Origin of the sequence: Achromobacter ruhlandii (assembly GCF_902859695.1) — a bacterium.
Taxonomy (GTDB): Bacteria; Pseudomonadota; Gammaproteobacteria; order Burkholderiales; family Burkholderiaceae_B; genus Achromobacter; species Achromobacter ruhlandii.
Map to the genome: position 1 here is coordinate 167418 of NZ_CADIJL010000004.1, position 55553 is coordinate 222970.

Here is a 55553-nt window from a genome sequence, read left to right on the forward strand (position 1 = left end):
GATGCCGTCACGGTTCGCCTTGCGGGCGATGGCCTGAGACACAGGATGGTCCGAGCGTGCCGCGAGGCTTGCGGCCCAGGCGGCAACTTCCTGCGCCTCGCCGATCAGCGGCACGAAGTCGGTCTGCTCGGGCTTGCCATGTGTGAGTGTGCCGGTCTTGTCCAGGGCCAACGCCTTGAGCTTGCGCCCGCCCTCCAGGTAGACGCCACCCTTGATCAGGATGCCGCGTCGGGCGGCAGCGGCCAAGCCGCTGACGATGGTGACCGGCGTGGAGATGACCAGAGCGCAGGGGCAGGCGATCACCAGCAGTACCAGGGCCTTGTAGACCCAGTCAAACCATGCGCCGCCGAAGGCGAGCGGCGGCACGACGGCAACCAGCACGGACACCGCGAACACCGCCGGCGTGTAGACGCGGGCGAACTGGTCGACGAAGCGCTGCGTGGGCGCACGGCTGCCCTGCGCGGACTCCACGGCATGGATGATGCGCGCGAGCGTCGAGTCGCTGGCGCCTGCGGTCACCTTGTATTCGAAAGAGCCGGTCTCATTGATGGTTCCGGCGAAGACCTGGTCACCTTCGGCCTTCTCGACGGGCAGGCTCTCGCCGGTGATGGGCGCCTGGTTGATGGCCGATCGACCCGAGGTGATCAGGCCGTCCAGTGCGATGCGCTCGCCAGGACGCACGCGGACCACCGCGCCCTTTGCGACCTCCTTGGCCGGCAGCTCTGTCCATGAGCCATCGGCCTGCCGCACGGTCGCGGTCTCGGGCGCCAAGTCCATCAGCCCCCGAATGGCGTTGCGGGCGCGGTCCAGCGACTTCGCCTCGATCACTTCCGCCAACGCGAACAGGAACATGACCATGGCGGCCTCCGGCCAGTGGCCGATCGCCATGCCGCCGGTGACCGCGATGGCCATCAGGGCGTTCATGTTCAGGTTGAGGTTCTTCAGCGCGATCCAGCCCTTCTTGTAGGTGCTGAGGCCGCCGGTGAAGATCGAAACCAGTGCCAGCACGATCACGGCCCAATGATTGCCGTCGTTGACCCAGTACACGCCTTCGGCGGCCACCGCCGCAACGCCCGAAACCGCCATCGGCCACCAATTGGTCTTGTGCGCGGCCACCGGGGCATCGCGCGGCTCATCAGTCCTCTGGACCTCGGCTTCCATGCCCAGCGATTCGATGGCTTCGACTGCCGGCTTGATCGCGTCGGGTGTGTGCCGAACCGTGAGCGTGCGCTGCATCAGGTTGAAATCCATTCCCTGCACGCCCGGCATGCCTTGCAGCTTGCCGCGGATCAGACTTTCCTCGGTCGGACAGTCCATCTTCGCGATGCGAAGTACCGTGGTGGCTGTCTGCATGTCCTGCCGCGCAGCCTGCATTCCAATGGAAGCAAGCGCCTTCTCGATCGGCGCTGAGGTCGCCAGCGTGTGCTGGACTCCCAGCACACGCTGCATCAGATTGAAGTCGAGCGCGGTCACACCCGGCAGCTTGCCCAGCCGGTCGCGGATCAGCGCTTCTTCCGTCGGGCAATCCATGTTCTCGATCCGGTACGTCACCCGCTCGCCGATCGGCGGCGCGGAAACGGCAGCGGTTGGTTGCTGCTGCAGGGCCGAGGATGGGATCACAGCCGCGGCTTCGATCGGCCCCGTGTGGCCGAAGGTCTGCTCCTTGGCGCGCATGCCGATCGAGGCCAGGACCTGCTCCATCTGCGCGCGTGCCTGAGCGAGGTGTTTCACCGACAGGGTGCGCTCAGCGAGGTCGAAGTCGAGGTCCTGAATTCCCTCGACTGCCCCGAGGTGCGAGCGGATGAGTTTCTCCTCGCTCGGGCAGTCCATGTTCTCGATGCGGTAGGTGGTCGACACGGCGGCGTCTCGGACAGCCTGAGCCTTCATGCCCACCGAATTCAGCGCTTGCTCCAAGGCATCGGCCGAGACTTCGCGGTGCGAAATGGTCAACAAACGCTGCGGAAGATCGAACAGGAGCCGCTCGACACCGGGCATGCCCTCCAGCGTTCGCCGCACCAGTGCTTCCTCATTGCGGCAATCCATGTTGCTCACGTGGAAAACGGTGGTTTCAGTGCTGGCCTGCTCACTGGCGCACGCCGTCTGTTGGCCATTGCCGCCGGAGCAGGCGCATGGGCTGGAAGGTTCTTTGTTCATAGATCGCTCTTCATTGACAAGGTTTTCCCCGGATGCCATCATTAGAAAACCTCTAGTAGATATAGAGTCAAGTTTTTTATAGGAAGCAACCATGATGCGGATCGGTGAACTGGGCAAGAAGGCAGATTGCTTGGTGCAGACCGTGCGCTTTTACGAGTCAGAAGGCTTGCTGCCCGAGCCTGCACGTAGCGAGGGCAACTTCAGGCTCTATGACGAAGTCCATTTGCAGCGCTTGCTGTTCATCCGCCGCTGCCGGGCGAAGGACATGACGCTGGATGAGATCCGTCAACTGCTGAACTTACGGGATCGGCCAGAGTTGGGCTGCGGCGAGGTGAACGCGCTGGTCGACGCTCATATCGCGCAAGTGCGGACCAAGATGAAGGAATTGCGCGCCTTGGAGCGCGAGTTAATGGATCTGCGACGCTCCTGCGATAGCGCCCGAACCTCGCGCGAGTGCGGCATTCTCAACAGCTTGGCCGAGCCCGCCTGAAGCTCGAGCGTGTCATCGGTGCTGGAAGTGATCGGGTCCAGTTCTGAGAGCCACGTGCCGCGCTCCATCATGCGAAAGCGCGCGGTTCTGACGTTTTGAGACGGCGTGCGACCGAGGGCGTGGCCCACAGGAGCCAGCGCGAGCCGGACGACCTGCGCGCCGCAATCTCCGCCACCTTACGGGTTCTCCAGGCCAGACCGAGCATCGCGGCGTGGCTGCGCAGGTGCAGGTGCAGGCCAAGGTAGCAGTGCGCCACGACGCGGCCCGACTCATGGGCACGCCACGCAACTCGCGATCGCTTCGCAAGAAGCCGCAAGGCCCGACTCGCGCAAGAATGCGACGTGGGCAAGATCGTATAGCCAGCAGCGCAAGCGTTTGCCGCTGCTGGCCGGCTCCGGAAGGGATAGACAAGCTGCGGGCCGTAGTCCATTGGAAAGTCCATCTTTCTTGAGTGTCACTCTTTGGCGCCCAGCGTGTGCTTTTGCGACCGGAAAGCGCTGAACAAGTGGCCCCCGGGCATCCAGAAATCGCCGTAGTTGACTTGGGCGTCTTCGTGCTCACGCTTGTGATGCCAGCGATGGGCTTCAGCCACCCCGATCAACAATCCCAACGGCCCGACCCGGTATCCCAGATTGGAGTGCTGGAAGGCCAGATGCACGACCAAGAAGCCGAGCCATGCGCCGACGGCCAACCACAGCTTGGAACGCCGCTACTGGCTCAACGGGGAGTGGAAAGGCCGCCCGCCCTCTAGCAAGGCGGCACAAGCGAGCGCGACGATCACTGTGAGTAGCTCCGTCGGAAAAGACGGCCGGCCGGTCGCGAGCTCGCCGAAGAGCACAACCGCAGTGGCGCCACGGATCAGTGGATAGCAGCCATACCGGATGACAGTCGCAATGAAGGGGGCGCATTGGTGCTCATCTGTTCTGTCCTAAAGCTCTGACTGGATTGGAAAACCTTCTAGCTACGGTAGAGTCAAGGGCGTCCGGGAAGACCCTGTGGCAAGTTCGTTGCATCTGCGCCTTGACTCTCCAGCCGCTACAGGCTTCAGCATCCATCGATTTGGAAGGAACAATGCATGGCTGAAAACCACAGAAATCACGAAAACGACGAGTTGGGCCGCCTAGATGCGAGCGATGCGAAGGACCGAAAGATTCTTCTGACTGTGTTGCTGATCAACCTGACGCAGTCCGCCGCCGGCATTGCCCTTGGCATCTGGGCTGGCTCTACGGCGCTGATGGGCGCCGGGTTGGACAACCTCGCCGATGCGTCGGTCTATGCGGTTAGCCTGTATGCCGTCGGTCGTGCGGCAACGGTCAAGGTGGGCGCGGCCCGCTTGTCGGGTTTCTTGCTAATCGGCCTGGCCGCGCTGCTGCTGTTGGAAGTCCTACGCCGCTTCGCTGGAGGGGAAGAGCCTGTCGGCCCAGCCATGATGGCCATGGCCGCGCTGAACGCGGCTTTGAACCTAGTGTGCCTCAGACTACTGCGCCGCCATCGCGGGGAAGATGTGAACTTCAAGGCGTCAGCGATCTTTACCAGCAACGACTCCATCGTCAATGGTGCGATTGTGCTGTCCGGGGTGCTGGTGATGGGGTTCGGGTCGAACATCCCGGATCTGGTGCTGGGCGTCATCGTGGCCGCAATCGCAGCGAATGGGGGGCGGGAAATCCTGCGCGAAGCATCGGAAACAGCTCGCCGTAAGGCGGGCACATAAGGCATGTTTTCGCCCAGTTCATCCCGAGGTTTACCTCTGCAAAAGAGGTAGTCCAGCCTTTGGGCTACGGCCTCGGCTGCAGCCGAGCGTACCATTGGCGATGGCCGCGCGATAGGCGGGCATGCCGTTCTCGACCTCCGTCTGCCGTACAGCAGCGGTGCGCAAGGTTGAGGGTGCATGTCGTCTCTCCTGTTCGTGTGGCCCAGGCCAATGGCCGGGCCGGGACGTTGATGGGCAGGAGAATGGCGCCGAAGGCCCAACGGCCTTCGGCTCGGGAGAAAAGAGGAACCACCCGTGGGCTGATTGGCAGGCCCGGTCGTCGCTAGAACCGTCTGCTCATCAAGCAATCACACCCGGCCCATGTCGTGGCTGGGGCCGGCATCGTCTGGCGCACATCCGCGCACAAAGGGAGCCCGTTTTTGCACCGGCGGGCACCGGCACCGATTACCGCTGACCACGAAGGGTCTCCCGGTGGCTCGTGCAGCCTGGCAAGCCACCGGGAGACCCTTCGCAGAGGGCGGAAGAAACGCAGATCAACAGAACGCGCGTGGTGCGGCTCGCAGAGAAGCTACCTTCAGGTCCCGCGGCCGGGGACGGCTGGGCGGGACGCGCACACGGATCAAGAAGGCGTTGCGCGCTCGGCGTCCCGCAGGGCATGCGGCGGAGTGCGGGACAGGGGCCACGCCGCCGAAGGCGGGCACGGCTCACGGGGAACGGGGGCGGTCAGGAGCCTTTGCGGCCGCTACGGCGCGGGCGCGAGGCGCCGCGCTTGGAGCTGCCGGATTCGACTGGCAGCGTGCCTTTGCAGTCCGGGTAGCGGCTGCACGACCAGAACGGGCCGCTCTTGCCGCTGCGCTGGCGCGTGGGTGCGCCGCACTGCGGGCATGCCGGCCCTTGGGGAACCTTGATGGACAGGGAGGCGCTGCCGTACTGCGCAATCAACTGCGAAATCCACGCGGCCTGCTTGCCGATGAACACGTCCAGGGTGAGCTGTCCGGCCTCGATCATGTCGAGCGCCTGTTCCCAGACGGCGGTGGTGCCAGGGTCGGCAATCGCCGCAGGCACGGCATCGATCAAAGTGAAAGCCGCATCCGAGGCGCGGATGGCGCGCCCCTTCTTCACGAGGTAGCCGCGAGCGATCAGGCCGCCGATGATGTTGGCCCGCGTCGCTTCGGTGCCGATGCCAACCGTATCCTTGAGCTTCTGCTTCAGGCGGGGATCGGACACCAGCTTGGCGACGCCTTTCATGGACTTGACCAACTCGCCTTGCGTGTACGGTTTGGGCGGCAGCGTCTTGAGTGCCTTGAGATCGACGTCGGCCACCTGGCATGCCAGGCCCTCATACAGTTTCGGCAGCGCGGGCAGCACCTGGGCGCGGACCGCAGTATCGCCCTCGCCATCACCGTCTTCGGCCTGCGGCTCGGCGAGCACCTGGCGCCAACCCGGGATGACAACCTGCTTGCCCGTGGCCGCCAGGTTCTGCCCCCCGCACGAAAACTTGGCCACAGTGCGGTCGAACTCGTGGTGAGGGAGGAACTGCGCCAGGTAATGCGACCGGATGAGCCTGTACACGGCCAGTTCCTTCTCGCTCATGGCGGAGAGCTTCGCCGGTTCGAGCGTCGGGATGATGCCGTGGTGCGCCGTGACCTTGCCATCGTTCCAGGCGCGCGAGCGCTGCGAGCGGTCGAGCTGGCCCATGATCGAGCGCAGCGAGGGATCGGTCTTGAGCAGGCTGTCGAGAACGGTGGGCACTTCGGCAAACATGCTCTCGGGCAGGTAGCCGGAGTCCGAGCGGGGGTACGTCGTGGCCTTGTGCGTCTCGTACAGGGCTTGGGCAATCTCCAAGGTTTCCTGCACGTCCAGCCCAAGCTGCTTGGAACACACTTCCTGCAAGGTGCCCAGGTCGAACGGCAGCGGCGGGCCTTCGCGGACACGCTCAGTCTCCACCGACACGACGTGGGCACTGCCCGCAGCGCGGATCTGCTGCATGGTCTGCTGTGCGACCGGCTGCCGCAGGCAGCGGCCTGCGTCGTCGGTGCACGCATCGGGTGGAACCCATTGCGCGGCGAAAGTCGAACCGCCTGCGAACAGGGACACGGCGATGGCCCAGTATGGTACGGACACGAAGCGCGCGATCTCGCGGTCGCGGTCCACAACGAGCTTGAGCGTCGGGGTCTGTACGCGGCCGACCGACAGCACGCCGTCGTAACCCGCCTGTCGCCCCAGCACCGTGAACAGCCGGCTCAGGTTCATGCCCACGAGCCAATCCGCACGGGAGCGCGCCAGCGCCGAGTGGTACATCGAAAGCGTCTCGGCCGAAGGCCGCAGCTTGCCCAGTGCCGCCCGAATGGACGCATCGTTGAGCGCCGACAGCCACAGGCGTTCGATGGGGCCGCGGTAGCCGCAAAGCTCCACGATCTCGCGGGCGATCAATTCGCCCTCGCGGTCGGCATCGGTGGCGATAACCAGGTGAGTCGCCTTCGCCAAGAGCGCCTTGACGACCTTGAATTGCGTGGCGGTCTTCGGTTTGACCTCGACCCGCCAGTGCTGGGGAATGATGGGCAACTGCTCAACGGACCATCGTTTGAGCTGCTCGTCGTAGGCCTCGGGCGGCGCCGCCTCCACGAGATGGCCGATGCACCAGGTGACCGTGACGCCGGAACCGTTGAGGCAGCCTTCACCGCGCTGCGTGGCGCCGAGAATCCGGCCAATGTCTTTGCCCTGGGAGGGCTTCTCGCACAAGAACAGCCGCATATCCGTCCATCCCGATTCCTGTTGTTCATGGAGTTGCTGGGATCGAGGATGCCGAGCGCAGCCCCTGGCAGCAGCAAACAAGCCGCATGCGGCAGCGACCGCTTTCACGCCGATGAAATGGCGAGTGCGGGGAAGGTGCGTGGCCGGAAGTGTGCGGGCCGAGAGCCGCGATTTCCGGGAGCGCGCGTGGAACTCGGTGGACGTTGGTGGAGCTATCCCCTGGGGATAATTCGCAGCGCATGGAGGGCGGCGAAGCACTGCGGCAGCCGCCCTCCATGCCCGATCACTTCCTGCGCTTGGTCTCTTTCGGCGCCGTCGATTCCTGGGTGGCCTGGGGCTTCGGCTCTGCCTCCTGTGGCTTCGGGCTGAGGGCCACAGACTCGATGCGGTACGGCAGGATGCCGACACTGCGCGCGTTGACCTGCCAAGTCTCACGCGGCTGATCTTCGTTGTCCGTCCAGGGGTCGCGCTCCATGCGGCCGACGACCAGCACCCGCATGCCCTTCTGGTAGAGCTGCTGCCAGCGGTCGGCGTCGTGGTGCCAGAGTTCCACCGGCGCCCAGAAGCCGCCGCGGTCCTCGAACTCGCCGCCCTTGGTGGGGACGGGGTTGTCGAAGTACACGTTCAGCCGGAGCAACCGGCGAGGATCGTCGTTGCCATTGGGGAATTCGCGGTACTCGGGAGGCGATCCGATGTTGCCCTCGCCGATGAATTGTGTGCTCATGTTGGAATCTCCGTGGTGGTTGAAATACCCGTGCCTCGTTGGGCTCGGGCGCGTGCTCGGATGGCAGGCGCAATCACCGATCGCGCACTGCGGCAGGAACGGACGCGAGCCGGCGCAGGTAGGTGTTGTCCGCCTGCGCGGCCTTGCTGGCGCATTCCTGTGCTTGCCTGCCCAGGGTGTGCAGCAGGCTGATCTGCATGTTCAGCATGACGCGCTGCAGTTCGATCTCGTGCAGGTCGTGCAGCAGGTTGACCGGCGTGCTGGGGCTCGCCATCAGCTCCTGCCACAACGCCACGCCCATGGCCGATCGATCGTGCTTGCGCCAGCGAAGAAAGGTCGTGCCTGCGCCAGTGGTCTGCTGGGCCAGCTCGACGGGAAGCAGGTGGAAGGGATGCCCGCACGCCTGTGGCAGCACCTGTCGCTGCGCCAGGGCAATCAACTCGTCGCGCATGGCGAAGCACTGGCTGGCCCAGGCCTCGAAGTCCCCTTTACCTTTAAAAGGCTTTAAAAGGCCTTTTAGAGAGGCCGCGTGTTCCAGCCGCATGAAGGCTGGCTGTTCCAGACGACGGAAGTAGCGCGGTTCGCGGTTCGGGTCGCTCATGCCGGTTCGTCCTCGCCGGCGGCTGTGGACTTGGCCTCGGCCGAATCGGCGGCAGCGCCTTCGTCGGTGGGAGATGCGGCTGCGGCAGCGCTATCACCACGCTGTTGCAGACCACGGCGCACGACGGGCGGCGCAAACTTCGAGCGGCGCATGCCTTCGAGCACGTCCTGCGGCAGTTCGCCGAACTTCTCCAATGCTGCCCGAGCTGCGGCGTTCTTGGCCGCGAAGTCGTCGCGGGTGCAGCCCGAGTAGCGGTATTGCTGGGCCAGGCTGAACAGGCTGCGCAGCGCGTGGGCACCTTCGTTGAGCCAGCGCTCCAACGTCGAGCGATCGATCAGCGCGGTGTGGTGGGCGAGGATCAGCTTGCGCGCGATGTCGTCGTAGTCGGCCAGGAGATAGACGGCGGCAAAGCCCAACTGCGCATTGACGAACAGCGGAAGCTTGACGGGCTGCACGTTGAGGTTCTCGCCCAGGGTCAACGCGGCGGGCACGCCGGCCAGGGCCTGGTCCACCTGGTCGCGCAGCGTCTGCAGCGTGGTCCTGGTCTGGTCGAGCTTGTCTTCGATGCGAAGCATCCACCAGTCGCTGTATGGGTCGTCCTGCTCCGAGCCGCGCTTCATCTTGTTCATGACGGCGATGTAGCCGTTCAGGCCGACGATGCCCGGTCGCCCCTCGGCGGCGGCGCGGCCATGCCAGATGCGCGAGGCGTGGTGGGTGTGCAGCGTCAGCGACATCGCGCTGCGCAGGGAGCCGAGGTTGAGTTGCAATGGTTCGTTGCTGGTTGCCATGGTGATCGCTCGCTGGTGGACAGGGAGCCGCCAGCATCCGCATGCAGCGGAAGGCAGTCAGTCAACAAACCGAAATGAGCCGACCCCCGGTTCTGTGCGCGCTGGCGGCGCAGCGCGCAACGGTCCCCTGGGGACCGCTCCGCAGATGGGCACTCACATCGGCGTTCCCGTCCTCGGTTGTTGACGGTATGCGTGCTGCACCGCACGTCGCGCTGCCGTTCGACACGATCCTTCGCCGCGCAGCCGTCCCCAGGGGACCGTTCCGTTGAGCGCCATGGAGGTCTGCTTCATGGTCTTGCATGCGCTCTACTCAGGTTTTGCGCAGCATGTCGCGCCGTCGCCCGGCGCTTCACCGCACAGCCGTCCCCAGGGGACCGTTTCTGCCGACCGCCATGGAGATCTACTTCACGGCTTTGACAAGCCCTGTGCTCAGGATTTGCGCAGCAGATCGCGCAGGCGCTCGATGTGCTGCCGGGCCACCTCGGGCGGCACGACGTTGCGCGGCGGCTCGGTTGGTGGCGCTCGCGCCGCCGATGGTGTTGGCGGTGCCGGGCCGGTCTGCTTGGCCCAGGCATTGAACTCGCCGCGCATGGCGCGCTGGATGATGCCGAACAGATAACCGGCGGGGTTGCGGATGCCATGCTTGCCGCACCGTGCGGCCCATTCGTCCAGCACGGCCTGCCGCAGGGCAGCGTCCACCTGCTGCAACGCCATCTTGGCTCCGGCCTGCTGTTCCGCCTTCAGTTCCGCGAAGCGCTTGGGCCATTGCAGGTCGCCCAGCGCACGCGCCTGCGCGGTAGTACGTACTTCATCAATACGACTACTACGTACTGTACGGTCCTGCTTCGGATTCCGAAGAGCGCCGTCTGGCGCGGGTTTCGGCCCTGCTTCGGATTCCGAAGATGGGCGATCGCCATTCCGAAGAAGGCTCGCGGGCCCTTCTTCGGAATCGTGGACCGCATCCTCCTGTGGATAACTTTCGGAGGCGGTGATGCCCTGGTCGGCCAGGCGCTCGGCGAGCACTTGCAGCCGCGACGGCAAGGTGCGTCCGGACAGCATCGGGTCGTCCGCGATCTCCTGGAGGGTGTTGAGTCCCACCACCTGGACGGCCTTGGCCGAATGCCCCAGCGACTGGCTGACCAGGGCCAGGTAGTCGGCGTCGAGTTGCATCGCCTCGAACGGCGTCAGCGGTTCGTCGTGCAGGACGTAGAGGTTGCCGAGGATGCGACCGGTCTTGGGGTCGCGCCGTCGTCGCACGAGGCTCAGCCAGCGCGTCAGGCGCAGCAGCGTCAGCGCCCGCGCCACGGTCTCATGGGAGGCCTGGCCTGCGCAGGGCATCGACGCCAGCCAGGGGCGCAACTGCTCATAGGTGGGAAATGCCGTGACGCCATCGTCGTTGAGCATCAATCGGAACACCTGCCAGGCGTTGCGCTCCAGCGGTGTCAGGCGGCGGTCGAGGAACAGCCGCCGCGGCACGCTCTCGTGCCGATTGCCACTGAACAGGAAGGCGTCGCCGGACGTAGGAGGCGTGGGCGTTGGAGCAGGCAGGGACGCGGGAGCGCCAGAGCTGGACTTGGGCGCGAGGTCCTTCAGCGCAGCGTCGAACAGGTCGGCGAGTGCGATGGGGCCAGGGCGCTGGGCTCGTGGGGCGGTGTCGTCCACGGCCATGGCCTAGCCCAATCCCTGATCGACCCAGTTCCTGATCGCGGCCCAGACCACCGAGAGCGGCAGCGACATGCCCTCGGCCAGGTCCATGGCCGCATCGAGAATCGAGGTCTCGTCCTCCAGATCGACGTTCCTGCTGCTGGTCACGGCTTTCCATTGCCGCCACAGTTCGGTGTCCTGGGTCTCGTCCAGGACGGGGTGGCGCCCCTTGCGCTTGGGCAGGCCGAGGATCTCCCGCCGCAGGGCGACTTCCTGATGGGTCAGGCCATAGAAGCGGCTGACCATCTCCGTGCTGGCCCCCAGCCGCAGCATGCGATCGACCGTGGCGATTTCCTTCTCCACGTCCTGTGCCTGGTTGAGCAGGCGCTGCAGCACTTCGCGGTTGACCGTGACCGAGCACCACGAGACGCTGGCGTTGGCCAGCACGCTGATCAGCGCGGGGTGCTTGAGCGCATCCAGCTCGGCCTCGCCGAAGCCCATGGCCTTGCAGCGGCGCAGTTGGCCGTTGCGAAGGTCATACAGCGCCTGGGCAATCACGGCCTGGTTGAGCGGATGCGATGTGGACATGCGGCCTCCCTCGCTCACGTCCCGGGCGCCGTGGTGCCGGCTTCCAGGTCCAGCAGACGCCGGGCGAGGCGCAGCAGCCGAAAGAGCTTGACCAACGCCGTGTCGCTCAAGCGCCTTGCGCCGCTGCCATGGCCTTGGCTCTGGCCGTGCAACAGGGTCGGCAGGTCGGCGGCGAGCTGCGCGCCGTCCAGGCCCGCTTCGGCGACGGGCTGACCCGTCAGGGAAGTGAGCAGCGTCAGCACCGCGCGGCCGAGCGGCGACGGGGCTTGGCCGCGGGCGCGGCACGCAAACCCGATGCCATCGGCGCGATCCTCGATGCACTCGTCCAGGTCTGCCTCCCCGGCGATCTCGCGCGCGAACTGCGCGATGTGGATGCGCAGCCGATCGGGCGTGTCCAGGCCGGCGTCGATGTACCAGACGTCGGAGATCGGATAGAGTCCGCCGGCTTGCACCGGGATGGACTGCAGCACGCTCGCCGAGAAGTCGGGCGGCAGCGCATCGCCCAACTGGTCGGCGACCATGCGCTGGATCGATTGGAGCCGTTCTGTCGTCGGTGCTGGCGAGACGATGTGCTCGCGAAGCAGATCGCCCGGTGCGGCCGGCTGGCTTCCCGTGGCCGCTTCGCCAACCGCCGTGTCGTCGTGGCGCAAGGTGGGCTCGGACGCCGGAGGGCTGGCGGGTGGAGGACCGGCCGCCGCTGCAGGCGTGGCGATGGACGATGCTGCGCCCGGCGGAGTCGGCGTGCCGGCGGTGGGCGAAGGCAACGCCGGCTGCGCCGCAGGTGGCGTCGGGTCACTGACCAGCGCCCGGTGGCGGCTTTCCGATTCGGTCAGGTCCAGCGCCAGCACGTCGTAGCCGATGCCCAGCAGCTCGGACATCTGGCCGATCAGCTCGTCTTGCACGCGCTGCGGCGCGAACTCGTCGCCCTGCGTGTCGAACTGCGCCAGCACCTCCTGAAAGAAACTGTCGAAGTCCAGCGGCAGCGAACGGTCCTTGGCGTAGTGCTCCCAGGTGCGTTTGCAGGCCGTGCGCATGACCGACAGCCGCTCGACCTGGTGGCGCCCCAGGCCGCCATAGAGCACAGTGGGAATGGCGGGCAGCAGGTAGCGCACCGCGTCGGCCATGCGGGTGATGTGCGACCGCTGGACGGGGAAGCCATCGGCCGCCAGGCGGCGGGCCAGTTCCGACTGGCTCAGGGCGGCGCCGCTCTCCTGCTCGTAGAACTCCCGTGCTTTCTCGACGCCGAGCGCGCGCTCGATGAACGTGAGGCCGCCGCGCAGTTCGTTCTCGGCAAGATGCCCGGTCAGCGCGACGATTTCACCGCGCTCCGGCCATGGTCGGAACAGGCACGATATGCGGAAGAAGCGTTCTTCCTTGGTCTCCGACCAGAGTTCGCGCAGGATCGCCAGTCGCGTGTTGCCGCCGTTGCGGATGATGTAGTGGTCCTCGCCGGGCCTGCGCGTGATGGCCGGCGCCGCGTCCAGGCCGCGCTCGCGGATGGATGCCTTGATTTCCTCGTAAGCCGGGTTGCGCTTCATGCGCGGGTCATGGTCGTAGGGCCGCAACTGGTCCAGCGTCACGACCATGGGCGTGTCCGCGATCGGGTCGCTCAAGGCCGTAGCCGCTGGGCCGCTGCGCTCGAAGCCGGCCGCGAGCAGCTTGCCTGCCATGTCCTGCGAGGTCATGTCAGCCATGGCCGCACCCCTCGCAGTCCCCACGACCGCCGGCCGGCGCCATGCGGGCCTCTCGCTCGGCGCGGCGGATCTGCGCACGGGCGTTCAATTCGGCCCGGTGGTCACTCGCTGTCGAACTCGTGTAGATCGCCGCGCAGCCGGCCTTGGTGAACTTGAGGTGCCCGCCCGGCGTGCGCTTGACGTGCCAGCCCTCACCGACCGCGAACTCGATCAGGGCGCGCAGCCGCTTGTGGCCGCGGGCCAGCTCATGTGCGTTCGCCATGGGGCCTCCCAGGATCAAGAGGTCGCTGCGGGCGGCCGGATACTTGAGCCAGTCGGTCCTGCCATTGCGGGAACAACTCGCTGGCGAGCGCGCGCATCGTGTCGAGCGCGGCAGGGGCGACTCTGCCGGGCGGCTGGCGGTGCTCGACCCGATGCACCGGCAGGCCGCGCGTTGCGGCACGTGGATACGCTTCTATGGCCGGCACGTCGGTGGCGAGCACGCGGATGCCGGCGCTGTCCTGGAACAGGTCGCGCAAGGCCTGCTGGATCAGCCGTGCGTTGGCGGACACCGGGTGGACGCGGTTGATGAGCAAGTGCAGCGGCGGCGGTTCGATGCCCAGGTGCCGGTACGGCGCAATGTCTTCGAGCAACTGCATGGTGCCGCGCCGCAGCTCGCGTGCCGCGAGGATCTCCGGCGTGACGGGCGACAGCGCGAGATCGGAGGCGAGCACCGCCATCTCCAGCAGCACGGAACGCGCGCCCTGGGTGTCGATCAGCACCAGGTCGTAGAGGGGAGCAAGTGCTGGCAGCAGATGCCGCAACCGCAGGCGGCCATCCGGCGCATGCAGCAACAACGTGTTCAGCTCGCCCCGGTGGTCGTCGGACAGCACCAGGTCCAGGCCCGCGATGATCGTGCGGGACACGAGCTGGCCAAGGTCGCGCTCGTTGAAGGCCAACAGCTCATAGATGCCGCCCGGCGCGCGCTGGGTCAGTTCGTAGTAGGAGGACAAGGTGGGCTGCACGTCGAGATCGAGCAGCAGCACGCGCAGGCCCGCGTCCGCGGCGAGCCCGCCCAGGTTGGCGGCCGTCGTGGTCTTGCCGACGCCGCCCTTCGTTGAAATGATGGACACGACCTGCATGGCGCTCTCCGGCTGGGAATGGGAAGTCCGCGGGAGAGCGGGTCAGGTCCGGTGGTTGAGGCGCTCGGCGATCCACTGGTCGATTTCGATCGAATCCCAGCCGACAGCGCGCACGCCCAGGCGCAGCGCCTGAGGGAACTGGCGCTTCTTCATCAGGTTGTAGATGTGGGCGCGTTTGAAGCCGGACTTCGCTTCGACTTCATCGAGCCGCAGGATGCGGCGCTCGTTCGGCGGGAGTACAGGGGTCTGCGACATGGCGGTCACTCCTGAACGCTCGGCGGCGTTTGTTGGCGTGACCTCTATTCAATAGACCTGGCTGCGGAAAGACATTGCAAATGCAATCTCCGCGATTGCACATACAAGCTGGATAACCTCATGCGCTTGCGCTACGAACGTACCTCTTAGCGTTGGCGAACTTTCCGTTTAAGGTGCGCTCAGTGATGCCCATGGTGCCGCCGTAGTGGGCGACCAATGCAGAGACAAGGGCCTCCTGCGTTTTGAAGCTGGAATAGGGCACGCCTGAAGGCGACTGGCTCAGCATCAGCGTCAACATCCCTCCAATGATGTTGAGATAGGTCGTTTCCGCCCGTTCGCTGATCTCGCATTGCTTGGATGCCAACAGCACCGAGGATTGCTTGAGTAGCGTGTCGTGCTGCTCCTGCAGTTCTCGCATCTCACGTCGGGCTTGTTCAAGCGCGGCCTGAAGGGCCAGCCGCTCCACGAGGATCGCCTGTCCTGTTTCCATGGTGATGAAAGGATGCGCCATGCGTTCGCCACGGCTGAACAGAAATCCTGGCCGGTGCTCGGGATAGTGGGTGCGCATCCAGCGTTTTAGATCGACATGGCGAACAGTCAGATCCAGAGAATTGAGCAGGTTCGGATCATTGAGCGTGATCCCGTTCTTGCCGTAGGGCAGCTCTCCGTTGAGGATGCCGTCATAGATACGTTCCGAGTGCAGCCGGCACTCATTCCATCGAGGGCAGTTCAGCGACCGAGGCAGGACACGCGGTGACGCGATCGTGGCCAGGATCATCGGGAGATACCGCAGCAACCCAGCCCATCGGATGGCCGCCTCGATGGGACGATAGAACACCTTTGATGTTGAAATGTCCTTGTGCATGTCTTCGTCTCCTTTCGGGTGCGCTACATCACCGGCTCCTTTCTTGCCCAAGGGCTGTTGTGTCGTTATGGCCTGCGACGGACGCTTGAGGCGATGCCCTAAGCGAAGGCGGAGGAGGCCATTGGCGTCCGCCGCAGGTGGCCTTGTCTTGCTTGATATGCAAGAATCGATCAGTTGCCGGCCCATCGAGCGATGAGGACGCAAGCTCGATATTGGCGCTCACGGTACCAGCGTCATAGGTGGCGCAAAGCCCATCAAGACCGATTTGGTATGGTCTGATATCCAGACGGTTCAAGACCAGCGAGTTGAAGCGTTCGACGCCCCTACGTCCAGTTGGGGACTGGAAATCAGCGGTTAGTGATGCATCGCTCCACATGCTGATATATCGACAAAGTATCTGCCGCAGTACCAGTGACCCTGCCAGGTTGCCCCAGCACATAGGAGACGGAGATGGCTGAACATTCCCATGAACATCAACATCACACATCCGGTCAGATGGGTAAGCACGGCCGACCATACGCCAAGTTCTGGGTGAACATGGTGTTGGGCCTCGTCGTCATGTACTTCGTAATGTTCAGCATGATCGACGGCGCCAGGGACTTCAGAAACAATCTCAACATGCTCTACATGGCGGTCACTATGTGGGCGCCAATGGGCATCTTCATGCTAGCGACAATGCCCGGCATGTTTCCAAACCGGCGGCTCAATCTCGTGCTGTACGGCTTGTTTGCCGTTCTCACACTCGGTTCTTTTGCCGCTACCCGTGCTCAAACCGGAATCGGCGATCGACAGTTCATCGCGTCTATGGTCCCGCACCATTCGGGAGCGATCCTCATGTGCCGCGAGGCGCAGCTCTCAGATCCGGAACTCGTCAACCTATGCCAAGCGATTTCCGATGGCCAGCGCGCGGAGATCGAGCAGATGAACCGGATTGCTGCACGCCTTCGTTGAGGCTGGCTGCCACTACACTGGCGCCGCGTTGCGCTCCGGCGAAGTTAGCCGCAGCGATGTAAAGATGAGTACTTGCGGTGTTCCGATGCCGGCGGTTGTGTCCTACAGCCGTCCAGGTGCCAGGTAGTCCACGCGACACCACCCCGCGCTGCCTGCGGAGCGAGCGCAAGTCATGATCGTCGCAAGTTGGAGTTCGATAGCGAACCCGCTCAGCAGCTGGACGCATCAGGCGTAACGACGGGTGGATGGATCATCCTTGGACGCTGGTGGAAGTGGTTGGATGAACTTTGTTGCCGAGGGCGAAAAACAAGGCTATAATTGAGTTCTTCGCTGATCACCACAGTGGAGAAAGTGATTGGGAAACAGAGACTTAGCGCTCTAGTGCATGACTCGTTTCCCGCTCCAAATACAAAAAGGAAGCACCGGCCTATACCGAGCTTCCTTTTTTCTTGCAGTACTGGCGCAATGGCAGAGTGGTTATGCAGCGGATTGCAAATCCGTGTACGTCGGTTCGATTCCGGCTTGCGCCTCCAGTATTTCTTCCCCCTGCATCTCGTTACCCATCCCTACGCCCGGTCAATCGATTGATTGTTAAGGTGACGCCGTTTTCATTTGACGACGATCCCATGCACAACCATCACGCACCGCGCCGCGTCCGCCCCACCCTGCTCGCCCTGTCCGCCGCCACGCTGATGACGCTGGCGCCGCTGGCCGCAGAGGCCGACTCCGACCGCCATCATCATCGCCATGGCCACGGCCATGGCCGCGGCGAGTACAAGGAAAAGTACTGGGATGGCGCCTGTGAAGTCGAGCGCAAATGGAAGCGCAACGGCGACTATCGCGAAAAGCGCAAATGCCGCGATGACTACCGCTACGGCTATGCCCCGCAGCCCGTGCTGGTGCCGGCGATGCCCGCTCCCGCCATCGTCATCAACCCGCCGCCCATCATCATCCGCCCCTGACCATGGATCCCTCGGTGAAAGACGCCATCGCCCGCTGGCCCGACGTGCCGGCGGTGTTTGGCTGGCTGTCGCTGGATCCGCGCGGCCGCTGGCGCCTGCATCCGCAAGGACAGGCCGCGCGAGGCGGCGCCGGCGAATCCATCACCAATCCCCAGATCCTGGGCTTCATCAACCGCAACTACGAACATGACGACACGGGTCGCTGGTTTTTCCAGAACGGCCCGCAACGCGTTTTCCTGCGGCTGGACGCGGCGCCCTATGTGCTGCGGCTGGACGACGACGGCCGCTCGCTGCGCACCCACACCGACATGCCGGTGGCCACCGTCACCGGCTGGTGGCTGGACGACGCCGGACAGTTGTACGCCATGACGGACCGGGGCCCGGGCATCGTGCTGGACCGCGATCTCGCGGCGCTGATGGAACGGCTTGTCACGGACGAAGGCGCCGCCCTGCTGGACGTCGTCGATCGCCTGGCGCCTGCGCAGTCGCTACGCATCGCGCTGCCGCACGTCTACGATGCGGCGCCGCTGCGCCTGATCGTTCGCGCCCAGGTGCCCGGCGCCTTGGGCTTCCAGGCCAACCCCACCGCCTGATTCCACTCCACCCCGGCGCGTCACGCCCCGGCGACAGGCCACGCAGGCCACCCCGGGTCAGAACATGCCGTTGCCGTTGGCCGATTGCTCGGGAATCGGTTGCACCGCGTCCCAATGCTCGACGATCTTGCCCCGCTCCAACCGGAAGATGTCGATGATGGCATTGCCGCGCGAGCCCGGCTCGCGCATGGCGTGCACATGCAGGATCACATAGTCGCCATCGGTGAAGACGCGCTTGATCTCACTTTTCGACTGCGGATATTTGTCGCGCAGGAACGCGACGAATTTGCGGAACCCCTCGGGTCCGTCAGCGGCGTTGGGATTGTGCTGGATGTAGCGGTCGCCCAGGTATTGCAAGGCCGCATCCGCGTCTTTCTGGTTCAGGCCCTTTTCATAGAAGGCGAGCACGGCCGCCTTGTTGGCGGCCTCCTGCTCGGGCGAGGCCTGCACGGCCGGCGACAGGGCGGCGGCGAACAGCGCGGCACCGAGAATACGCGTGATGAACGACATGGAAGCTCCAGAAAAGCCGAGGCGGCCGGCCCATTCTAGGTGCCGGCCGCCTCGAGGACGACGTCCAATCCAGTAGACAGTTTGATGCGCGGGACGGTCAGCCGCCGCGACCGCTCTTGAGCAGCGCGTACTTGCCATCGCCCAGCAACGCCAGCGCCGCGGCCGCCACCGCCAGGAAAATCGGGTATTCCCAGCCGCCGCCCGGATTGCTGAACCCCCAGCCATTGCCGAAGTGGACCGTGGATGCCACGAACAACTGCACGGCGGCGATCACGGCGATCCAGCGCGGCCATACGCCCAGGATCAGCAACACGCCGGCGCCGATCTCAAAGAAGGTCACCGGATACGCCAGCCAGCCGGCAAAGCCAATCTTGGCGAAGAACTGTGCGGTGCCGGGCAGCGTGAACACCAGCAGTTTGGTCAGGCCATGGGCCAGGAACATCACGCCAAGCGCGATGCGGAGCAGGAGCGCGGCATACGGCGCGGTACGGGTATCGATCATTGCATTCTCCGTGAGCGAATCGCCCAGGACGGGAAGATTCTTCATGGCCGCTATTCTTGCGATTCCAAAAACAAAGATAAACATGCAAAATCGCAACTTATTGTTCCCCTTTGGGAAATAATCATGGATACCCACACCGCCATGCAGACCTACGCCCGGGTCGTGGAATTGGGCTCGTTCGCCGCCGCCGCGGACAAGATGGGCCAGGCCCGCTCCGTGGTCACGCGGCAGATCGCCTTTCTGGAAGAAAAGTACGGCGTGCGGCTGCTCAACCGCACCACCCGCAAGCTCAGCATGACCGACGCCGGCCGCGCCTTCTACGAGCGGGTGCGGCCGATCCTGGCCGAAGTGGCCGACCTGGAACTGTCGCTGCAGGCCGAGGGCCAGGCGCCCAGCGGCCGCCTGCGCGTCAGCGCGCCGGTGTCGTTCGGCATCCTGCACCTGGGCCCGGCCATCGCCGAATACCTGCTGCGTTATCCGGACGTAACCATTGACCTGGACCTGAACGACCGCGTGGTCGACCTGGTGGAAGACGGCTATGACGTGGCGGTGCGTATCGGACCGCTGCAGGATTCCTCGCTGGTGGCCCGGCCGCTGGCGCCGCAGCAACTGCTCGTGTGCGCGGCGCCGGCCTATCTGGAACGCCACGGCGTGCCGCGCACGCCCGAAGACCTGAAGCAGCACCGCTGCCTGCACTACGCCTATGCCAGCACCGGCAATGAATGGCATTTCGAGAAGGACGGCATCATCCATCTGGTGCGGGTCAATGCCGCCCTGCGCGCCAACAACGGCGATGTGCTGCGCACCGCCGCGCTGGCCGGGCACGGCGTAATCCTGCAGCCGGAGTTCCTGGTGGGCGAGGACGTGCGCAGCGGCCGCCTGACGGCCCTGTTGCAGGACTATGCCCACACCCCGATTTCCATGTACGCCGCCTATCCGCACCGGCGCTTCCTGTCGCCCAAGGTGCGCTCGTTCGTCGAGCACCTGGAAGAGCGCTTCGGCAGCCCCGCCCCCATGGCGCCCGCCCGGCGCGCCAGCCCGGCGCGCCAGCCGGCGCCGCAGCCGTTAGAATCGTAGCCATGACCGCCAAATCGCCCCTCGAATACTTCCCCGCGCCGCGCCGCGCGAACTTCTGCAGCCAGTGTGGCTCGCCCGTGAACCGCCGGGTGCCGGAGGGCGACAACCGCGAACGCGACATCTGCGACCACTGCGGCGCGATCCACTACCAGAACCCGCGCCTGGTGGTGGGCACGGTGCCGGTGCTGGACAATCGCGTGCTGCTGTGCCGGCGCGCGATCGAACCGCGCTACAACACCTGGACGCTGCCGGCCGGCTTCATGGAACTGGGCGAGAGCACCGCGCAAGGCGCGGGCCGTGAAACGCTGGAGGAATCCGGCGCGCGCATCCGTCTGGGCGAGATCTACACCATCATTGACGTGCCGCAGATCGAGCAGGTGCACGTCTTCTATCTGGCCGAGGTGCTGGGCCCCGAGCTGGATCCCGGCCCGGAAAGCCTGGAAGCCCGCTTCTACGACGAGGCCGACATTCCCTGGGACGACCTGGCGTTCCGCACCGTGGCGACCACGTTGCAACGCTATTTCGAGGACCGCAAGCGCGGCACGTTCGGCCCTCACCACTACACCCTAGAATCGCACCGTTGAAGCTGCCCTGGCTTGCCGCCGATACGCCATTCCCGCCGGCGGAGTTCGCCCTGACGGATCCGGACGGCCTGCTGGCGGCCGGCGCCGACCTGTCCACGCCGCGCCTGATCCAGGCCTATTCCAACGGCATCTTCCCCTGGTATTCCGAGGGCGAGCCGATCCTGTGGTGGAGCCCGGACCCGCGCATGGTGCTGGCCTGCCAGGACTTCGCGCCGTCGCACTCGCTGCGCAAGCTGCTGCGGCAGATCGCCAGCCACGAACATGAGGCCGCGCCGCGCATCGAGGTGCGAGTCGACACAGCCTTCACGGCGGTGATGGCGCAATGCGCCGCGCCGCGCGACGGCCAGCCGGGCACCTGGATCACCGCCGCGATGCGGCAGGCCTATCAAGCGTGGCACGAGGCCGGCTACGTCCACAGCATCGAGACCTGGATCGACGGCGAACTGGCCGGCGGCCTGTATGGCATCAACCTGGGCCGCATGTTCTTCGGCGAATCGATGTTCACGCGCGTGCCCAATGCCTCCAAGATCGCGCTGGCCTACCTGGTGCGCTACGTCAGCGCGCAGGGCGTGCAGTGGATTGATTGCCAGCAGCAGACCCGTCACCTTGCCAGCCTGGGCGCGCGGCCGGTGCCGCGCTCGCGCTTCCTGGAGCACATACGCGCCGCCACCGTGCAACCGCCGCTCACCTGGGGTCCGGGACGGCTGGACAGCGGAGGGCGGCTGCTGCCCCTGGCGCCGGGCGCCCCGGCCTGACGGCCTTCCCGCCGGGTGGCGCCGCGCGCCGCCCTCCCCCACATCACCAGCCGGGTTAGGCGTTAATATGTAGTGGTCCCCGTCACGGACTTGGCGCCGGACGCCGGGATTCCACATGAGCCAGCTCAAAGAATTACCTTTCTCCACGCTGCAGTTCTACGCGACCGCTCCCTACCCTTGCAGCTATCTGCCGGGACGCCAGGCGCGGTCGCAGGTTGCCGCGCCCGGCCACCTGATCAACGCGGGCACCTATTCGCAACTGGTCGAGCAGGGCTTTCGCCGCAGCGGCCTGTTCACTTACCGCCCGCATTGTGACAACTGCCACGCCTGTGTGCCGGTGCGGGTCGACACCGCCAGCTTCGCGCCCAACCGCAGCCAGCGCCGCGCCTGGCGCGACCATCGCGACCTGCAATCGTTCGTGGCCGAATTGGCCTGGTCGCCGGAGCACTACCGGCTCTATACCCGCTACCAGCAGGGCCGCCATCCGGGCGGCGGCATGGATGAGGACAGCCGCACCCAGTACGCGCAGTTCCTGCTGACCAGCCGCGTCAACACCCGCCTGGTGGAGTTCCGCGACCCCGCCGGCGTACTGATGATGGTCTCGATCATCGACGTGCTCGACGACGGCCTGTCGTCCGTCTACACCTTCTACGACCCGGACGTCGCGGGCAGCCTGGGCACCTACAGCATCCTCTGGCAGATCGAGCAATGCCGCACGCTCAACCTGCCCTGGCTCTACCTGGGCTACTGGATCGCCGACAGCCAGAAAATGTCGTACAAGGCCAGCTTCCATCCCGCCCAGTACCTGGTCGACGGCGCCTGGGGCGACCGGCCCGCGCCCGCCGCGTCCGGCCCCAAGGCCTGATCCGCCGCCGCGCCTGGCCCGCAGGGCCGGCCAAAGACGCTTTACAATCCCGCTCCATGTCGATCCTCTTCCACGCCTATCCCCTGGCCCGCCCGGCGCTGTTCGCCATGGACGCGGAAACCGCCCACGAAGTCACCCTGTCGGGACTGCAGCGGGCCTACGAATGCGGCGCCACGCGCAAGCTGCTGCACGCGCAGCCCAAGGCGCCCTGCACCCTGATGGGCATGCAGTTGGCCAACCCCATCGGGCTGGCGGCGGGACTGGACAAGAACGGCGCCTATATCGATGCGCTCGGCAACCTGGGATTCGGTTTCGTCGAGGTCGGCACGGTGACGCCGCGGGCGCAGCCGGGCAATCCCAAGCCACGCATGTTCCGGCTGCCGCGCGCCAACGCGCTGATCAACCGCCTGGGTTTCAACAACCAGGGGCTGGACGCATTCCTGGCCAACGTGCAGCGCAGCCAGTGGCGCAAGCAGGGCGGCATCCTGGGCCTGAACATCGGCAAGAACGCCGACACCCCGATCGAACGGGCCGCCGACGATTACCTGATCGGCCTGGCCGGCGTGTACCCGCATGCCGACTACGTCACGGTGAACATCTCGTCGCCCAACACCAAGAACCTGCGCGCGCTGCAAGGCGGCGACGAACTGTCGGCCCTGCTGGCGCAACTGGCGGACAAGCGCCGCGCGCTGGAAGACCAGCACCAGCGCCGCGTGCCGATGGCGGTGAAGATCGCCCCCGACCTGACCACGGAACAGATCGACGCCATTGCCGACGCGCTGCCGCGCCATGGCATCGACGGCGTCATCGCCACCAACACGACCCTGTCGCGCGATGCCGTCGCCGGCATGGCGCACGCCGAGGAAGCGGGCGGCCTTTCCGGCGCGCCGGTGCATGAGCTGTCGCTGGCGGTAATCCGCCGGCTCAAGGAGCGCCTGGGCGACAGCCTGGCGATCATCGGGGTGGGCGGCGTGCTGTCGGGCCGGCAGGCCAAGGAAAAGATGCAGGCTGGCGCCGACGCGGTGCAGCTCTATACCGGCCTGATCTACCGTGGCCCGGCCTTGGTGGGCGAGTGCGTGCGGGCTGTCGCCCGCTGAACGCCGGGGACGCCCCTCTGCCCCATCGGAAGCCCGCCGAGGCGCCCGCCCCGCGACGCGCCGCAACGTGGTGGAGACACGCCCCGCCGCCCCGACACGGGAAAAGGGCAAAAAAAGAGGCCACCCGAAGGGTGGCCCTAATTCCAGCTCTGCTCTGTCACTCAACAGTACTACATAACTGCAATTTGCGCAGCAAGGCCGCGCCAAATACTCAGGCGGCGCTGCGGCGGCTGCGGCTGGCAACCTTGGTGGCGGCGTCGGCGGCATCCGTCGCGGCCTTGAAGGTCGCGTTGGCGGCGGCGTTCAGGTTCGACTCGGCGACTTCGGCGGCCTGCTTGGCGGCCTTGGTCAGCGAATCGTAGGCGCTGTTGGCGGTGGCCAGCGAGGACTTGATCAGGGCGACGGCGCTTTCCGAACCCGTGGGGGCGTTCTTGGAGAACTGTTCGACGGCCTCGGTCAGCTGCTGCTGGCCTTCGGCGATCTGTTCTTCGGTCAGCTTGACCAGGTTGCCCTGCACGCCGGCGACGATGTCATACACGTGCTTGGTGTAGGCCAGGGCCTTTTCGGCGCCCGGCTGCAGCAGGCCGGAGGCGAACGCCGCGGCTTCCTGCGGGTCCTTCACTTCGGCGGCTTGTTGCGACTTCTGGGCGACTTCGTCCAGCGTGGCGCGCACGACCTTCAGGTTCAGTTCGACCAGCTTTTCGAAGCCGGCGAACACGGCCGACTGGGCGGCCACGAAAGTGTTGATGCTGGCTTTTTGACGGTCCAGGACTTGTTGCGGGATAGCGCTCATAGAATTGCTCCTTTTAGGGGTAGCCGGAGGCTGTCCGGCGAGTAAGGATGGTGTCTGCGACGAAATAAGGAACGTGCGCGGAAACTGGTACTACAAGCTACCGCCGGCCCGTTTGATGCACTGCACAATTGACATTCTACGGGCCTAAAAAACCTTGTCAAGCAATATTGGTGCAACGCAACAACTATTTGCACATTAACAGTGCAGGCGCCGGTGCCGGGTTGATCCAACGCAAGCATTTCCCATGATTCGGGAAATACCCGACATGACGGCGTATCAATTCTTTTCTACACTGCTTGCACGCTGATGACAGATAAACACAAACGATAAGTCAGCGGTCAAAAACACATCGCAGCAAGCAAAACCCTGCAATTGGAGACTTCATGACCCTCATCCCCCGCACGCTTTCGGCCCTGCTCGCGGCCAGCGCCATGCTCGCGGCCGGCGCCGCCCACGCGGAATTCCCGGAACGCCCCATCAACATGGTGGTGCCTTTCGCCGCAGGCGGTCCGACGGACAACGTCGCGCGTTCGCTGGCTGAAGCCATGCGGCACTCGCTGGGCCAGACCGTCGTGGTCGAAAACAAGGGTGGCGCGGGCGGCACGATCGGCACCACGCAAGTGGCCCGCTCGCAGCCGGACGGCTATTCCGTACTGCTGATGCACGCCGGCTTCTCGACGGCGCCCTCGCTGTATAAGAATCCGGGGTATGACCCCTACAAGAGTTTCGAGCCCATCGGCCTGGTCGTCGATGTGCCCATGACCATCATCGCGCGCTCGGACTTCCCGCCCAACAACATCCAGGAACTGGCCGACTACGTCAAAAAGAACAAGGACAAGGTCTCGCTGGCCAACGCCGGCATCGGCGCCGCCAGCCACCTGTGCGGCACCATGCTGGTCGAGGCCCTGGGCGTGCAACTGCTGACCATCCCCTACAAGGGCACGGCGCCGGCCATGAACGACCTGCTGGGCAAGCAGGTCGACCTGCTGTGCGACCAGACCACCAACACCACGCAGCAGATCGACAGCGGCAAGGTCAAGGCCTACGCCGTCACCAGCCTGCAGCGCGTGCCCACCCTGCCCAAGCTGCCGACCATGGACGAGTCCGGCTTCAAGGGCTTCGAAGTGGGTATCTGGCATGGCATGTGGGTGCCGAAGGGCACGCCCAAGCCGGTGGTCGACAAGCTGGTCAAGAGCCTGCAGGCCGGCCTGGCGGATCCGAAGTTCCAGGAACGCATGAAGCAGCTGGGCGCCACGGTGTTGACCGCCGACGCCAACCCGCAGGCCCTGGACGCCAAGGTCAAGCAACAGGTCCCGCAGTGGGCCGAGCTGTTCAAGAAGGCAGGCGTCGAACAGCAGTAATTCAGGGCGGGCCCCGCCGGGCGGGGCCTGCGCTGTGCATCGCGCCTGGCGGATAGTTTCGCCACGGCCATGAAAAAGCCCCTCGGTTGCTGAAACCGGGGGGCTTTTTCATGGCCGCGGCAACGCAGGCGATCAGGTGCGCATCGCTTCCGCCGCCATGCCCAGGCCGTTGAAGCCGCTGGACACCGAGGGCTCGTAGCCCAGCGCCTCGGAAATGCTGGCGGCCGTGTCCACCAGGGCCTTGATCCACTCGTCCTGCAGGCGTTCGGCGGGCGCCGAGATCGACAGACCAGCCACCAGCTTGCCGGTGTCATCGAAAATGCCCGCGGCGATGCAGCGCACGCCCAGTTCCAGTTCCTCGTTGTCGCGCGCGTAGCCGTGGCGGCGCACCAGCGCCAGCTCGCGCTCGAGGCGGTCGAGATCGGTCAGGCTGTTGCGGGTGTGGCCGGCCAGGCCGGTGCGCAAGGCATAGGCGCGCACCTGGCGGGCGTCGCCCGTGGACAGGAACAGCTTGCCGGTGGAGGTCAGGTGCAGCGGCGCGCGGCCGCCAATGGCGCGCACCACCTGCATGCCGGAACGCTCGCTCCAGGCGCGGTCGATGTAGACGATTTCGTCGCCCTGCTGCACCGACAGGTTGATGGTCTGCCCGGTGAGCTTGTGCAGCGAGCGCATGGCGGCGATGGCCGCCTCGCGCACGTTGAGCCGTCCCTTGACCAGCGACCCCAGCTCCAGCAGCCGCATGCCCAGCTGGTACAGGCCATTGTCCACCCGCTCGACATAGCGACCCACCACCAGGTCGTTCAGGATGCGATGCGCGGTGGACGCATGCAGACCGGTGGTCGCGGACAACTCCTTGAGCGTGACCGGATCGGGCTGCGCGGCCAGCGCGTCAAGCAGGCGCATGGCGCGCTCGATGACCTGGATGGCGATGGGATGAGCCGAGGCGCCGTCGGTTTCGGCATCCAGGGCATTGCGTGTGGAGGAAGGACGGGACATGGGACGGAAAGGGGCTAGCGCGGCGCCACCGAAAGAAACCTTACTTGCGGCAACGCAGCAAACAGTTCTTTCCCGTATTGTGAAATTTACCGGGGCATTTGGCAACCGTTTTTTGGTCCCGGAATCGGGGACGCTCCCCGATTCGTCCGCGATTTCGCGTCAGGCCCCGGGCGGCGCCAGCTTGCCGCCCAGGCGCAGCACCTCGGCCCGCAGGAAGGCCAATGCCTCGGCCGCCGCCTCGGGTTCCCCCTTCACCCCCAGGTCGATGTGGGGCGTGCCACCGGCTTCGCCGACGCTGGGCAGGCTGAAGGCCCGCACGCCCGGCCACCGGGTTTCCACGGTCTGCATGGCCGGCGTAATGCGCGATTCCGGCATGCTGAATACGAGGAACGAGTGCTCCGCGTGGCGCCGCGTATGCTGCAATGCACGATAGCGCGTGTCGAGCGTCCATTCGAGCATCGGCCACGCCATCACCGGAAAGCCGGGCACAAAGGTGTGATCGCGGATGAAAAAGCCCGGAATGCGGTTGTACGGATTCGGCACGATCTCGCAGCCCTGCGGAAACACGCCCATCTGCAGGCGCTGCTGGTTTTCGGGGGCGCTCATGTCGGCCGTGCCCTGGCCCTTGGCCGCCATTTCGGCGGTACGCAACGCAATCGCCTCGGCTGCCTCGGGATGCAGGGCCAGCGGCAGATCCAGCGCGGCGGCGGCGGCCTGGCGGGTGTGGTCGTCGGGCGTGCCGCCGATGCCCCCGCAGGAAAACACCACGTCGCCCGTGGCAAAGCTGCGCCGGTAGGCGGCCACCAGGGTGTCGCGGTCGTCCGGCAGGAACTCCGCCCAGCCCAACTGCATGCCGCGCGCGCCGAGCAGTTCGACGACCTTGGAGAAATGCTTGTCCTGCCGGCGGCCCGACAGGATTTCGTCACCGACGATGATGAGGCCGATGCGGCGGGAGGCGGATTCTGCTGCCATGGTCCGGTTCCAGAAAGTGGCGGTTGAGGGATCGGGCGACGGCGCCGCGTCAGGCGACGTCGATGGTGCGTTCCTGGCGCAGGCGCTGTACCGCGTCCAGTCCGTAGTGCGCATAGACCAGGGCGGAGAACACTGGCAGGATGATCCAGGCTGGCGGCAACAGGTTCAGCAGCGCACAGATCAGCCCGATGATCCAGAAGCCGCCGTTGTTGCGTTCCAGGATGAGTTTGCGCTCGGCCGGGCTGGCGTGCTCGACGATGGCGTCGACCCGCATCATGCGCGAGAAGGCGAAGGTCCACCAGAAGATCGGCAGCACCAGGGCCATCGGCGGCACCAGCCATAACGGCAGGGTGAATAGCCAACCGAGCACGAACGCCCCCGACACCCAGACGGCGTTCCAGACGCTGACGGTGGTGGCCAGCTTGCCCTGCCGGCTGAGGCCGGCATATTCGCGCTGGCTCACGTGGCGCAGCACCAGCGGCATGACGAAAACCGCCGCGATCGCCAGGCCCAGCACGCCCGACAGCGGCAGCAGGATAGACACCGCGACCAGCGGCACCAGGTAGAGCTTGAGCGAGAACAGCCCCATCGCCAGCAGCCATTCGTCGGTGCGGTTGATGAAGTCCCAGTGCGAGGCCTGCGCGGCGAGCCAGTCGGTCAGGGGCGTCCAGAACAGCCAGAACAGGAGCAGCGCGCCGACCAGCGCGATCAGGAAGGGCAACAGCAGCGCGAATAGCATCGTCGGATGGCACTGCGACACCAGCGCGCGCTTGAAGGCCTGTGCCACGCCGCCCATGCTGCGGGCGAAGCGGCCGGTGCCGGGCATCTCGGTATCAGGGCGCAGGACAGGCATGGCGGGAGAAATGGAAGGTGATCATCCCGGGTATGATAGTCAAACACGCTTTCCCGCGCTCGTATGACATTACTGGTTCCCGGCTCCGATCTCACCGCCCTGCGCGCCCAACTGGCGGCCTCGCCCAAGGCCTGGCTGGTGGCGTGTTTCTGCGCCGCCTGGTGCGACACCTGCGAAGAATACAAACCAAAGCTGCGCGCCCTGTCCAGCGCCCTGCCGCAGCATGTTTTCGCCTGGATCGACATCGAGGATCACGCCGAATTGCTGGGCGAGGTCGACGTCGAGAACTTCCCCACGCTGCTGATCCAGATCGGCGGCCGCGTGGTGTTCTACGGCCCGATGCTGCCGCACATCGGCCATCTGGAACGTCTGCTGGAAAGCCTGGACGAACGCAGCGCGGCGGTCACCTCGGCGCTACCCGATTTGCCCCGCCTGCTCGCCGCCTGACGGCCACGCCGGACCGGAGATCCACGCCCCCGGGGAGGCTCGGCCCAATTCGCCGTTATTGCTGCAACAAGGCGCCGATGGCTTGCGCCGCCCCGCGCAGCAGCGGCACGATCTCACGCACCCGGGCGTCCGTCATGCGGTTGTGGGTCGCGGCGACCGTGACAGCGGCCAGCAACAGACCGCTCTCGCCATACACGGGGACACCTAGCGCGCTGATGCCGGGCACCGCGCGATTGGCGATGTGCGCGTAGCCAGCCTTTGCCACCAGCGCGCAATGCGCGCGGACATCGTCGGCGTCCAATTCCCCATATGCCCCAAGCCGCGGCGCAACGGCCTCGATGATGCGTTTCTGTTCCGCGGCCGGTAACGCCGCCAGCAGCGCCAGGCCGCCCGCGCTGACCCCCAGGGGTTGGCGGCTGCCCAGCGGCAGCGCCGGCGTCTGCACGGGATAGGTCCCCTGGATGCGATTGATGCAGACGGCGTCGTCGCCGCTGCGCACAAACAGGAACGTCGTATCGCCCGTCACGCGCGCAAGGTCCGCCAGGGTGGCCGTGCTCAGGTCGCGCAGATTGAAACGATGCGCCGCCGCCAGGCCCAGCTCGAACACCAGGGGACCCAGCCGGTAACGACGGGTCGCGGCATCCTGCACCGCCATGCCTTGCGCGACGAGCGCCTTCAGCAGCCGATGCATGGTGGGCCGCGTCAATTGTGCGGCCTGCGCCAGATCGACCAGCCGCAGGCCGGCATCGGCTTGGCGCGCCAACAGTTTGAGCACCAGCACCGCCCGGGTAATGCCTTGGGCGCCATCGACCCGCGCGAGAGAATCATTCATGCTATTCCAATTAGTGGAATTATTTTCGGTTGTGTTGCGAGCGAATTTATCGCAACGCTAGCATTTATCGCCAGTTGCTGGAGTATTTCACCGAATCATTGATTTCCATTTAATTCCAAATAATGGAATCAGACGTGAACTGCTCCCGCGTGTTTCCTCACATGGAGCCTGCCGATGAATCCCCCCTCGCCCGTCTGGTCCGCTCGCGATCGCGTCGCCTACGAGCCGATTACCCAACGTCGCCCATTCGTCCTGCCCGACGGCGCGCGCGTTGCCGTCTGGACCATCGTCAACGTGGAAAACTGGCTGCCGCAACATGCGATGCCGCGCGCCGTCCTGCCTCCGCCGATGGGACAGCCGTTGCTGCCGGACATTCCCAATTGGTGCTGGCACGAGTACGGCATGCGCGTCGGCTTCTGGCGCTTCCTCGAGACCTTGGGCGCGCGCGGTCTGAAGGCCACGCTGGCGGTCAATGGCACCGCCTGCCGCGAATACGCCCAGGCTTGCCAGGCGGCGCTGGCGGCAGGCTGGGAATTCATGGGCCACGGCCATGTGCAGCAACCGATGCACCGGGTGGCGGACCAGGCCACGGCGATCCGCGACACGATCGCGGCCATCCGTGATGTCACCGGCCAGGCGCCGCGAGGCTGGGAAAGCCCCGGCCTGACCGAGACGGATGACACGATCGACCTGCTGGCCGCCGCCGGCATCGAATACGTGGCCGACTGGGTGCTGGACGACCAGCCGGTGCCCATCAGGACACGCACGGGAAGCATGCTGTCGGTGCCCTACACCGTCGAACTCAACGATGTCGTCATCTCCGCCGTGCAGCAGCACCGGTCCGAGGAATTGCTGATCCGCGGCCGCGACCAGTTCGACCAGCTCTACCGGGAAGGGGCGAGCATCCCGCGGGTCATGGCGATCTCGATCCACCCCTATCTGACGGGCGCGCCGCATCGCATCCGCTACCTGGCCGAGCTGTACGACCACATCCTGTCGCACCCGGATGTATGTCTGTGCACCGGCGGCGACATTCTCGATATCTATCGGAATCAAGCCGATCAACCCGAGCAGGCCTAGCCCGGAGCCGAACATGGACCTTCCCCGCGTTCTCCTGCTGGCCACCGGCGGCACCATCGCCATGACGCCCGGCGCCGATGGCGGCATCGCGCCCGCATTGGACGCCCATGCCCTGGTCGCCGCCGTTCCGGGCCTGGCCGCGGTGGCCAGCCTGGAGGTCATCGCTTTCTCCAACAAACCCGGGGCGTCCCTGACGCAGCAAGATCTCGCACGGCTGGCGGCCTTGATCGAGGAAGGATTCGCCCGCGGCTGCCAGGGCGCGGTGGTGGTCCAGGGCACCGACACCATCGACGAAACCGCCTTCGCCCTGGAATTGCTGGCGCGCCGCCCGCTGCCCATCGTCGTCACCGGAGCGATGCGCGGCGCGGCGGCGCCGGGCGCCGACGGGCCCGCCAATCTGCTGGCGGCAGTCACCGTGGCCGCCGCCCCCGCGGCGGCCGGCATGGGCGCGCTGGTGGTGCTTGGCGACCAGGTGCACGCCGCCCGCCATGCGCAGAAAGCGCATACCACGCTGCCGTCGGCCTTCCATTCGCCCGGCCGGGGACCGCTGGGCACGCTGTGCGAGGGGCGCCTGCATCTGCACGGCCGACTGACGCTGCTACCCGCGCTGCGGTTTCCGCGCCCATTGCAGGAAGCGCCCATCGCGTTGCTGCGTATCGGCCTGGACGACGACGGCAGGTTGCTACCCGCGCTACCTGACCTGGGCTTTCGCGGCGCGGTCATCGAGGCGATGGGGGCCGGCCATGTGCCAGGCCACCTGGCTCCGCTGCTGGGCGACCTGGCGGCGCGGATGCCCGTCGTGCTCAGCACCCGGGTGGCCGCCGGTCCGGTGCTGCGCGCCGCCTATGCCTTCCCCGGATCGGAGAAGGATCTGCTGTCCCGCGGGCTGATCCATGGCGGCGCGCTGGGGGGCCTGAAGGCACGCCTGCTGCTGCGCCTGCTGCTCGCCACAGGCACTTCCCCGGAGGCGCTGCCCGCCGAATTCGCCCGACGCTGCGACGCGCTCGCCTAGGGCCCATCGACATTCAAAGGAGACTGCCATGCAAACGCGCCGCTACGCGCTCGGGATGTTCGCCGCACTGCTTTTCTCATATGTCATCAACGCCATCGACCGGCAGCTGTTTTCAGTCCTTGCCACGGATGTCCGCAACGCCCTGGGCCTGACCTTGCCGCAGGTCGGCCTGGCGTCGACGGTCTTCACGCTGGGCATGGGCCTGGCCGGCATACCCACCGGCTATCTGCTGGGCAAGGTGTCGCGCAAGTCCGTCACGCTGATCGGGCTGGTCATCTTTTCCGTGGCCACCTTCCTCACCGCCTATGCGAAAGGACTGCCGGACCTGCTGGCCTATCGGTTCATTTCCGGCCTGGGCGAAGCCATGCAGCTGACGGCGCTGCTCGCCATTGGCACGAGCTACTTTCTGCAGCACCGGGCGGTCGCCGCGAGCTCGCTGAATTTCACATTCGGCATCGGCGCCATCATCGGTCCCAATCTCGGCGCGGCGATCCTGGCCGCAAGCCACTGGCAGATGCCCTTCATCGTTTTCGGGCTGTCGGGCATCATCGCCATCATCCTGATCGTGCCGCTGGTCAAACCCTGGTTCAGCGAAGCGCAGGCGCTGCCGACGCAGGCCGAAGACACCGCCAGCCCGGCGGCCGGGACAAGCCTGTGGGCGCGCACGCCGGCCATGCTGGCCATCGCGACCGCGTTCGCCGGTCTGTCGATCTATGGCTATCTGGGCTTGTATCCCACCTACCTGCGCGAAGCCCTCGGTTTCAGCCCCAAACAGGCGGCGGGCGCAGTCAGCTTCTACGGCCTGGGCGCCCTGCTATCGCTGCTGGGAGGCTGGCTCGGAGACCGCTACGACTATCGCAAACTGTTGTTCGGGTCGCTGCTGCTGTCCGCGTTGGCCGGAGGACTGCTGTTCACCGACCTGGAGAAATCGCTGAGCGCGCACGCCGCCATGTCGTTCATCTTCGGCGCCGCCATCAGCGGCATGGTGTATGCCAACCTGTCGGCCGGCATCATCAAATCCGTCAGCCGGGCCAAGGCGGCGCAGGCATCCGGCCTGTTCGTGGCCAGCCTGTATGTGCCCGCGGCCTTCGCCGGGTATTTGCTGGGTCAATTGAAATTGACGCTGGGTTGGACTCAGGCCGGCATTCTCCAGGTAACGGGCTGCGCGATCCTTGCGGCATTGTTCTCGATCGCGGCCGGCGTGCGACGCCCGGATCCGATCAATACAGCGACGACAAGCGCCCCATGAACGCCGCACCACCGTTGTCTTGAAATAAAAAAAGCGTCCATCGAGGACGCTTTTCCATTGGCGCGGGCCGCATCGACGATGCGGGCGCGCGGCGCTGCCGCTACTTGCGGCTGCCGCCCAGCAGGACGGCGATCTGGCGCTTGGGCGCGGACGAATTGCCACCCTGGCGCGGGGCGTCGGGCTCTTCGGCCGGGGCCGATGGCGCCGACGGTTCGTAGGGCTTGAGGAAGAAGTCGTCCACCGGTTGGCGCGACGAGCCGCCACCCGAACGGCGTTCCGACGAACGGCCACGCTCGCGGCCGCCTTCGCGCGGCGACGCGGCGCGCTCTTCGCGGCGGCCATGGCCATGATGGCTGCGCGCGACCAGGTCGGCGGGCAACTCCAGCGTGCCGCGCGGCACTTCGCGCTTGATCAGCTTTTCGATGTCGAGCAGGAAACGTTCTTCGTCGGCGGTGAACAGGGCGATGGCTTCGCCCGAGGCGCCGGCGCGGCCGGTACGGCCGATGCGGTGCACGTAATCCTCGGCGTTGTACGGCAGGTCATAGTTGATCACGCAAGGCACGCCGGCCACGTCCAGCCCGCGCGCGGCCACGTCGGTAGCCACCAGTACTTCGAGATCACCGGCCTTGAAGGCTTCGAGCGCCTTCATGCGATCGGCCTGGGTCTTGTCGCCGTGGATCGATTCGGCCTTGACGCCGTCGCGCTCGAGCTCGCGCGCCAGGCGCGCCGTGCCGATCTTGGTGTTCGAGAACACGATGACCTGCTTCAGGCCGCGCGACTTCACCAGGTGCACCACCGCCGCGCGCTTCTGGTCGCCGCTCATCTTGTAGGCGATCTGCGTGATGGTGTTGGCCGTGGCGTTGCGGGCCGCGACTTCGATTTCGACCGGGTGGTTCAGGTACGAACGGCCGAGCTTGCGGATTTCGTTGCTGAAGGTGGCCGAGAACAGCAGGCCCTGGCGCTGCGCGGGCAGCAGGCGGATGATGCGTTCCAGGTCGGGCAGGAAGCCCATGTCGAGCATGCGGTCGGCCTCGTCCAGCACCAGGATGCCGACCTGGCTCAGGTTCACGTTCTTCTGCTCGACGTGGTCGAGCAGGCGGCCGGGCGTGGCCACCAGCACTTCGCAGCCACGGCGCAGCGCTTCCTTCTGCGGACCGATATCGACGCCGCCGAACACCACCGCGGAACGCAGCGGCGTCTGCTTGCTGTAGCGCTTGACGCTTTCGTAGACCTGGTCGGCCAGCTCGCGCGTGGGCGTGAGGATCAGCGCGCGCACCGGATGGCGGGCGGGGGAGGCGCTGGTGTTGGCCAGCGGCATCAGGCGATGCAGGATCGGCAGCGTGAAGGCCGCCGTCTTGCCGGTGCCGGTCTGGGCCGCGCCCATGACATCGCGCCCTTCGACCACGACGGGAATGGCTTGCGCCTGGATCGGGGTGGGCGTGGTGTAGCCGGTTTCGGCGATCGACTGCAACAGCAGGGGATGCAGCCCGAAGTCGGAGAACGTGGGCGTCGGCGCGGGCGCTTCGGCGGTGGGTGCTGCGGATTGAGTGGATTCAGTCATCAGGGTTAGGCAAGTACCGGGACCAGTGAAAAAGAACAAAACGAGAGTGCTGCGAGCACTGCAATGCATATGCATCGGGACAACCGGAACGCGCGCCACGCTCGCGCGGCCACGTGCGAACCACCCGAAGCGCAAGCGCGTCGCGGGCAATCGGCACCCTGCCTTGCAGGCCAGGTGGCGCATTCTGGTTTCGATACTTATGAGGGCAGTACCAGGCCCGGATTGCTGTGGATAACTTAATTTTAGCGCAGCCGGACGCCGGGGCGGTCAAGCCAGTGCCTGGGGGCGACTCCTTTGGCCTGGCGGAAGCTCTTGCTGAAATGGCTCAGGTTGCCGAATCCGGTGGCCAGCGCGGCGTCGGTGACGCTGTAACCGGCCTCCAGCATGGAGGCCGCGGCGTCCAGCCGGACCGATTTCAGATAGGCATGGACCGAACGGCCGGCGACCTGGCGAAAGCCGGCCTTGAGCTTCTTTTCGCTCAGGCCGACCTCGCGCGCCAGCCGCGATACTGTCCATTCCTCGCCGTAGCGGGCGTCTATCAGGCGCCGCGCCTGCGCCAGCTGGCGCCGTTCGCGCGGCGCCGCCGGCGGCTCGCCCGCCGCATCGCTCATGGTTTCGAGCACGATGGCCAGGGCTTCAAGCGCCTTGGCGCGCATGTACAGGCGGCGCGCGGTGGCGTCTTCGTGGCGGCAGTCAAGCACATCCGCCGCCAGCCGCAACAAGCCTGGCGGCGCGGGAAAGCCCGCCATCAGCGATCCCGTGGCCGGCACGCTGTGATCGAGCACGAAAGCGCCGCGCAGCGCGGCCAGCGGCCTGCCGCCGGCGCGCAGCAGCCCGGCAGGTGAATAACGGATGTCCACCAGACGGACATTCTGCCTGCCCGGCATGTGAAACCAGCCGCGAGTCCCGCGCTCACCGGTTTGCACCACGGCCATGCCGGGCCCCACGGCCAAGGGCTCTCCCCCCTGGATGGACATGCGCGCCCGGCCATCCAGGAAGACCGCGATGCAGAACATCGGCGGGCCTTCGGCGTTGACGTTGAGCCCGATCGCAGGCGTACCGCTCCAGACGGTCAGGGCCAGGTCGTCGTCACGCGACTCCGAACGCAGCATCGTCATCCACTCGGGCGGCATGGCCACCGCCGACAGCAACGGATGGTCGGCGCGCGCGATAGACGCGGCGGCGGGGGGCGTCATAGCGCCGATGGCGAAATCCAAATTTAGACCCCGATTTGAACAACGGCGGCACCGAAAACGTCAGCGCGGCGCCTATCAAACAACAATAATTCTCATTAATGATTCTACCGAAAGCCCGGACCGACAACATGACGACTGCGTTCCCATTCCGACACACCGCGTTGGCGGCCGCTCTATGCGCCCTCGCGCTCCCCGCCGCGGCGCAATCCGTCAGCGAGCTGGCCCCCATCACCGTTACCGCCAGCAAGCAGGAACAGTCGCTGCGCGACGTCAACGGCGCCGTGGTCGTCGTGCCGGCCGAGGCCCTGCAGGCCGCGCAGATCGACAACACCATGCAGTTGTCTCGCGTGCTGCCCGGCGTGCAGATGTCCAGCAGCGGCTCGTTCCTATACCCGGTGATCTCGGTTCGCGGCATCACGTCCGCGCAGGACTTCTACAACCCCGCCCTGACGGTCTATGTGGACGGCGTGCCGCAATTGCCGACGTTCACCTCGCAACTGCTGACCGACGTCGACCGCGTCGAGCTGCTGAAGGGCCCCCAGGGCACGCTCTACGGCAAGAGCGCCATGGGCGGCGTCCTCGACATCGTGTCGCGGCAACCGGGCGACGAACCCTATTTCCGCGCCAGCGCCGGCGTTGCCAGCCGGGACGGGTACCTGTTCAAGGCCAGCGGCGGCGGGCCGCTGGTCGACAACCTGCTGTACGGGTCGGTCACCGCCGTGGCGAACGACGCGCCCGGCCGGCTGGACAACGCCGCCACCGGCGCCAGCCATGTCGGCGGCGCCTCGGCCAATGCCGGCGCCGCGCGGCTGCGGCTGGCGCCCGCCGGCAGTCCGTGGGAACTGGGCCTGGCCGTCAGCGGCGAATGCACCCGCGCCAGCCAGGACGCCTACGTCCCGTTCGACGATCTCCATGCCAGCCACGCGTACACCGCGCCGGGCATGCCGGCGTCGCTGGCCGATTTCTACCAGAAGCGCTGCGGCAACAGCCAGTCGCTGACCGGCCGCTACGACTTCGACGGCTGGCGCTTGAACGCGGTGGCGGCCTGGCAGGCCCTGCACTACGACCGCCACTACCCCATCGGCCCCAGCTACACCAGCCAGCCCGAGCGCTGGCGCCAGCAGGTGCAGGAGCTGCGCTTGTCCACCACCGGCAAGCGCGCCGTCGACGGCGTGTTGGGCCTGTATCGCCAGCGCGTCACCCAATCGCGGGCGGTGTTCAACCAGATGCAGGGGCCGATGCCGCTGGACACGCACCAGTCCGACTCGCGCAACACCAGCGAATCGCTCGCCGCCTATGCCGACGCCACCTGGCACGCCACCGATGCGCTCGACCTGTCGGCCGGCCTGCGCTATTCCCACGACAAGGCCGCCACGCGCTATGACGGCCAGACGCTGGATTTCTCCACCTTCGGCCAGACGCCGTTCGGCGGTTCGGGCGCCAGCGCGGGCAACAGCGTGCTGGGCAAACTGTCGGCCGGCTACCGGCTGTCGCCCGAGTGGCGCGTGTATGCCAACGCCGCGCAGGGCTACAAGCCGGGCGGCTACAACCTGGCGCCGTCCAATCCCAGCGACGCCCGCCCCTACGGCAAGGAAAAAGGCCTGAGCTACGAGGTCGGCACGCGCTATGACGGCGACACGCTGCGCCTGGGCGCCGCCGTCTACCGCACCGACATCCGCGACGCGCAGCTCTATGTCGGCGGAATGGGGCAGCAACACCTGCAGAACGTCGGCAACACCCGCGCCACGGGCGTCGAGTTCGACCTGGGCTGGGACGTCTTGGCGCAGTGGACGCTGGGCCTGGACGGCTTCGTCAACCACACCACGTTCCGCAGCTTCGGCGACGCCTCCGCCTGCCAGGGCTGCGACGGCAACCGGGTGCCGTTCTCGCCGGGCTACGGCCTGACCGCCAGCGCCCGCGGCCACTTCGACACCGGCATCGGGCGGCTGTCGCCGACCTTGGCCGTGCGGCGCATCGGCGCGCAGTTCTTCGACATCGCCAACACCCTGCGCCAGGACGCCTACACGCTGGTAGACCTCAGCCTGGCCTGGCGCATCCGGCCGCAGGTCGAGGCCACGCTGTATGCCAACAACCTCACCGACAAGCGCTACCGCACCTTCGCCTTCGCTGGCGGACCGATGGGCAACTTCGCCCAGGTCGATCCGGGCCGGACGGTCGGCCTGAACGTCGCCTTCGAATACTAGGATCGGCTTCATGCGCCCAGATGTGCCCGCGCGCCTGCCCACGGCGCAGGTGATCGCCGCCATCGGCGGCATCTGCATGGCCCAGAGCCTGGTGAGCGGCATTGCCTTCCAGGGCGTGCCCGCCTTGCTGCGCGACAGCGGCGCGCCGCTGGACCAGATCGGCCTGGCCTACCTGGCGTTCCTGCCCTGGGCGCTCAAGTTCCTGTGGGCGCCCTGGATCGAACGCTACCGGCTGCCGGCGGGCCATGCCGAGCGGCGCACCCGCCGCATCGTGCTGCCCGGGCAATGGTTGCTGGCCGCGCTGCTGTTCCTGCTGGCGGGCCTGGGCCAGCCCTCCATGCCCGTGCTGCTGGCCATTCTGGGCCTGATTTCGTTGACCGCGGCCACGGTGGACATCGCCGGCGACGCGTTCGCCGTCGAACAGTTGGCGGAGAACCGACGCGGCTGGGGCAACGCCACTCAGGTCGGCTCCAGCTATCTGGGCATGTTCCTGGGCGCCGGGCTGTTCGTCATCCTGGCAGGCAGCTACGGCTGGCGCGTGGCGGCGGCCACCATGGGAGGACTGGTCCTGCTGTTGACGCTGCCATTCGCCCTGGTGCGCGAGCCGGCGCGCACGGCCCAACCGTCCGCGCACCGCCCCAGCCTGGCGCATGCGCTGGGCCGCCCCGACGTGCGCCTGGGCCTGGTCATCACGATCGTGTTCCAGGCCGGCTCCCGGCTGGCCTATGGCATGACGCCCCTGCTGCTGCTCGACCGCGGCGTGCCGCTGGCGTCGGTGGGCTGGATCAATGGCGCCGGCGCGGTCGTGGCGGGCCTGGCCGGCACCCTGCTCGGCGCCTTGATCCTGCAGCGCCTCGCGGCGGCGCGGGCGGTGGTCGTGGCCTTGGCCCTGCAGACCGTGGCGTTGGTCCTTTTCCTGGCCGCCGTGTTGGCGTCATCCTGGCTGCCGCACGCCGGCCCGCATTGGCTGGTGGCGCTGGCGTTGCTGAAAGCGGCGACGGCGGCCACCGGCTTCGTGGCCTTGTACGCCTTCCTCATGGGCCGGGCCTCGCCAGCGCAGGCCGGCGTCGACTTCACCCTGTTCCAGTGCGCCGACGCCATGATCGCCACGATCGGCGGCGTGGCCGCCGGCTGGCTGGCGCAGCACTGGGGCTATGGCATCAGCTTCGGCGCCGCGGCGGCCTTCGGCGCTGCCGGGTTGCTGGCCCTCCCTACCCTGATGCGGCGCCTGGCGCCGCCCTTTTCCCCGGAGAACGAACATGTCTGAACGCACCGTGGTCATCGCCGGCGCCGGCGTTGCCGGGCTGGCCTGCGCCTGGTGGCTGACGCGGCACGGCTGGCGCGCCGTCATCGCGGAACGCGCCGCGCACCTGCGCGATGGCGGCTACATGATGGGCCTGTCCGGCCCGGGCCTGCTGACCGCGCGCCGCATGGAGCTGGTACCGGCGCTGCGCGCGGTGGAACGCGAGATCGGCGAAAACATCTACCGAGACCGCCGGGGCCGCGAAGTCATGCGGATCCGCTATCGCGAATTGCTGAAGGAACTGGACTGGATCACCTTGCGCCGCACGGACCTGGTGCAGGTCCTGCATGGCGCGGTGCGCGACCACGCCGAGATCCGGTTGGCGACCACTGTCGCCCACTGTACCCAGGCCCCCGGCGGCGTCGACATCACGCTGTCGGACGGCAGCCAATTGCGCGCCGACCTCCTGATCGGGGCGGACGGCGTGCGCTCGGCATTGCGCGCCCAGGTGTTCGGCGCCGACGATCCCCCGCTGTCCACGCTGGGTTATCGCTACGCCGCCTACGACTCCGTGGACGACACTGGCATGGCGCGGGACTTCGTGTCCTACGCAGCCCCCGGCCACCAGGTGGAATACCACGGGCTCGGCGGCGGCCGCAAAGCGGCCTTGCACGTATGGCGCAGCCATGAACACGGTTGGGTCGCGGCGCCGCAACGGCTTGGCCTGCTGCGCGAACTGTCCCGCGGCACACACGCGGAAGTCGGGCGTCAGCTGGCCATGCTGGCGCACGACACGCCCATCGTCATGGACGACCTGGCGCTGGTCGAACTGCCCTGTTGGCACCGGGGCCGCATCCTGCTGGCGGGTGACGCCGCGCATAGCCTGTCCCTTATTTCTGGACAGGGCGCGGGGATGGCATTGGCTGGCGCCTACGTGCTCGCGCAGGAATTGGGCAGGCTGCCGATTGAACAGGCCCTGGCCGCCCACGAGCGGCGGCTGCGGCCAGTGATCGAAAGCCTGCAGCAGCGCAGCCGCAAGCTGGCCCCGGTCTATGTCCCGGAATCCGCACTCGCTTTCGGCCTGCGCAATACGGCCTTGCGGCTGCTGCCCAGGCTGATCCTCAAGCGCTATTTCCTCAGCGGCCTGAAATCCGAAATGGAAGCCGCCGCCGCGCTGGGCGGATGACCGCCGTCACCCCGCCAGCCAGCGCAACCCCCACAGCACCAGCATGCCGACCACGATGACCAGCACGGCGCTGCGGGTGCGCAGGAACACCAGGATGGCGACAATGCCGGCGACCAGCTTGTAGTCGAAGATCGGCCCCAGCCCCGCCTTCCAGGGCAGCAGGTCCGGCACCACGATGGCGGTGAGCGCGGCGGCGGGCGCATAGCGCAGGGCGCGCCGCACGCCATCGGGCAGCGGAATATAGTCGCCAAACAGCATGAAGCCGGCGCGCGTCAGCACGCTACACAACGCCAGCAGCAGGATCGCCGAATAGACGTAGATTTCGGAGGGCCAGAGGGTCATGCGCGCGCCTTGAAGAAGCGTTCGGCCCACATGCCGGCCACCACGCCGGCGATGACCGCCGCCGCCAGGCCCAGCCGCAGCGGCAGCACCTGGCCGGTCCAGGCGACCACGCCCGCGGCCAGCATCGAGATCAGCATGGGCTTGGAATTGGCCAGCGGCACCGTGATGGCCAGCAGCGCCAGCACCGCCGCGAAGTCCAGCGACCAGCCCGTGGGCACCATGGTGCCCAGGTAGATGCCGACGATCGACGAGGTCTGCCAGACGAACCAACCCGGGGCAATGGTGCCGATGAAGTACCAGAGCTGTTCGCGGGTGCCGCGCTCGGCCGCGTCGCCAAAGCGCGGCATGAACAGCACAAAGCCCATGTCGGTGGTGAAGTAGCCCAGCCCCAGGCGCTTGGGCCAGGACAGGTGGCGGAAATAGGGTTGCAACGCCGCGCCGAAGATCAGGAAGCGCAGGTTGACCACGCAGCCGGCGGCGAAGATCAGCCACAGCGGCGCACCGGTGGCGATCAGCGGCAGGGACGTGAGCTGGGCCGAGCCGGCGTACAGCAACAGGGTCATCGCCAGCGCCATGGACTCGGTCAGGCCCGATTTGACCATGGCCACGCCGGTCACCAGGCCCCACGTCGCCGTGGCGATGAGGGCGGGCACGATGGCATGCACGCCGGCGCGGAAGGCGGCCACGCGCTCCTGACGGACCTCCCGGGGGTCTTCGGTTTCGGGGAACGCGGACTCAGAGGACAACGGCGAGCCCCTGGGGATTCGAACGGAACGACATGGACACTCTGTGGGGAAGGAACCGCACGACAAGCTGCTCGCCCGCCGGGCCTGCGAACTCCCGCAGGCACCGTGCCGGTGCACGAATGGACCATTATTGTAACCTCGTCGCTTGATACAATACGGCCCTCGGGTTTATTGAGGGAGCAGACCATGTCGATGGCTGACCGCGATGGCTTCATCTGGTATGACGGCAAGCTCGTGCCCTGGCGCGACGCGACCACGCACGTCCTGACGCACTCCCTGCACTATGGCCTGTCGGTATTCGAAGGCGTGCGCGCCTACCGCTCCGAGATCGGCACCGCCATCTTCCGCCTCGAAGACCACACCAATCGCCTGTTCAATTCGGCGCACATCTACCAGATTCCCATGCCGTTCGATCGCGACACGATCAACGAGGCCCAGCGGACGGTGGTGCGCGAGAACCAGCTCGAATCCTGCTACCTGCGCCCGCTGGTGTTCTACGGCCCCGAAAAGATGGGCGTATCGCCCAAGGGCGCCAAGGTGCACGTGGCGATCGCCGCCTGGCCCTGGGGTGCCTACCTGGGCGAGGAAGCCCTGTCGCAGGGCATCCGGGTCAAGGTGTCGTCGTTCGCCCGCCAGCACGTCAACGTAACCATGCCGCGCGCCAAGGTTGCCACCACCTACGCCAACTCGATCCTGGCCAACACCGAGGCCCTGCAGGACGGCTACGACGAGGCCCTGCTGCTGGACACCGAAGGCTTCGTGGCCGAAGGCTCTGGCGAAAACCTCTTCCTGGTCAAGGACGGCGTGCTGTGCGAACCCGAGATCGCCTCCGCCCTGACCGGCATCACCCGTTCCACCATCCACGCCCTGGCGGCCGATTTCGGCCTGCGCGTGGTGACCAAGCGGCTGACCCGCGACGACGTCTACATCGCCGACGAGGCCTTCTTCACCGGCACCGCCGCCGAAGTCACGCCGATCCGCGAGGTCGACAACCGCCAGATCGGCTCGGGCCGGCGCGGCCCCATCACCGAGAAGCTGCAGAAGGCGTTTTTTGACATGGTGAATGGCCGCAACCCGAAGTACCATCACTGGCTGAGCAAAGTCTGATTCGCGCCGCCCTGCCCGGCAGGGCGGCACTACTGCCCCAACCCACCGTATCACCGGTATTTTTTATTCAGGAAATTCCATGACCGCCGCTGCCCCGGCCGCCGCCCCCCACGAAGTCATCGAAGTCGGCGCCGAAGACCTGCCTGTGTTCTGTCCGGGTCCGAAGGCCCCGCTGTGGAGCATGCACCCGCGCGTCTTCCTGGACGTCGCCCGCACCGGTTCGGCGCGCTGCGCCTACTGCGGCGCCGAATACAAGCTCAAGCCCGGCACCGTGCTGCACGGCCACCACTGAGAATCGCCGCTCAACAGCCATCCGTCCCGCCATCATGTTCGCCACGCCCGAAGAAGCAGAACACGCGTTCTATGAAGCCCTTGAGCAGGGGGACACCGTCCGCCTGATGCAAGTGTGGGCGGACGACGAGGAAGTCGTCTGCATCCACCCGGGAGGCCTGCGCCTCGTCGGCCACTCGGCCGTGCACGAGTCCTGGCAGCACGTGCTGGCGAATGGCCCGCTGCACATCCGGCCGCTGCGCCCGCTGGTCATGCTGAGCATGATGTGCGCGGTGCACGTGCTGGTCGAGCAGGTGGCGGTGCGCACGCGGGAAGGCACGCAGTTCGCCAACTGCTACGCCACCAACATCTATCACAAGGGCCCCACGGGCTGGCGCATGGTCATGCACCACGCCTCGTCGGCGCCCACCGAAGCCGGGGTGCTCGACTTGCACGACGTGCCCGATATGCTGCACTGATCTCGGGTCGACTTTGGCTGCTGCACGTTTCGATACCACCCCCTGTCCTGTTCCCTCCTGGCTGCCCGGAGGCGATGCCCAGACGGTGTACGCCGCGCTGTTCGCGCAGTACCACCGCATCGCCTTCGTGCGCGACCGGGTCGAGACGCCCGACACGGATTTCGTCGATTTCGACTGGACCGGGCCGGGGCTGTTTCCGCACAAGGCCGCCGACGGCGCGCCCGTGAGCGGCCAGCAGCCCGTGGCCAACGGCAAGACCGCGGCCGCGCGCTGGATGACCGAGGCCGACTGGAAGTCCTTGCCCCAAACGGCCGACACGCCCGCGCTGTTGCTGTTCCACGGCCTGGAGGGCGGCAGCAACAGCCGCTATGCCCAATCCATTGCGCACCACTTCCGGGCGCGCGGCTGGATCGTCGTCATCGCGCATTTCCGCGGTTGCTCCGGCGTGCCCAACCGCCTGGCGCGGGCCTATTACTCGGGCGATTCGGCCGAGGTCGGCTTCCTGCTGAACACCGTGCGCAACCGCATCCCGCATGCGCGCTGGCACGCCGTGGGCGTGTCGCTGGGTGGCAATGCGCTGCTGAAATACCTGGGCGAACACCAGGAAGACACCGGCTGGCTGACCGCCTGCGCGGGCGTCTCGGTGCCGCTGGACCTGGTGGCCTGCGGCAAGACCCTGTCGACCGGATTCTTCAACCGCAAGGTCTACACCAACCACTTTCTCAAGACCCTCAAGCACAAGGTGCTGGAGAAGGCCCACCGCTACCCCGGCGCCATCGACGTGATGCGCATCGCCCACGCGCGCGACCTGCGCGACTTCGATGACGCCTACACCGCGCCCATGCATGGCTTTCGTAATGCGCTCGACTACTGGACGCGCGCCTCCAGCAAGCCCTGGCTGCCGCGCATCTCGGTGCCGACGCTGGTGCTGAATGCGCTGAACGATCCGTTCATTCCGGCCAGCGCCTTGCCCAAGCCGGACGAGTGTTCGTCCAGCATCCTGCTGCACCAGCCCACCGACGGCGGCCATGCGGGCTTCCCGACGGGCGCCTTTCCGGCCCACCTGGGCTGGCTGCCGCAGCGGCTGGGCCGCTTCTTCGAGACCGGGCTGTAGGCGCCGCGGCGCCTCCTGGCTCGGGTCGGCCAGGCGTCAGCCCGACTTGAAGCGTTCCAGCAGCTGGCGCTCTTCGGCCAGCTTGTCCTTGACTTCCTTGATCTGCACGTCGATCTGCGATTGCTCGTAGAAGTCGGTGGACATGCCGCGCGCCTGCTGCAGTTGCGATTCCGCCGCGGCGAAAGCGCCAGTCATGACGTAGTAGCGCGCCAGGTCGCGGCGCGCCTGCACCGGCTTGCCGGTGCGTTCCTCGCTCTGCGCCAGCATCTGGTAGAGACTGGGTTCGTCCGCCCCCCACTGCTTGATCTTGGCGCGCAGGTAGTCTTGCGCTTCGGCGTGACGGCCGTTGGCCTGCAGCGCCGTGGCGTAGGCGATGCCCAAGGCCCGCTGCTCAGGCCAGCGACGGGTGGCGGCTTGCGCCAGGTCCTGCGCGCGCCGGTTGTCCTTGCGCGCCAGCGCGATATCGACGGCGAGCTTGGCCATCTGCGGCGAATCGCGGCCGTCGGCCTGGGCCTGGGCGAGCTGGCGGTCGGCCTCGTCCAGGCTGTTGCGCTGGAAAGCCTGCAGGGCCAGCCCGTAATAGGCGGCCGAGCGGCGCACGCCGGACAACGCCTGGGCCTCGTCCTGCAGCTGCTGGCCGGCGGTGCGCAGGCTGACCGCGTCGCGCCCCTGCACCACGCGCATCTTGGCGCGGATGTACCAGAAGTCGTCGCTGTCGACATGGCGCGAGACCGGCAGCGAGCGCACCCGGTTCTGCACGTCGGACATGCGTTCGATGGACAGCGGGTGGGTACTGGCCCAGGAACCGCCGCCCGCCCCTTCGTTCAGGCGCGAAGCGTTCATCAGGCGCGAGAACATCTGCGCCATGCCCTGGGCGTCGTAGCCGGCCTTGGTCAGCATGGTGAAGCCGGCGCGGTCGGCCTCGCGTTCGGCGTCGCGCGAGAAGCCCAATTGGCGGTTGATGGCGGCGGCCTGGCCGAACGCGGCCACGCCCATCGCCAGGTTGCCGCCGCCGCCGGCCAGCGCCGCCAGCAGCGCGCCCGCCAGGCTCGCCAGCATGACCATGCTGTTCTGGTTCTGCTGCGTCATGCCGCGCGCGATATGGCGCTGCACCACGTGGCCGATTTCGTGCGCCAGCACCGCCGCCAGTTCGGATTCGCTGCCGGAGGAGACGATCAGGCCGGTGTTGACGCCAATGAAGCCGCCCGGCATGGCGAAGGCGTTGATTTCGGGATCGCGCACGCCGAACATCTCGACGTCCGGCACCGCGCCGGGCGAGAACGCCGCCAGCTTGCGCCCCATGGTGGTGAGGTACTGGCTGAGTTCGGGATCGTCGACGTAGGTCGGGTCGCGCCGCCCCTGAGACATGATGGCCTCGCCAAGGCTGCGCTCCAGCGCGGGCGACAGGTCCGCGGCGGAAGCCGCGCCCATCGAGGGCAGCCCCACCGGCTGGGCCCAGGCGGTTGCCGGCAAGGCCGGCAACGCCAGCGCGGCACAGATTCCGATGATCGCGCCCCGCTGCGCAATCGAGCAAATGGATGGCATTTTCCTGCGGTTCATGAGCCTATGATAGCGATGCGCTTAAAATGTTTCATCGATACCCCCAACGAGGTTTCAATGCGTCCCGTCCGTAAAGCCGTTTTTCCCGTCGCCGGCATGGGCACGCGCTTCCTGCCCGCCACCAAGGCGATGCCCAAGGAAATGCTGCCCGTCGTCGACAAGCCGTTGATCCAGTACGCTGTCGAAGAAGCCGTGGCCGCCGGCATCACCGACCTGATTTTCGTTACCGGTCGCAACAAGCGGGCCATCGAAGACCATTTCGACTCCGCGCCCGAACTGGAATCCGACCTCGAAAGCAAGGGCAAGCACGAGCTTCTTGCCATGGTGCGGGGCATTCTACCCGCCCACGTCAATTGCCTCTATATCCGCCAATCGGCGCCGCTGGGCCTGGGCCACGCCGTGCTGTCGGCCGCGCCGGCGGTGGGCGACGAACCGTTCGCCGTGCTGCTGGCCGATGACCTGATCGACGCCGACACGCCGGCCATGAAGCAGCTGGTGGATATCGCCATTGCGCAAAACGCCAGCGTGCTGGGGGTACAGGACGTGCCGCGCGCGGACACGCGCAAATACGGCATCGTCGCCACCCGTGAGGGCCAGGGCGATGGCCGCACCGAGCGCGTCACCCACATCGTTGAAAAGCCCGACCCCGAAGCCGCTCCCTCGACCCTGGCGGTGGTGGGACGCTACGTGCTGGAAGCCGCCATCTTCGACCACCTGCGTTCGACCAAGATGGGCGCCGGCAACGAGATCCAGCTGACCGACGGCATCGCCTCGATGATGCGCGAACGCGCGGTGTATGCGCACCGCTACGACGGCACGCGCTATGACTGCGGCAACAAGGCTGGCATGTTCCAGGCCACGGTGGCGCTCGGCAGGAAATACCACGGCCTGCTGCCGGAATGACACGGCGGCCACGCGCGCCGGCTTGACTACCCGCCGCCGCGCATCGACCGGCGGCGGCAACCCTCCCCCGGAGCGGTCGCCACCTCGCGCGGGGCGCCTCCGATATCGCGTGTTCTACGCAGACGCCGCGCGGCGGCGCGCCCTGGCCCGCGCCAGGGCATCGCGATCGGCCTTGCGCAAGCGGCCCTTGGCCGACAGGCGCATCAGCGTGCCCAGCGCCACCATCAGCCCGATCACCTCGACCAGGGCGGCGGGAATCCACATGGTCAGCCCGCCGATGGTCTGGTCGGTCTGCGCCGACATGGCGATGGCGCGGCCGCACAGTTCGAACAAGGGATAGATGTCGCTTTCGGTGAAGGCGATGACGGCCCCCGCCACCATCTGCGGCAGCATTGTCAGGATCGGCGAGATCACGCGGCCGCCCGGCGTCATCGCGGCCGGCGGCGCGGGACGGCGGTCCAGGATCAGATTCCAGTACATGAAGCCGCTGATCACCACCGACCAGTTCATCAGGCGATACAGGCGCCAGTCGAGCATGGAATAGAACTGCACCGACGGGATCAGCCAGACCAGCACCAGGAACACGAACAGCGCGGGAACGAAGATCCTGTGGGTCAGGACTGCCACCGTGGCGCGGCCGGCGCCGGTGCGCAGGAAGTCACGCAGGCGCACGCGCCAGCGCATCGGCAGCCCGGCCCGCATGACCTGCCCGGGAAACGCCGCCATCACCAGCAGCGGCCCCAGATGGTGCAACACCAGGTGCTGGATGCGGTGGATGAAGAACATGCGTTCGGCGTAATAATCCAGGCGCGTGTGCATGGACAGGTACAGCAGCACCATGCCCGCCCAGAACAGCATGCGGCGCGCGCCCGTGACGTGGTGCACGCGCTGGCCGCGCACGAACAGCACGATGGCCACCAGGAAGGAGGCCACCAGCGTGGGAGAGAACTCCCAGGGTATGAGCCATTCGAGACTGTCCATGCGGGTCATCCGGAAAATGCCGACGGGGGCGTGGCGGGCCCCCGCCTGGACGGGCCGGAACTCGCTGCCGGGTCGATTGTAGTGGACCCGGCAGCCCCCCATGCGGCTCAGAACCGGTGCGAAATGCCCGTACCGAAGCGCGAGGTGTGGGAATGGCCAGGGTCGAACTGGTTGTCCAGGGTGTAATTGGACGCATAGCCGGCGAACGCATAGAGCGTGGTGCGCGGCGACACGTTATACGTATACCCCAATGTCACCAATTGCGCATTGCGCGCCGTCGACCCATCCTCCCATTTCCAGTCGGGGCGCGCCAGCGACCACTGCGCCACCACGGCGCCATGGCCCAGCGGCACGCTGGCGCCCAGCAGCCAGGCGTTGACGGCGCCGCCGCGCGCGAAGGCCGCCGGCCCCAGGTTCTGGCCCAGGCTGTCGGGATCGCCGCCGTCCAGCCCGACATAACCGTTGCGCTGGCGGGACCAGGCCACCGATACCTTGACGACCTCGAAGTCGTAGGACGCCCCCAGTTGCACCGCCTGGGGCCGTCCCGCCTGGCCCGCCGGCGGCTCGGCCAGGCGCAGCTGGTCCCAGGTGGCCACCGCCAGCAGGGGGCCGTCCTCGTACTTCAGGCCCAGGCTCAGTGCGCGGTTATTGGCCGCCGTCTTGAAACGGTCGCGGCCGTCAGCGTCGAAGGAATAGCCGATGCCGGCCTGGAAACCCTGCCAGGTGGGGGTGTAGTAGTTCACCAGGTTGCTGAATTGATAGTTGTCCGAGGCCTTGAAGGTGGCGCCCATGCCCATTTCCTTCCAGGACGCCAGCTCCAGCGCGTTGCCGTAGGTCTTGCCGACGGTGTATTGGCGCCCCAGGCGCAGGTCGCCGTAGCTGTCATGGGCCAGTCCGACCCAGGCGCCGTAGTTGAACATGCGGTCGTCGTCGGCGCGCTTGCCGGTGGACGGGTCGAAGCCGCTTTCGAGCTGGAAGCGGGTGCTCCAGCCGTCGCCCAGGTCCTCGGAACCACGCAGGCCCCACAGGGAGTCGGTCAGGCCGCCATCGAGAACACCATTGTGGGTGCCCTGCCCGGAGGTATGGGTGGTGGCGATGCCCGCATCGACCACGCCGTAGAGTTGGATGCCCGGGCCATCACCGGCCGCATTGGCCGCCAGCGGAAGCCAGGCGGCGCCCGCCATGAGCGTCGTGGCGACAGTCGAGATTTTCATGCTTCTCTCCAGAATCCGGGGTGGCGCCGCCACCGCGGGAGGTATTGAATCCGCGGCGGGCGCCTGCCCGCCGCCAGGTGTATCAATAGTGACTATTGCCAGCCATAGCGACGCACCCAGATGCCCTTGAGCATTTGTGTCAGCACGCAGTAGCTCAGAAGGATGCCGACCAGCCACGGGAAATAGCTCCACGGCAGCGCTTGCAGCTGGAAGTACTCGGCCAGCGGCGAGAACGGCAGGAACACCCCCAGTCCGACCACCATGACCGTCATCCACATCAACGGCCACGCGGCGCGGCTTTGCAGGAAGGGAATCTTGCGTGTGCGGATCATATGCACGATCAGCGTCTGCGACAACAGGCCTTCGACGAACCAGCCCGACTGGAACAGCGTCTGGTGTTCTGGCGCATTGGCCTGGAAAACGTACCACATGAGGGCATAGGTCGTGATGTCGAATATCGAGCTAATCGGACCGAAGAACACCATGAATCGGCCTAGTCCTGCCGGGTCCCATTGTTGCGGCCTTTTAAGCAGTTCCTCGTCGACATTGTCGAAGGGAATGGCGGTCTGCGAGATGTCGTACATCAAGTTCTGCAGCAGCAGGTGGATCGGCAGCATCGGCAGGAACGGCAGGAATGCGCTGGCCACCAGCACCGAGAAGACGTTACCGAAATTGGAGCTGGCGGTCATCTTCAGGTACTTGAGCATGTTGCAGAAGGTCTTGCGGCCTTCGATCACGCCGTCCTCCAGCACCATCAGGCTCTTTTCCAGCAGGATGATGTCGGCGGCTTCCTTCGAGATATCCACCGCCGAGTCCACCGAAATGCCGACGTCGGCGGCGCGCAGGGCCGGCGCATCATTGATGCCGTCCCCCATGAAGCCAACGGTATTGCCCTGGGCGCGCAGCACGCGCACGATGCGCTCCTTGTGCGCCGGCGTAAGCCGGGCAAATACGTTGGCCTCGCGCACCGCCACGGCCAGCCGGCTGTCGTCCATGGCCTCGATATCGGCCCCCAGGTAGACCTTGCGGACCTCGAAGCCGACTTCGCGGCACACCTTCTGGGTCACCAGCTCGACGTCGCCGGTCAGGACCTTGACCTCGATGCCGGAGTCGCGCAAAGCGGCCAGGGCCGGGCCGGTCGATTCCTTGGGAGGATCGAGGAAGGCGATATAGCCAACCAGCACCAGGTCGGCCTCGTCGGCCACGCCGTAGGCCTGCTGCGTGGGCGGCAGTTCACGCACGCCTACCGCGATCACGCGCAATCCGTCGCGGTTCAGATCGGCTGTCACGCGGCGGATATCGGCGCGCCGTGCGTCGGTCAGCAGGTGCACGTCGCTGCCCACCCGAAGGCGGGTGCATACCGACAGCATTTCCTCCAGCGCGCCCTTGCAGATCAGCTCATGGTGTTCGCGGCCATTTTCGGTTTCGCTCACCACCACCGACATGCGCCGCCGCGAGAAGTCGAAGGGGATTTCGTCGATCTTGCGGTAGCGGGCGGCCAGGTCCAGCTTGCGTTCCACTTCGGCGTGGCGCAGCACGGCCACGTCGAGCAGGTTCTTCAGGCCTGTCTGGTAATAGCTGTTGAGGTAGGCGTAGGCCAGCACATCGTCGCTGGTGGCGCCATACACGTCGGTGTGGCGTTCGAGCACGATGCGGTCCTGGGTCAGGGTGCCGGTCTTATCGGTGCACAGCACGTTCATGGCGCCCAGGTTCTGGATCGCGTCGAGCCGCTTGACCACCACCTTGCGCCGCGACATCCGCACCGCGCCCTTGGCCAGCGTGGCGGTGACGATCATGGGCAGCATTTCCGGTGTCAGGCCGACGGCGATGGCCAGCGCGAAGAGCAGCGCCTCGAGCCAGTCGCCCTTGGTGAAGCCGTTGATCAGCAGCACGATGGGCGCCATCACCAGCATGAAGCGGATCAGCACCCAGCTGACCCGGTTGATGCCCTGCTGGAACTGGGTCGGCACGCGCGAAGTCTGGGTCACCCGCCCGGCCAGCTGGCCGAAGTAGGTGCCGGCGCCGGTGGCCACCACCAGGGCGCTGCCGGAGCCGCTGACCACGTTGGTGCCCATGAAGGCCATGTTCTCGAGTTCCAGCGCGTTGGCGGTCTCGACGCGCTGCACGGCGTATTTCTCGACCGGCAGCGATTCGCCGGTCAGGGCCGCCTGGGCCACGAACAGGTCCTTGGCGCCCAGGATGCGGCAGTCGGCGGGAATCATGTCGCCCGCGGACAGCAACACCACGTCGCCCGGCACCAGCTCGGCCAGCGGCACCTCGATCTGGCGCGAGCCCGAGGCGTGCAGCGTGGCGCCGAAAAAGCGCCGCGCGTCGCCCTCGGCCACGCCGGCGGCGTCGCTGCGCAGCACCGTGGCGGTGTTCTGCACCATCGCCTTCAGGGCCTCGGCGGCGCGGTTGGAACGGCGCTCCTGCACGAAGCGCAGCAGCGTCGAGATCACCACCATCGAACCGATGATGATGACGCCCTTCCACGACTGGTCGTCGGGCTCGGCCATGTACACATCCGTGACCCACGACAGCGAGGCCAGGCCGGTCAGCAGCAGGTTGAAGGGGTTGCGGAACGATTGCCACAGGTGGGCATGCCAGGTTAGCGGTTTTTCGTGATCGACTTCATTGGCGCCGTAGCGGGCGCGGGCCTCATCGGCCTGGGCTTCGGACAGGCCGCCGCGGCCGCTGCGGAACATCGAGAACAAGGCATCGAAATCCATGCGCGAGACATCGAGCATGCGGCGGTTGGCGCGGCGCGCGGCGTCCGAGGAGTCCGCCGAAGCGAGGGCCGGTCCGCCGCCCTGCTCCAGCATGGGGGAACGCCGGAAATGGCGTCCCGATCGCCGCAGCCCGGCGGCGGAGGAAAAGAAGGTCTTCAGGAATTTGAACATCGGAGTGTTCCCGTTATTGGTGTTGTTCTGGAAGACACGGGCTGGCCGCCACCATGCCTTTGCGCGGGCAGCACGGGGCCGCGGCCCGCGCAAAGCAGGCCGTTTCCGCCACGTACAGGCGTGCGCAGGCACCGGGGCGATGTTGCCGGTGTCCGGATCGCGTCGAGGCGCGCCGGGTGCGGGAAGCGGAACGGGAAACTAGCGGAAGAACCGGGGCCGGCGGAACCGGCGCGCGTCGAGCGGGCCTGGCCGGGGGTTCAGGGCTGCGGCTTCCGTACTAGACCGGGTGACTCTCCGGCCAGTCGGCTCGCAAGGGAGAAGACAGGTCAGACAGGCAGGCCGGCGCCGCGCACGTGGCGCAATCGAGGCTCGGGGTCTAAGGCACTGGGCATGGTCTCTCCTGGGAAATGACGGGCGGATTCAGGCCGCCAGCGGTTGCGCGCCGAAATGGACGTGGCGCACGGCGGGGTTGGCGCTCAGCCGACGCGCTTGCGACATCAGTTCGCCACGCAGCTCGGGCGGGCAATTCACGGTGATGCAGGCCGAGGCCATGCCGGGGTCGCGCCCCTGGTCGATCTGTACTTGCGATACATCGAGCCCGGCGGCGCTGAAGTCCAGGCAGATCTGCTTGCGCAGCGCGCCCAGTTCATCGCGCGGGCAGATGACCGTCAGGCGCGATGTGCCGCGGCGGCGGCCCAGGGCGGTGGCGCGGTCGACGCCGGCGCGGCGCAGGAACAAGTCGAAGAAACGCATAGCGACCTCCATTGCGTAATGGGGAGCGGCTTTCGCGCATACGCGCGCACGCAGGCACACGGCGCATGGCGGGCGGGCACGAAAAAGGCGTGCACGAACGCGGGCGCTGCGACTAGCGGCGGTTCTGGCGGTTTACGTTGGGGAGAATCCCGGCAAGCCGTGGGCCTGCACTGCTGCCCGGCAAGAAGCCCGGGGCTTGGGATACAACCGCAACCTGTTCAACAGGCTGCGGCAGACGGAGTTCTGCGTGGACCTGTCAAACAGCGGCGTCGATGCAAGATCGACTACTTTCGCCGGAATCGGTATTCACGAAGACTGCTCCTGGGATGGATAACGGGCAGAATTTTACGCGGGTTTCCACTGATGGACAAGGTTTTCCGGCACAAAAATTGCTTTTTGTGCAACCCGGCGCGGGCCGGCGGGGCCGCGCGCCGTTGCGCCCTCAGGCGTAGAAATGCCAGCCCAGATAGGCCGCGAACAGGGCATAGAAGCCGCCCGCCGCCGACAGCGCCGGCACGCTCATGCCAGCGCGGCGGAAGCGCAGCCACAGCAGCCCGATGGACAGCATGGTGAACAGGCCGGCGGCCAGCAGCGGGCCGTCGAGCAGCCACGGCGTGAGGAAGATGCCGAGCGCGCTGGGAATGGTGGCCTGGATCATCATGGCGCCGGAAATGTTGGCCAGCGCCAGGCGTTCCTTGCCCTGGCGCACCCAGATCAGCGCGTTCATGATTTCCGGCAGTTCGGTGGCGACGGGCGCCAGCAGCAGCGCGGCCACGTGCGGCGACGCGCCCATGGCGATGCCCAGCAGTTCGATCTGGTTGACGAATACGTGCGAGGCGCCAGCGATCACGACCAGCGCCAGCAGCGTCTGCGTCGCCGCCCAGAACATCGAAGGGTTGTCGTCGCGCGGCCGCAGCTTGAGCGGCTCGAGATCTTCGCAGTCGATGCAATCCTCGTCGTTGCTCAGCTCGCGCTTGACATACAGACCGTAGGTGGCCAGGAACAGGATGCCCAGCCAGGGCTTCCAGGCGAACGCCAGCAGGCCCAGCCCGACCTTGAAGACGAAGATGCCCATGAACCAGGCCTGGTCGCGGGCCAGCCGGCGCTGGTCCGCGTTGATACAGTTGGCTTGCGTGGGCTGCCCGCGACGGGCGCGCCACAAGGCAAGGCCGACCACCGCGTAGGCCAGCGTCGCCAGCACCAGCGGGCCGCCCATGGCCGCGCCGACGCCGATGTCCTTTTGCTCAGGCGTGTCGCCGAACACCACGGCCATGAACGTGACCGCGCTTTCAGGCAGCGCGGTGCCGAATGCCGCCAGCACGGTGCCGGTGGCGGTGGCGCCGAGCTGGAAGCGGTGTCCGACCCATTCGACGCCATTGACGAAGAATTCGCAGGCAAGATAGATCACTGCCGCGGACAGGAAAAACAGGAACAGGGTGAGCAACATATAGGCGAGCCGGACGAGCAGAAACCAATTGGCGCGACGCAACGGCTCGCCCGGCCAAGGGTGAACGCTGCGCGGCCAAAGGTCTCGCCTGGCTGATCCATGCGCGGGCGTACCGCGGCACGGAGACCGTTAGCGCCATGGAGTCCTGGAAACCGCTACGCGATACCGGACCACCAAGTCTGTTGACGCTAACTCCTTTGGGGACAAAGGATGGCTACTCCCCAATGACAGAGCCGCGATTGTAGCAGCCCGGCCATGACCGTCCAGAGAATCTCCGCGGCGCGCGCGTGAATGCCGCCGGACTGTCGTATTGGCGGCACGGCGAGTAAAGTAAGTGGCACCACCGTTTCCCGCCGGGCCCTGCGCCCCCTGCCCATGAGCCTGCCTCCCACCGATATCGCCCCCTTCGCCGCCCGCCGCCAGCGCCTGATGGCGCGGATGCGCGCCGATGGCGGCGGCATCGCCATCCTGGCCACCGCGCCCGAAGCCATCCGCAACCGCGACGCCGAATACCCCTACCGGCACGACAGCGACTTCTTCTACCTGACTGGCTTTACCGAGCCCGGCGCGTGGCTGGTGCTGATCGCCAGCGCCACCGACCGCGCCCTGCTGTTCTGCCGCCCGCGCCATATCGAGCACGAGATCTGGGAGGGACGGCGCTTCGGCCCGGAGGCCGCGGCCGAGCATTTCGGCTTCGACGACGCGCATGCGCTGGACGCGCTCGACGAACTGGTGCCCAAGCTGCTGCTGGACCAACCGACCCTGTATGCGCCACTGGCCGGTGACAAGCGCACCGACGGCCGGCTGCACCGCTGGCTGGCGGCGGCGCGCGAGGCCAGCCGCGGCGGCCATCAGCCTCCCATGCGGCAGCAGGACATCCGGCCGATCCTGGCCGAGATGCGGCTGGTGAAGGACGCCAGCGAAATCGCCGCGATGCGGCGCGCCGCCAAGATCTCCGCCGGCGCCCACGCCCGCGCCATGCGGGCCGCCCGCGCTGGCATGCGCGAATACGAACTGGAAGCGGAGCTGTTGTATGAGTTCCGCCGCCATGGCGCGCAGGCGGTGGCCTACAACAGCATCGTCGCGGCCGGGGCCAATGCCTGCGTGCTGCACTACCCTGCCGGCGAGGCGGTGCTGCGCGACGGCGACCTGGTGCTGATCGACGCCGGCTGCGAGGTCGACAGCTACGCCAGCGACATCACCCGCACCTTTCCGGTCAACGGCCGCTACAGCGGCCCGCAGCGCGCGTTGTACGACCTGACGGTGGCGGCGCAGGAGGCCGCGGCCCAGGCCACCGCGCCGGGCCGCGGCTGGAACGATGGCCATGACGCCGCGGTGCGGGTGCTGGCCCAGGGCATGCTGGACCTGAAACTGCTGAAGGGATCGCTGGATGGCGTGATCGAGTCGGGCGACTACAGCCGTTTCTACATGCACCGCACCGGCCACTGGCTGGGCCTGGACGTGCAC

General features: G+C 66.6%; 55 protein-coding genes, 1 tRNA gene and 1 riboswitch (2 of these 57 cut by a window edge). Of the genes, 25 read left to right on the plus strand and 31 right to left on the minus strand.

Annotation, left to right across the window (positions count from 1 at the left end; translation table 11 throughout):
- Nucleotides 1–2154 carry the 5' portion of a heavy metal translocating P-type ATPase gene (locus HV742_RS07445; protein ID WP_003098961.1) on the minus strand. It extends 759 nt beyond the left edge of the window, so the window shows 2154 of its 2913 coding nt (coding positions 1–2154); it begins with the start codon at nucleotides 2152–2154; its stop codon lies off the left edge, out of view.
- Nucleotides 2155–2245: 91 nt separating this feature from the next.
- Here HV742_RS07445 and cadR point away from each other — a divergent pair, with 91 nt between their 5' ends.
- Nucleotides 2246–2644, plus strand: a complete 399-nt coding sequence (gene cadR / locus HV742_RS07450) for a Cd(II)/Pb(II)-responsive transcriptional regulator (RefSeq protein ID WP_003098965.1) — start codon at nucleotides 2246–2248, stop codon at nucleotides 2642–2644.
- A gap of 67 nt (nucleotides 2645–2711) precedes the next feature.
- On the opposite strand, the gene HV742_RS32225 is transcribed toward cadR, so the two are convergent.
- Together HV742_RS32225 and HV742_RS32230 are read right to left on the minus strand one after the other, a co-directional pair.
- Nucleotides 2712–3086: a DUF3703 domain-containing protein gene (locus HV742_RS32225; protein WP_055312603.1), complete on the minus strand. Its 375-nt coding sequence runs from the start codon at nucleotides 3084–3086 to the stop codon at nucleotides 2712–2714.
- Between the two features lie 12 nt (nucleotides 3087–3098).
- A complete protein-coding gene (locus HV742_RS32230; RefSeq protein ID WP_014747696.1) occupies nucleotides 3099–3308 on the minus strand; it encodes a sterol desaturase family protein in 210 nt (69 codons plus the stop codon).
- Between the two features lie 411 nt (nucleotides 3309–3719).
- Between HV742_RS32230 and HV742_RS07460 the strand changes: the two genes are divergently transcribed.
- Nucleotides 3720–4355 carry a cation efflux transmembrane domain-containing protein gene (locus HV742_RS07460; protein ID WP_003098972.1) on the plus strand — a complete coding sequence of 212 codons (636 nt, stop codon included), beginning with the start codon at nucleotides 3720–3722 and terminating at the stop codon, nucleotides 4353–4355.
- 723 nt (nucleotides 4356–5078) lie between these two features.
- Here HV742_RS07460 and HV742_RS07465 read toward each other — a convergent pair.
- From HV742_RS07465 to HV742_RS07515, 11 genes are all read right to left on the minus strand, one after another.
- Complete coding sequence (locus tag HV742_RS07465; protein ID WP_003116834.1) at nucleotides 5079–7109, minus strand: DNA topoisomerase III; 2031 nt, start codon at nucleotides 7107–7109, stop codon at nucleotides 5079–5081.
- A 283-nt stretch (nucleotides 7110–7392) separates the two neighbouring features.
- Nucleotides 7393–7833 (minus strand): single-stranded DNA-binding protein, encoded by a 441-nt coding sequence (locus HV742_RS07470; RefSeq protein ID WP_003098976.1) that lies wholly within the window; start codon nucleotides 7831–7833, stop codon nucleotides 7393–7395.
- A gap of 73 nt (nucleotides 7834–7906) precedes the next feature.
- Nucleotides 7907–8434, minus strand: coding sequence for a DUF3158 family protein (locus HV742_RS07475; RefSeq protein WP_003098978.1), 528 nt, complete (start codon nucleotides 8432–8434; stop codon nucleotides 7907–7909).
- The gene (locus HV742_RS07480; RefSeq protein WP_003098981.1) at nucleotides 8431–9222 is read right to left on the minus strand and encodes a PFL_4669 family integrating conjugative element protein; all 792 of its coding nucleotides are present in this window, start codon (nucleotides 9220–9222) and stop codon (nucleotides 8431–8433) included. Before HV742_RS07480 ends, HV742_RS07475 begins: the two co-directional genes overlap by 4 nt.
- A 429-nt stretch (nucleotides 9223–9651) precedes the next feature.
- On the minus strand, nucleotides 9652–10890 hold the full coding sequence (locus tag HV742_RS07485) for an STY4528 family pathogenicity island replication protein (protein ID WP_006226008.1): 1239 nt from the start codon (nucleotides 10888–10890) through the stop codon (nucleotides 9652–9654).
- A 3-nt stretch (nucleotides 10891–10893) separates the two neighbouring features.
- Complete coding sequence (locus tag HV742_RS07490; RefSeq protein WP_003090097.1) at nucleotides 10894–11454, minus strand: DUF2857 domain-containing protein; 561 nt, start codon at nucleotides 11452–11454, stop codon at nucleotides 10894–10896.
- Between the two features lie 14 nt (nucleotides 11455–11468).
- Nucleotides 11469–13148, minus strand: coding sequence for a ParB family protein (locus HV742_RS07495; protein ID WP_006226007.1), 1680 nt, complete (start codon nucleotides 13146–13148; stop codon nucleotides 11469–11471).
- Complete coding sequence (locus HV742_RS07500; RefSeq protein ID WP_003050422.1) at nucleotides 13141–13410, minus strand: hypothetical protein; 270 nt, start codon at nucleotides 13408–13410, stop codon at nucleotides 13141–13143. Before HV742_RS07500 ends, HV742_RS07495 begins: the two co-directional genes overlap by 8 nt.
- Nucleotides 13394–14269, minus strand: coding sequence for a ParA family protein (locus tag HV742_RS07505; protein WP_003098988.1), 876 nt, complete (start codon nucleotides 14267–14269; stop codon nucleotides 13394–13396). Before HV742_RS07505 ends, HV742_RS07500 begins: the two co-directional genes overlap by 17 nt.
- A 42-nt stretch (nucleotides 14270–14311) precedes the next feature.
- A complete protein-coding gene (locus HV742_RS07510; RefSeq protein WP_003090093.1) occupies nucleotides 14312–14524 on the minus strand; it encodes an AlpA family transcriptional regulator in 213 nt (70 codons plus the stop codon).
- A gap of 118 nt (nucleotides 14525–14642) precedes the next feature.
- On the minus strand, nucleotides 14643–15389 hold the full coding sequence (locus tag HV742_RS07515; protein ID WP_003098991.1) for a hypothetical protein: 747 nt from the start codon (nucleotides 15387–15389) through the stop codon (nucleotides 14643–14645).
- A 450-nt stretch (nucleotides 15390–15839) separates the two neighbouring features.
- On the opposite strand from HV742_RS07515, the gene HV742_RS07520 reads away from it, so the two are divergent.
- The 4 genes from HV742_RS07520 to HV742_RS07535 all read left to right on the plus strand — a co-directional run bounded on the left by HV742_RS07520 (nucleotide 15840) and on the right by HV742_RS07535 (nucleotide 17895).
- A complete protein-coding gene (locus HV742_RS07520) occupies nucleotides 15840–16340 on the plus strand; it encodes a DUF305 domain-containing protein (protein ID WP_003098996.1) in 501 nt (166 codons plus the stop codon).
- 459 nt (nucleotides 16341–16799) lie between these two features.
- Nucleotides 16800–16873 (plus strand) — tRNA-Cys (locus tag HV742_RS07525).
- A gap of 93 nt (nucleotides 16874–16966) precedes the next feature.
- Entirely contained in the window at nucleotides 16967–17302 is a 336-nt protein-coding gene (locus tag HV742_RS07530) for a hypothetical protein (RefSeq protein ID WP_049077498.1), read from the plus strand.
- A 2-nt stretch (nucleotides 17303–17304) separates the two neighbouring features.
- A complete protein-coding gene (locus tag HV742_RS07535) occupies nucleotides 17305–17895 on the plus strand; it encodes a DUF2946 family protein (RefSeq protein WP_054416530.1) in 591 nt (196 codons plus the stop codon).
- 57 nt (nucleotides 17896–17952) lie between these two features.
- Here the strand turns inward: HV742_RS07535 and HV742_RS07540 are convergent, their stop codons facing one another.
- Nucleotides 17953–18405, minus strand: a complete 453-nt coding sequence (locus HV742_RS07540; RefSeq protein ID WP_175144734.1) for a nuclear transport factor 2 family protein — start codon at nucleotides 18403–18405, stop codon at nucleotides 17953–17955.
- A 97-nt stretch (nucleotides 18406–18502) separates the two neighbouring features.
- On the minus strand, nucleotides 18503–18907 hold the full coding sequence (locus tag HV742_RS07545) for a DoxX family protein (protein WP_054416549.1): 405 nt from the start codon (nucleotides 18905–18907) through the stop codon (nucleotides 18503–18505).
- Nucleotides 18908–19030: 123 nt separating this feature from the next.
- On the opposite strand from HV742_RS07545, the gene HV742_RS07550 reads away from it, so the two are divergent.
- From HV742_RS07550 to HV742_RS07570, 5 genes are all read left to right on the plus strand, one after another.
- A complete protein-coding gene (locus tag HV742_RS07550; RefSeq protein ID WP_175144735.1) occupies nucleotides 19031–19984 on the plus strand; it encodes a LysR family transcriptional regulator in 954 nt (317 codons plus the stop codon).
- A 2-nt stretch (nucleotides 19985–19986) separates the two neighbouring features.
- Nucleotides 19987–20568 carry an NUDIX hydrolase gene (locus HV742_RS07555; protein WP_006393199.1) on the plus strand — a complete coding sequence of 194 codons (582 nt, stop codon included), beginning with the start codon at nucleotides 19987–19989 and terminating at the stop codon, nucleotides 20566–20568.
- On the plus strand, nucleotides 20565–21323 hold the full coding sequence (gene aat / locus HV742_RS07560; protein WP_175144736.1) for a leucyl/phenylalanyl-tRNA--protein transferase: 759 nt from the start codon (nucleotides 20565–20567) through the stop codon (nucleotides 21321–21323). Before HV742_RS07555 ends, aat begins: the two co-directional genes overlap by 4 nt.
- Nucleotides 21324–21438: 115 nt before the next feature.
- Nucleotides 21439–22188, plus strand: a complete 750-nt coding sequence (locus HV742_RS07565; RefSeq protein ID WP_059269419.1) for an arginyltransferase — start codon at nucleotides 21439–21441, stop codon at nucleotides 22186–22188.
- A 56-nt stretch (nucleotides 22189–22244) separates the two neighbouring features.
- Nucleotides 22245–23285 (plus strand): quinone-dependent dihydroorotate dehydrogenase, encoded by a 1041-nt coding sequence (locus HV742_RS07570; protein ID WP_054416527.1) that lies wholly within the window; start codon nucleotides 22245–22247, stop codon nucleotides 23283–23285.
- 211 nt (nucleotides 23286–23496) lie between these two features.
- Here the strand turns inward: HV742_RS07570 and phaP are convergent, their stop codons facing one another.
- Nucleotides 23497–24078, minus strand: coding sequence for a TIGR01841 family phasin (gene phaP, locus HV742_RS07575; RefSeq protein WP_049071680.1), 582 nt, complete (start codon nucleotides 24076–24078; stop codon nucleotides 23497–23499).
- Nucleotides 24079–24461: 383 nt separating this feature from the next.
- On the opposite strand from phaP, the gene HV742_RS07580 reads away from it, so the two are divergent.
- Nucleotides 24462–25439, plus strand: a complete 978-nt coding sequence (locus tag HV742_RS07580; protein WP_049071679.1) for a tripartite tricarboxylate transporter substrate binding protein BugD — start codon at nucleotides 24462–24464, stop codon at nucleotides 25437–25439.
- A 132-nt stretch (nucleotides 25440–25571) separates the two neighbouring features.
- On the opposite strand, the gene HV742_RS07585 is transcribed toward HV742_RS07580, so the two are convergent.
- The 3 genes from HV742_RS07585 to HV742_RS07595 form a co-directional block, all read right to left on the minus strand.
- Nucleotides 25572–26435 (minus strand): IclR family transcriptional regulator, encoded by an 864-nt coding sequence (locus tag HV742_RS07585; RefSeq protein ID WP_049071678.1) that lies wholly within the window; start codon nucleotides 26433–26435, stop codon nucleotides 25572–25574.
- Nucleotides 26436–26594: 159 nt separating this feature from the next.
- Nucleotides 26595–27407, minus strand: coding sequence for a competence/damage-inducible protein A (locus HV742_RS07590; RefSeq protein ID WP_049071676.1), 813 nt, complete (start codon nucleotides 27405–27407; stop codon nucleotides 26595–26597).
- Nucleotides 27408–27456: 49 nt separating this feature from the next.
- The gene (locus HV742_RS07595; protein WP_049071675.1) at nucleotides 27457–28260 is read right to left on the minus strand and encodes an EI24 domain-containing protein; all 804 of its coding nucleotides are present in this window, start codon (nucleotides 28258–28260) and stop codon (nucleotides 27457–27459) included.
- 63 nt (nucleotides 28261–28323) lie between these two features.
- On the opposite strand from HV742_RS07595, the gene HV742_RS07600 reads away from it, so the two are divergent.
- Nucleotides 28324–28707 carry a thioredoxin family protein gene (locus HV742_RS07600; protein ID WP_175144737.1) on the plus strand — a complete coding sequence of 128 codons (384 nt, stop codon included), beginning with the start codon at nucleotides 28324–28326 and terminating at the stop codon, nucleotides 28705–28707.
- A gap of 55 nt (nucleotides 28708–28762) precedes the next feature.
- On the opposite strand, the gene HV742_RS07605 is transcribed toward HV742_RS07600, so the two are convergent.
- On the minus strand, nucleotides 28763–29539 hold the full coding sequence (locus HV742_RS07605) for an IclR family transcriptional regulator (RefSeq protein ID WP_175144738.1): 777 nt from the start codon (nucleotides 29537–29539) through the stop codon (nucleotides 28763–28765).
- Nucleotides 29540–29713: 174 nt separating this feature from the next.
- Between HV742_RS07605 and HV742_RS07610 the strand changes: the two genes are divergently transcribed.
- The 3 genes from HV742_RS07610 to HV742_RS07620 are packed head-to-tail and all read left to right on the plus strand — an operon-like array spanning nucleotide 29714 to nucleotide 32880.
- A complete protein-coding gene (locus tag HV742_RS07610) occupies nucleotides 29714–30619 on the plus strand; it encodes a polysaccharide deacetylase family protein (RefSeq protein ID WP_175144739.1) in 906 nt (301 codons plus the stop codon).
- A gap of 13 nt (nucleotides 30620–30632) precedes the next feature.
- Nucleotides 30633–31631: an asparaginase gene (locus HV742_RS07615; protein WP_175144740.1), complete on the plus strand. Its 999-nt coding sequence runs from the start codon at nucleotides 30633–30635 to the stop codon at nucleotides 31629–31631.
- A 28-nt stretch (nucleotides 31632–31659) separates the two neighbouring features.
- Entirely contained in the window at nucleotides 31660–32880 is a 1221-nt protein-coding gene (locus HV742_RS07620) for an MFS transporter (RefSeq protein ID WP_254600993.1), read from the plus strand.
- 100 nt (nucleotides 32881–32980) lie between these two features.
- Here HV742_RS07620 and HV742_RS07625 read toward each other — a convergent pair whose 3' ends face one another.
- Nucleotides 32981–34441, minus strand: coding sequence for a DEAD/DEAH box helicase (locus HV742_RS07625; RefSeq protein ID WP_175144741.1), 1461 nt, complete (start codon nucleotides 34439–34441; stop codon nucleotides 32981–32983).
- A gap of 242 nt (nucleotides 34442–34683) precedes the next feature.
- Nucleotides 34684–35637, minus strand: a complete 954-nt coding sequence (locus tag HV742_RS07630) for a helix-turn-helix transcriptional regulator (protein WP_175144742.1) — start codon at nucleotides 35635–35637, stop codon at nucleotides 34684–34686.
- Nucleotides 35638–35765: 128 nt separating this feature from the next.
- Between HV742_RS07630 and HV742_RS07635 the strand changes: the two genes are divergently transcribed.
- From HV742_RS07635 to HV742_RS07645, 3 genes are read left to right on the plus strand one after another with little or no spacing between them, the layout of a single operon-like run.
- Entirely contained in the window at nucleotides 35766–37841 is a 2076-nt protein-coding gene (locus HV742_RS07635) for a TonB-dependent receptor (RefSeq protein ID WP_175144743.1), read from the plus strand.
- A gap of 10 nt (nucleotides 37842–37851) precedes the next feature.
- Complete coding sequence (locus HV742_RS07640) at nucleotides 37852–39108, plus strand: MFS transporter (protein ID WP_175144744.1); 1257 nt, start codon at nucleotides 37852–37854, stop codon at nucleotides 39106–39108.
- Entirely contained in the window at nucleotides 39101–40270 is a 1170-nt protein-coding gene (locus HV742_RS07645) for an FAD-dependent monooxygenase (RefSeq protein ID WP_175144745.1), read from the plus strand. Before HV742_RS07640 ends, HV742_RS07645 begins: the two co-directional genes overlap by 8 nt.
- Nucleotides 40271–40276: 6 nt before the next feature.
- Here HV742_RS07645 and HV742_RS07650 read toward each other — a convergent pair whose 3' ends face one another.
- Nucleotides 40277–40612 (minus strand): AzlD domain-containing protein, encoded by a 336-nt coding sequence (locus HV742_RS07650; protein ID WP_006393180.1) that lies wholly within the window; start codon nucleotides 40610–40612, stop codon nucleotides 40277–40279.
- Complete coding sequence (locus HV742_RS07655) at nucleotides 40609–41358, minus strand: AzlC family ABC transporter permease (RefSeq protein WP_054416522.1); 750 nt, start codon at nucleotides 41356–41358, stop codon at nucleotides 40609–40611. The genes HV742_RS07650 and HV742_RS07655 overlap by 4 nt, the downstream gene beginning before the upstream one ends.
- A 186-nt stretch (nucleotides 41359–41544) precedes the next feature.
- Here HV742_RS07655 and HV742_RS07660 point away from each other — a divergent pair, with 186 nt between their 5' ends.
- From HV742_RS07660 to HV742_RS07675, 4 genes are all read left to right on the plus strand, one after another.
- On the plus strand, nucleotides 41545–42465 hold the full coding sequence (locus tag HV742_RS07660) for a branched-chain amino acid transaminase (protein WP_006389008.1): 921 nt from the start codon (nucleotides 41545–41547) through the stop codon (nucleotides 42463–42465).
- Nucleotides 42466–42544: 79 nt separating this feature from the next.
- On the plus strand, nucleotides 42545–42757 hold the full coding sequence (locus HV742_RS07665; protein WP_049071665.1) for a zinc-finger domain-containing protein: 213 nt from the start codon (nucleotides 42545–42547) through the stop codon (nucleotides 42755–42757).
- 34 nt (nucleotides 42758–42791) lie between these two features.
- On the plus strand, nucleotides 42792–43214 hold the full coding sequence (locus tag HV742_RS07670) for a YybH family protein (RefSeq protein WP_049071663.1): 423 nt from the start codon (nucleotides 42792–42794) through the stop codon (nucleotides 43212–43214).
- A gap of 13 nt (nucleotides 43215–43227) precedes the next feature.
- On the plus strand, nucleotides 43228–44328 hold the full coding sequence (locus HV742_RS07675) for a YheT family hydrolase (RefSeq protein ID WP_006389005.1): 1101 nt from the start codon (nucleotides 43228–43230) through the stop codon (nucleotides 44326–44328).
- Between the two features lie 36 nt (nucleotides 44329–44364).
- Here the strand turns inward: HV742_RS07675 and HV742_RS07680 are convergent, their stop codons facing one another.
- A complete protein-coding gene (locus HV742_RS07680) occupies nucleotides 44365–45873 on the minus strand; it encodes a M48 family metalloprotease (protein WP_372363307.1) in 1509 nt (502 codons plus the stop codon).
- Between the two features lie 72 nt (nucleotides 45874–45945).
- Between HV742_RS07680 and galU the strand changes: the two genes are divergently transcribed.
- On the plus strand, nucleotides 45946–46791 hold the full coding sequence (gene galU / locus HV742_RS07685; RefSeq protein WP_049071659.1) for a UTP--glucose-1-phosphate uridylyltransferase GalU: 846 nt from the start codon (nucleotides 45946–45948) through the stop codon (nucleotides 46789–46791).
- 114 nt (nucleotides 46792–46905) lie between these two features.
- Here galU and HV742_RS07690 read toward each other — a convergent pair whose 3' ends face one another.
- The 5 genes from HV742_RS07690 to HV742_RS07710 form a co-directional block, all read right to left on the minus strand.
- Nucleotides 46906–47781, minus strand: coding sequence for a cytochrome c oxidase assembly protein (locus HV742_RS07690; protein WP_175144746.1), 876 nt, complete (start codon nucleotides 47779–47781; stop codon nucleotides 46906–46908).
- Between the two features lie 98 nt (nucleotides 47782–47879).
- Nucleotides 47880–48986 carry a porin gene (locus HV742_RS07695; RefSeq protein ID WP_175144747.1) on the minus strand — a complete coding sequence of 369 codons (1107 nt, stop codon included), beginning with the start codon at nucleotides 48984–48986 and terminating at the stop codon, nucleotides 47880–47882.
- 92 nt (nucleotides 48987–49078) lie between these two features.
- Nucleotides 49079–51886: a magnesium-translocating P-type ATPase gene (gene mgtA, locus HV742_RS07700; protein WP_175144748.1), complete on the minus strand. Its 2808-nt coding sequence runs from the start codon at nucleotides 51884–51886 to the stop codon at nucleotides 49079–49081.
- A 420-nt stretch (nucleotides 51887–52306) separates the two neighbouring features.
- Nucleotides 52307–52639 carry a hypothetical protein gene (locus HV742_RS07705; RefSeq protein ID WP_049071655.1) on the minus strand — a complete coding sequence of 111 codons (333 nt, stop codon included), beginning with the start codon at nucleotides 52637–52639 and terminating at the stop codon, nucleotides 52307–52309.
- Nucleotides 52640–53081: 442 nt separating this feature from the next.
- Nucleotides 53082–54086 carry a sodium:calcium antiporter gene (locus HV742_RS07710; RefSeq protein WP_059269412.1) on the minus strand — a complete coding sequence of 335 codons (1005 nt, stop codon included), beginning with the start codon at nucleotides 54084–54086 and terminating at the stop codon, nucleotides 53082–53084.
- 79 nt (nucleotides 54087–54165) lie between these two features.
- A riboswitch (yybP-ykoY riboswitch) is annotated at nucleotides 54166–54328 on the minus strand.
- 133 nt (nucleotides 54329–54461) lie between these two features.
- Between HV742_RS07710 and HV742_RS07715 the strand changes: the two genes are divergently transcribed.
- Nucleotides 54462–55553, plus strand: partial view of an aminopeptidase P N-terminal domain-containing protein gene (locus HV742_RS07715; RefSeq protein ID WP_175144749.1) — the 5' portion only. 252 nt of this gene lie beyond the right edge of the window; 1092 of the gene's 1344 nt are visible here — the first part of the coding sequence; its start codon is at nucleotides 54462–54464; its stop codon lies beyond the right edge, outside the window.

Excerpts from the sequence above, each read along its gene's own strand:
- cadR (WP_003098965.1), top strand. The coding sequence starts at position 2,246 with ATGATGCGGATCGGTGAACTGGGCAAGAAGGCAGATTGCTTGGTGCAG.
- HV742_RS32225 (WP_055312603.1), bottom strand. The coding sequence starts at position 3,086 with ATGGACTTTCCAATGGACTACGGCCCGCAGCTTGTCTATCCCTTCCGG.
- HV742_RS07460 (WP_003098972.1), top strand. The coding sequence starts at position 3,720 with ATGGCTGAAAACCACAGAAATCACGAAAACGACGAGTTGGGCCGCCTA.
- HV742_RS07465 (WP_003116834.1), bottom strand. The coding sequence starts at position 7,109 with ATGCGGCTGTTCTTGTGCGAGAAGCCCTCCCAGGGCAAAGACATTGGC.
- HV742_RS07470 (WP_003098976.1), bottom strand. The coding sequence starts at position 7,833 with ATGAGCACACAATTCATCGGCGAGGGCAACATCGGATCGCCTCCCGAG.
- HV742_RS07475 (WP_003098978.1), bottom strand. The coding sequence starts at position 8,434 with ATGAGCGACCCGAACCGCGAACCGCGCTACTTCCGTCGTCTGGAACAG.
- HV742_RS07480 (WP_003098981.1), bottom strand. The coding sequence starts at position 9,222 with ATGGCAACCAGCAACGAACCATTGCAACTCAACCTCGGCTCCCTGCGC.
- HV742_RS07485 (WP_006226008.1), bottom strand. The coding sequence starts at position 10,890 with ATGGCCGTGGACGACACCGCCCCACGAGCCCAGCGCCCTGGCCCCATC.
- HV742_RS07490 (WP_003090097.1), bottom strand. The coding sequence starts at position 11,454 with ATGTCCACATCGCATCCGCTCAACCAGGCCGTGATTGCCCAGGCGCTG.
- HV742_RS07495 (WP_006226007.1), bottom strand. The coding sequence starts at position 13,148 with ATGGCTGACATGACCTCGCAGGACATGGCAGGCAAGCTGCTCGCGGCC.
- HV742_RS07500 (WP_003050422.1), bottom strand. The coding sequence starts at position 13,410 with ATGGCGAACGCACATGAGCTGGCCCGCGGCCACAAGCGGCTGCGCGCC.
- HV742_RS07505 (WP_003098988.1), bottom strand. The coding sequence starts at position 14,269 with ATGCAGGTCGTGTCCATCATTTCAACGAAGGGCGGCGTCGGCAAGACC.
- HV742_RS07510 (WP_003090093.1), bottom strand. The coding sequence starts at position 14,524 with ATGTCGCAGACCCCTGTACTCCCGCCGAACGAGCGCCGCATCCTGCGG.
- HV742_RS07515 (WP_003098991.1), bottom strand. The coding sequence starts at position 15,389 with ATGCACAAGGACATTTCAACATCAAAGGTGTTCTATCGTCCCATCGAG.
- HV742_RS07520 (WP_003098996.1), top strand. The coding sequence starts at position 15,840 with ATGGCTGAACATTCCCATGAACATCAACATCACACATCCGGTCAGATG.
- HV742_RS07530 (WP_049077498.1), top strand. The coding sequence starts at position 16,967 with ATGCACAACCATCACGCACCGCGCCGCGTCCGCCCCACCCTGCTCGCC.
- HV742_RS07535 (WP_054416530.1), top strand. The coding sequence starts at position 17,305 with ATGGATCCCTCGGTGAAAGACGCCATCGCCCGCTGGCCCGACGTGCCG.
- HV742_RS07540 (WP_175144734.1), bottom strand. The coding sequence starts at position 18,405 with ATGTCGTTCATCACGCGTATTCTCGGTGCCGCGCTGTTCGCCGCCGCC.
- HV742_RS07545 (WP_054416549.1), bottom strand. The coding sequence starts at position 18,907 with ATGATCGATACCCGTACCGCGCCGTATGCCGCGCTCCTGCTCCGCATC.
- HV742_RS07550 (WP_175144735.1), top strand. The coding sequence starts at position 19,031 with ATGGATACCCACACCGCCATGCAGACCTACGCCCGGGTCGTGGAATTG.
- HV742_RS07555 (WP_006393199.1), top strand. The coding sequence starts at position 19,987 with ATGACCGCCAAATCGCCCCTCGAATACTTCCCCGCGCCGCGCCGCGCG.
- HV742_RS07565 (WP_059269419.1), top strand. The coding sequence starts at position 21,439 with ATGAGCCAGCTCAAAGAATTACCTTTCTCCACGCTGCAGTTCTACGCG.
- HV742_RS07570 (WP_054416527.1), top strand. The coding sequence starts at position 22,245 with ATGTCGATCCTCTTCCACGCCTATCCCCTGGCCCGCCCGGCGCTGTTC.
- phaP (WP_049071680.1), bottom strand. The coding sequence starts at position 24,078 with ATGAGCGCTATCCCGCAACAAGTCCTGGACCGTCAAAAAGCCAGCATC.
- HV742_RS07580 (WP_049071679.1), top strand. The coding sequence starts at position 24,462 with ATGACCCTCATCCCCCGCACGCTTTCGGCCCTGCTCGCGGCCAGCGCC.
- HV742_RS07585 (WP_049071678.1), bottom strand. The coding sequence starts at position 26,435 with ATGTCCCGTCCTTCCTCCACACGCAATGCCCTGGATGCCGAAACCGAC.
- HV742_RS07590 (WP_049071676.1), bottom strand. The coding sequence starts at position 27,407 with ATGGCAGCAGAATCCGCCTCCCGCCGCATCGGCCTCATCATCGTCGGT.
- HV742_RS07595 (WP_049071675.1), bottom strand. The coding sequence starts at position 28,260 with ATGCCTGTCCTGCGCCCTGATACCGAGATGCCCGGCACCGGCCGCTTC.
- HV742_RS07600 (WP_175144737.1), top strand. The coding sequence starts at position 28,324 with ATGACATTACTGGTTCCCGGCTCCGATCTCACCGCCCTGCGCGCCCAA.
- HV742_RS07605 (WP_175144738.1), bottom strand. The coding sequence starts at position 29,539 with ATGAATGATTCTCTCGCGCGGGTCGATGGCGCCCAAGGCATTACCCGG.
- HV742_RS07610 (WP_175144739.1), top strand. The coding sequence starts at position 29,714 with ATGAATCCCCCCTCGCCCGTCTGGTCCGCTCGCGATCGCGTCGCCTAC.
- HV742_RS07615 (WP_175144740.1), top strand. The coding sequence starts at position 30,633 with ATGGACCTTCCCCGCGTTCTCCTGCTGGCCACCGGCGGCACCATCGCC.
- HV742_RS07620 (WP_254600993.1), top strand. The coding sequence starts at position 31,660 with ATGCAAACGCGCCGCTACGCGCTCGGGATGTTCGCCGCACTGCTTTTC.
- HV742_RS07625 (WP_175144741.1), bottom strand. The coding sequence starts at position 34,441 with ATGACTGAATCCACTCAATCCGCAGCACCCACCGCCGAAGCGCCCGCG.
- HV742_RS07630 (WP_175144742.1), bottom strand. The coding sequence starts at position 35,637 with ATGACGCCCCCCGCCGCCGCGTCTATCGCGCGCGCCGACCATCCGTTG.
- HV742_RS07635 (WP_175144743.1), top strand. The coding sequence starts at position 35,766 with ATGACGACTGCGTTCCCATTCCGACACACCGCGTTGGCGGCCGCTCTA.
- HV742_RS07640 (WP_175144744.1), top strand. The coding sequence starts at position 37,852 with ATGCGCCCAGATGTGCCCGCGCGCCTGCCCACGGCGCAGGTGATCGCC.
- HV742_RS07645 (WP_175144745.1), top strand. The coding sequence starts at position 39,101 with ATGTCTGAACGCACCGTGGTCATCGCCGGCGCCGGCGTTGCCGGGCTG.
- HV742_RS07650 (WP_006393180.1), bottom strand. The coding sequence starts at position 40,612 with ATGACCCTCTGGCCCTCCGAAATCTACGTCTATTCGGCGATCCTGCTG.
- HV742_RS07660 (WP_006389008.1), top strand. The coding sequence starts at position 41,545 with ATGTCGATGGCTGACCGCGATGGCTTCATCTGGTATGACGGCAAGCTC.
- HV742_RS07665 (WP_049071665.1), top strand. The coding sequence starts at position 42,545 with ATGACCGCCGCTGCCCCGGCCGCCGCCCCCCACGAAGTCATCGAAGTC.
- HV742_RS07670 (WP_049071663.1), top strand. The coding sequence starts at position 42,792 with ATGTTCGCCACGCCCGAAGAAGCAGAACACGCGTTCTATGAAGCCCTT.
- HV742_RS07680 (WP_372363307.1), bottom strand. The coding sequence starts at position 45,873 with ATGCCATCCATTTGCTCGATTGCGCAGCGGGGCGCGATCATCGGAATC.
- galU (WP_049071659.1), top strand. The coding sequence starts at position 45,946 with ATGCGTCCCGTCCGTAAAGCCGTTTTTCCCGTCGCCGGCATGGGCACG.
- HV742_RS07690 (WP_175144746.1), bottom strand. The coding sequence starts at position 47,781 with ATGACCCGCATGGACAGTCTCGAATGGCTCATACCCTGGGAGTTCTCT.
- HV742_RS07695 (WP_175144747.1), bottom strand. The coding sequence starts at position 48,986 with ATGAAAATCTCGACTGTCGCCACGACGCTCATGGCGGGCGCCGCCTGG.
- mgtA (WP_175144748.1), bottom strand. The coding sequence starts at position 51,886 with ATGTTCAAATTCCTGAAGACCTTCTTTTCCTCCGCCGCCGGGCTGCGG.
- HV742_RS07705 (WP_049071655.1), bottom strand. The coding sequence starts at position 52,639 with ATGCGTTTCTTCGACTTGTTCCTGCGCCGCGCCGGCGTCGACCGCGCC.
- HV742_RS07710 (WP_059269412.1), bottom strand. The coding sequence starts at position 54,086 with ATGTTGCTCACCCTGTTCCTGTTTTTCCTGTCCGCGGCAGTGATCTAT.